The 46126-nt window shown below is 65.6% G+C and carries 22 protein-coding genes and 1 pseudogene; 18 read left to right on the forward strand and 5 right to left on the reverse strand.

Features of this window, described 5'->3' with window-relative positions; genetic code table 11:
- The 4 genes and pseudogenes from CEK68_RS01795 to CEK68_RS01810 form a co-directional block, all read left to right on the forward strand.
- A pseudogene (locus CEK68_RS01795) lies at positions 1 to 1797 on the forward strand (hypothetical protein); the annotation flags it as partial.
- On the forward strand, positions 1794 to 2855 hold the full coding sequence (locus CEK68_RS01800) for a LacI family DNA-binding transcriptional regulator (protein WP_106405170.1): 1062 nt from the start codon (positions 1794 to 1796) through the stop codon (positions 2853 to 2855). The pseudogene CEK68_RS01795 and the gene CEK68_RS01800, both read left to right, overlap by 4 nt.
- A gap of 90 nt (positions 2856 to 2945) precedes the next feature.
- Positions 2946 to 5978: a TonB-dependent receptor gene (locus CEK68_RS01805; RefSeq protein WP_152238350.1), complete on the forward strand. Its 3033-nt coding sequence runs from the start codon at positions 2946 to 2948 to the stop codon at positions 5976 to 5978.
- Between the two features lie 118 nt (positions 5979 to 6096).
- The gene (locus CEK68_RS01810; RefSeq protein ID WP_152238351.1) at positions 6097 to 7614 is read left to right on the forward strand and encodes a tryptophan halogenase family protein; all 1518 of its coding nucleotides are present in this window, start codon (positions 6097 to 6099) and stop codon (positions 7612 to 7614) included.
- Between the two features lie 178 nt (positions 7615 to 7792).
- Here CEK68_RS01810 and pyrF read toward each other — a convergent pair whose 3' ends face one another.
- The 3 genes from pyrF to CEK68_RS01825 form a co-directional block, all read right to left on the reverse strand.
- Complete coding sequence (gene pyrF / locus CEK68_RS01815; protein WP_152238352.1) at positions 7793 to 8527, reverse strand: orotidine-5'-phosphate decarboxylase; 735 nt, start codon at positions 8525 to 8527, stop codon at positions 7793 to 7795.
- Positions 8524 to 9438, reverse strand: coding sequence for a 5'-nucleotidase, lipoprotein e(P4) family (locus CEK68_RS01820; RefSeq protein ID WP_152238353.1), 915 nt, complete (start codon positions 9436 to 9438; stop codon positions 8524 to 8526). Before CEK68_RS01820 ends, pyrF begins: the two co-directional genes overlap by 4 nt.
- A 95-nt stretch (positions 9439 to 9533) precedes the next feature.
- Entirely contained in the window at positions 9534 to 10142 is a 609-nt protein-coding gene (locus CEK68_RS01825; RefSeq protein ID WP_152238354.1) for a hypothetical protein, read from the reverse strand.
- A 343-nt stretch (positions 10143 to 10485) separates the two neighbouring features.
- Between CEK68_RS01825 and CEK68_RS01830 the strand changes: the two genes are divergently transcribed.
- The 5 genes from CEK68_RS01830 (at position 10486) to CEK68_RS01850 (ending at position 28540) form a co-directional block, all read left to right on the forward strand.
- Positions 10486 to 12126: a ShlB/FhaC/HecB family hemolysin secretion/activation protein gene (locus CEK68_RS01830; protein ID WP_193314076.1), complete on the forward strand. Its 1641-nt coding sequence runs from the start codon at positions 10486 to 10488 to the stop codon at positions 12124 to 12126.
- A gap of 79 nt (positions 12127 to 12205) precedes the next feature.
- Positions 12206 to 26494: a hemagglutinin repeat-containing protein gene (locus CEK68_RS01835; protein WP_152238356.1), complete on the forward strand. Its 14289-nt coding sequence runs from the start codon at positions 12206 to 12208 to the stop codon at positions 26492 to 26494.
- The gene (locus tag CEK68_RS01840; protein WP_152238357.1) at positions 26491 to 26961 is read left to right on the forward strand and encodes a lytic transglycosylase; all 471 of its coding nucleotides are present in this window, start codon (positions 26491 to 26493) and stop codon (positions 26959 to 26961) included. The genes CEK68_RS01835 and CEK68_RS01840 overlap by 4 nt, the downstream gene beginning before the upstream one ends.
- 202 nt (positions 26962 to 27163) lie before the next feature.
- On the forward strand, positions 27164 to 27646 hold the full coding sequence (locus CEK68_RS01845) for a hypothetical protein (protein WP_193314075.1): 483 nt from the start codon (positions 27164 to 27166) through the stop codon (positions 27644 to 27646).
- 243 nt (positions 27647 to 27889) lie between these two features.
- Positions 27890 to 28540 carry a DUF480 domain-containing protein gene (locus CEK68_RS01850; RefSeq protein WP_152238359.1) on the forward strand — a complete coding sequence of 217 codons (651 nt, stop codon included), beginning with the start codon at positions 27890 to 27892 and terminating at the stop codon, positions 28538 to 28540.
- Positions 28541 to 28701: 161 nt separating this feature from the next.
- Here the strand turns inward: CEK68_RS01850 and CEK68_RS01855 are convergent, their stop codons facing one another.
- Both CEK68_RS01855 and CEK68_RS01860 read right to left on the reverse strand, forming a co-directional pair.
- A complete protein-coding gene (locus CEK68_RS01855; protein WP_152238360.1) occupies positions 28702 to 29244 on the reverse strand; it encodes a DinB family protein in 543 nt (180 codons plus the stop codon).
- A 2-nt stretch (positions 29245 to 29246) separates the two neighbouring features.
- On the reverse strand, positions 29247 to 29783 hold the full coding sequence (locus tag CEK68_RS01860; RefSeq protein ID WP_152238361.1) for a GNAT family N-acetyltransferase: 537 nt from the start codon (positions 29781 to 29783) through the stop codon (positions 29247 to 29249).
- 215 nt (positions 29784 to 29998) lie between these two features.
- On the opposite strand from CEK68_RS01860, the gene CEK68_RS01865 reads away from it, so the two are divergent.
- The 9 genes from CEK68_RS01865 to CEK68_RS01905 all read left to right on the forward strand — a co-directional run bounded on the left by CEK68_RS01865 (position 29999) and on the right by CEK68_RS01905 (position 45736).
- Positions 29999 to 31780, forward strand: a complete 1782-nt coding sequence (locus CEK68_RS01865; protein WP_152238362.1) for an autotransporter assembly complex family protein — start codon at positions 29999 to 30001, stop codon at positions 31778 to 31780.
- Positions 31777 to 35619 (forward strand): translocation/assembly module TamB domain-containing protein, encoded by a 3843-nt coding sequence (locus CEK68_RS01870; protein ID WP_152238363.1) that lies wholly within the window; start codon positions 31777 to 31779, stop codon positions 35617 to 35619. The genes CEK68_RS01865 and CEK68_RS01870 overlap by 4 nt, the downstream gene beginning before the upstream one ends.
- Positions 35620 to 35721: 102 nt before the next feature.
- On the forward strand, positions 35722 to 39933 hold the full coding sequence (locus CEK68_RS21175; RefSeq protein ID WP_226977731.1) for an RHS repeat domain-containing protein: 4212 nt from the start codon (positions 35722 to 35724) through the stop codon (positions 39931 to 39933).
- Between the two features lie 10 nt (positions 39934 to 39943).
- Positions 39944 to 40372: a hypothetical protein gene (locus tag CEK68_RS01880; protein WP_152238364.1), complete on the forward strand. Its 429-nt coding sequence runs from the start codon at positions 39944 to 39946 to the stop codon at positions 40370 to 40372.
- A gap of 66 nt (positions 40373 to 40438) precedes the next feature.
- Positions 40439 to 40747 (forward strand): hypothetical protein, encoded by a 309-nt coding sequence (locus CEK68_RS01885; protein WP_152238365.1) that lies wholly within the window; start codon positions 40439 to 40441, stop codon positions 40745 to 40747.
- A gap of 136 nt (positions 40748 to 40883) precedes the next feature.
- Positions 40884 to 41876 (forward strand): RHS repeat-associated core domain-containing protein, encoded by a 993-nt coding sequence (locus CEK68_RS01890; RefSeq protein ID WP_081616401.1) that lies wholly within the window; start codon positions 40884 to 40886, stop codon positions 41874 to 41876.
- On the forward strand, positions 41873 to 42319 hold the full coding sequence (locus CEK68_RS01895; protein WP_152238366.1) for a hypothetical protein: 447 nt from the start codon (positions 41873 to 41875) through the stop codon (positions 42317 to 42319). The genes CEK68_RS01890 and CEK68_RS01895 overlap by 4 nt, the downstream gene beginning before the upstream one ends.
- A 272-nt stretch (positions 42320 to 42591) precedes the next feature.
- On the forward strand, positions 42592 to 44739 hold the full coding sequence (locus CEK68_RS01900; RefSeq protein WP_152238367.1) for a S46 family peptidase: 2148 nt from the start codon (positions 42592 to 42594) through the stop codon (positions 44737 to 44739).
- Between the two features lie 382 nt (positions 44740 to 45121).
- Positions 45122 to 45736, forward strand: a complete 615-nt coding sequence (locus CEK68_RS01905; RefSeq protein ID WP_152238368.1) for a DNA-3-methyladenine glycosylase — start codon at positions 45122 to 45124, stop codon at positions 45734 to 45736.
- Positions 45737 to 46126 lie beyond the last annotated feature (390 nt).

A 46126-nucleotide genomic window follows, 5' to 3' on the forward strand; every position in this document is an offset into this window, starting at 1 on the left:
GCCGTCGACGGCGACGTCGTGCGGGTCAACGGCCGTGCGCTGCTGACCTCGCTGAGCGCGCCCAGCGGCGGTGGCGCCGAGGCGTTCGGCACGAACGGCGCCACCGAGATCACCCGCCACGTCGTCGCCGGCACGCTGCCGGCGCAGCACCAGGCCCGCGACCCCGACGGCCTGGCCGCGGCGATGCTGAACTACACGGTGCGCCTGGCGCCGGGTGCGCAACAGGACGTGGTGCTGGCGTTCCCGCTGGGCACCGCCAGCGCCGACGCCCAGGGCCGCCTGCCGCCAGCGCCGCCGCTGGACCGCGACGCGCTGCTCGCCGCCGGCCGCGGCGACGCGGGCCGCAGCTTCGACGCGCTGGCCGAGCAGGTCTCCGCGGACTGGCAGCAGCGCCTGGGCAACATCGGCCTGCGCCTGCCCGACGCCAGCCTGGTGGACATGCTGCGCGCGCAGGCCGCGTACATGCTGATCAACCAGACCGGCCCGGCGATGCAGCCGGGGCCGCGCAACTACAACCGCTCCTTCATCCGCGACGGCATGGCCACCTCGGCGATCCTGCTGCGCATGGGCCAGGCGCAGGTCGCGCGCGACTACCTGCAGTGGTACAGCGACCACGCGGTGCACCCGAACGGGCTGGTCTCGCCGATCCTCAACGACGACGGCAGCGTCAACGATGGCTTCGGCTCGGACCTGGAGTACGACAGCCAGGGCGAGTACATCACCCTGGTCGCCGACGTCGCGCGGCTGGACGGCGGCCCGGAAAGCGTGCGCGCCTACCTGCCGAAGGTGAAGCTGGCGATGCAGTACCTGCGGGAACTGCGCGAGCGCACCCTGGTGCCCGGCTACATGGCCGAGCAGCCGGCGCCGGAACGCTTCCGCGGCATCCTCGCCCCGTCGATCAGCCACGAAGGCTATTCCAGCCCCACCCACAGCTACTGGGACGACTACTGGGCGCTGAAGGGCTGGCACGACGGCGCCTGGCTGGCCGAGTCGCTGGGCGATGCCGCCACCGCCGCCTGGGCGCGCGAACAGTACGCGGCGCTGCGCAGCTCGCTGGCCGCTTCCATCCGCGCCACCATGGCGTGGAAGGGCGCGGACTACATTCCCGCTGCGGCGGACCTCGGCGACGGCGATCCGACCAGCGTCTCGATCGCGCTGGATCCCACCGGCCAGCAGGACCTGCTGCCGGAGGCGGCGCTGCGCACCACCTTCGCGCGCTATCTGGAAGACGTGCGCCAGCGCAAGCAACCCAATGCGCTGTGGGCCTACACCCCGTACGAGATGCGCAACGTGCTGACCTACGTGCATCTGGACCAGCCGCAGGTGGCCGACGAACTGCTGCAGGACCTGCTGCGCGACCGCCGCCCGTTCGAATGGCAGGTGCTGGCCGAGGTGGTGCAGTCGCGGCTGCGCTTCCCGCGCTACCTGGGCGACATGCCGCATACCTGGATCGGCGCCGAGTACGCGCGCGCCCTGTTCGGCATGCTCATGCACGAGGGCGACGATGCGCTGGTGCTGCTGCCCGGCGTGCCGCCAGCCTGGCTCGCCGACGATGGCCTGGCCGTGCAGCGCCTGCCCACCGCCTACGGCACGCTCGGCCTGCGTGCGCGCCAGCGCGAAGGGCGGCTGCGCGTCGAACTCGACAGCGGCCTGCGCGCCGGCACCGCCGTGCGCGTGGTCTGGCCGACGCGCACGCGGCCGACCCAGGTGCGCGTGGACGGCCGCCGAATCGACCACTACGACGCAGGCGGCGTGACCCTGTCCAAGCCGTTCCGGACCCTGGAGGCACGCTGGTGAGTCCGCCCCCCGTCCCGGCGCCGGATGCGCGCGCCAACATCACCATCAAGGATGTGGCGCGCCTGGCCAACGTCTCGGTGGCCACCGTATCGCGCACCATGAACGGCCATCAGCACGTGGCCGAGTCGGTGCGCGCGCGCGTGCTGGAAGCCGCGCGCACCCTGCACTATGTGCCGCACCACGCCGCGCGCAGCCTGAGCAGCCGCCGCACCCACACCATCGGCGTGGTGCTGCCGGACCTGCACGGCGAGTTCTTCTCCGAACTGATCCGCGGCATCGACACGGTGGCGCGCGAGCGCGGCCTACACCTGCTGGTGTCCAGCTACCACGGCGAGCCGGAGCAGCAGCGGCTGGCGGTGCGGCGCATGCCCGGGCGCGTCGACGGACTGCTGATCATGTCGCCGTCCCTGGCCAGCGATGCCGAGGACCCGGCCGACATGCTGCCCGGCGCGCTGCCGGCGGTGCTGATGAACTGCGCCGAGCGCATCGGCGAGGCGCAGGTGCTCAACGTGGACAACTACGGCGGCGCGCGTGCGATGACCCGCCACCTGCTGGACGTGGGCCATCGCCGCATCGCCTTCATCGCCGGGCCGGACGACAACTTCGATGCGCGCGAACGCCTGCGCGGCTACCGCGACGAATTGCGCGCGCGCTGCCCGCAGGTGGCACCGCTGGTGCTGCCCGGCGCCTTCGACGAGGCCTCCGGCTACCGCGCCGGCGAAGCCCTGCTGCAGGGCCAGCGCCCGGACGTGGTGTTCGCCGCCAACGACATGATGGCGCTGGGCTGCCTGTTCGCTTTCACCCATGCCGGGCTGCGCGTGCCCGAGGACATCGCCCTGGCCGGCTTCGACGACGTGCCGATGGCACGCTACGTGCATCCGGCCCTGACGACCATGCGCGTGGACATCGCCGGCTTCGGCGCCCGCGCCATGCAACTGCTGCTCGGTGCGCTGGAGCCGCATGCCGCTCCGGTGGCGTCGGCGGCAGCGGCCAATGCGATCGCCCCGCAACTCATCGTTCGTGCCTCCAGTGCCCAGCGAGGGACCGCCATGGACTGACACCGACGCATGCAGCACCGATGTCGTTTTTTGCACCACCTAGAAGAACACAACAATGATCCCGTTGACCGCCCTGGGAGGGCTTTAGTCATGAAGAAATCGCGTTCCGCCTCCAACCTGCCCGCACGCAGCCTGCTGTGCTGCGCGCTGGCCACCTGCCTGTTCGCCACCATGCCGGCGATGGCCCAGTCCAGCAACGCCACGCTGCGTGGTCAGGTTGCCGCCGCCCAGGCCGGTACCGAGGTCACCGTCACCAACATCGCCACCGGCTCGGTGCGCCGCGCGCCGATCGCCGCCAACGGTAGCTACACCGTGGTCGGCCTGCCGCCGGGCACCTACAAGGTCGAGGCCAATGGCGTTACCAAGACGGTGACCCTGCAGGTCGCGTCCTCGTCCACCGTCGATCTGGACGCCGCCACCCCGGCTGCCGGCGGCAACGCCACGACCCTGGACACCATCACCGTCAGCGCGCCGTTACTGAAGGACGTCAAGACCTCGGAAGTGGGCAACGTGGTGTCGCTGCACCAGATCGAGCAGCTGCCGCAGGCCACCCGCAACTTCCTGGAGTTCGCCGACACCGTGCCGGGCATGGTGTTCCAGATCGATTCGCAGGGTCACACCACGCTGCGCGGTGGCGCCTCCAACAGCAGTGCCGGCAATCTGTACATCGACGGCGTCAGCCAGAAGAGCTACGTGGCCAAGGGCGGTATCGCCGGCCAGAACGACAGCCAGGGCAACCCGTTCCCGCAGCTGGCGATCGGCGAGTACAAGGTCATCACCTCCAACTACAAGGCCGAGTTCGGCCAGGTGAGCGGCGCGGCGGTCACCGCCGCTACCAAGTCTGGTACCAACGAGTTCCACGGCGAGGTGTTCTACCGCTACACCGACCAGGATCTGCGCGACAAGAGCCCGGCCGAGGAAGCGACCGGCAAGAAGGTGGACTCGCAGACCAAGGAATACGGCTTCGCGATCGGTGGCCCAATCCTGCAGGACCGCATGCACTTCTTCTTCGCGTACGAAGGCAAGGACAACGTCGTGCCGCGCACGATCTATCCGGATGCCAAGGCGGCCCGCTATGTGGGCTTCCTGCCGTCCAATCTGTCCAGCCAGTATGGCGCAGCCAACCTGCCGTTCACCGAAGACCTGTACTTCGGCAAGATCGACTTCGAGCCGACCGATCGCGACCGTTTCGAACTGAGCGCGCAGGTCCGCGACGAGACCCAGACCGACAACGTCGGTGGGCAGAACGCGACCGATCACGGCCTTGACAAGATCAACAAGGACAAGCGTGTGGCGCTGCGCTGGGCGCATAGCGCCGATGCCTGGTACAACGAGTTGATCGTCAGCCGCGAGGACGGGCGTAACGATCCGCTGCCGATGTCGATCGGCAATGGCGTCATCTACAACTACCTGGATTACACCGATCCCAACATCGGCGAGTACAACTTCCTGTCCACTGGCCCTTCGGGCGGCGCCAGCGTGCAGAAGCGTCAGCAGAAGGGCTGGTCGCTGCAGAACGACCTGACCTTCACCAGCTTCCAGTGGCATGGCGACCACACCATCAAGATGGGCGTGAACTTCAAGGACATCGAGCTGACGGCGCAGGATGCCGCCTCCTTGAATCCGCAGTTCAGCTACTCGGTCGATGCCAACGGTGTGGCCTCCACGCCCTATCGCGTGGACTTCTACTCGCCGTACGCCACCCCCGGCCAGAGTGCAGTGGTTACGACCAAGGCCAAGCAGTATGGTGTGTACCTGCAAGACGATTGGGCGGTCAACGACAAGCTGATGCTGAACATCGGCATGCGCTGGGACTACGAGGACAACCCGGCCTATACCGATTTCGTCACCTCGGCCGCCTTCGTGCAGGCGCTGTACGCCGACGATCCGGCGAACCCAGGCCATCCCTGGGCCGATCGCCTGCTGCCGAGCGGCGTCAATGCCGCCGACTACATCAGCAACGGCCACAACCGCAAGAACTTCAAGGATGCCTGGCAGCCGCGCCTGGGCTTCTCCTACGACTTCTTCGGTGACCAGTCCGCCGTGCTGCATGGTGGTGCCGGGCGGTCCTACGACCGCAATCTGTTCGAGCAGATGGCATACGAAACCAGCAAGGCGGCGCTGTCGCCGGTCGCGGTGTTCTTCCAGAACCCCGCCACCAGGCAGTGCTATCGCAGCGGCCGCGTGTGCGTGCCATGGGATACGAAGTACCTTAACGGCATGGATAACCTCAATGCCATTTCCGGCGTCAGCGGCAGCGGCGAGTTGTTCATGTTCAACAACCACCTGAAGACCCCGTACAGCGACCAGTACAGCATCGGCATCAGCAACCAGGTCGGCGATTGGCTGACCGACGTGACCGTGCAGCGCAACCTGAGCTACGACGGTTTCGCTATGTCGCTGATCAACCGCTATCCGGACGGTTCCTACTTCGATGCGACCGGTAGCGCGCCGTGGGGTCAGCCGGTGCCGGGCTACAAGAACACCATCATCGGCATGAATGGGTTGGAACAGCGGACCACCCAGGTGCTGCTGTCGGCGGAGAAGCCCTATACCAAGGAATCGGGCTGGGGCCTGACCCTGTCCTACACGCATACCAACGCGCGTCAGAACCGCAACATCGACGAGCCCTTCGCCTTCGACAAGGCCACCATCCACGACTATCCGTTCGTGAAGTCCGACGCCGTCGCGGGCCACCGCTTCGTCGCGTCTGGTTCGATCGACGGTCCGTGGGGCATGACCTTCGGTGCCAAGGTGGTGCTGGCGACGCCGGAGCCGATCAACACCATCGCCTGCTATGGCCACACGGATGCGGACGGCGCGACCTGCCAGCAGGTCGCTGCGATTCCGCCGGGCAATGGCAAGTTCCTGGTCGGCGGCAAGATCTGGGGCTACCGTACGGTCGACTTCCAGGCGTCGAAGGACTTCACCGTGTACAAGGACTTCAAGCTGTCGGCGCGCGTGAATCTGCTCAACGCCTTCAACTTCAAGAACTACAACACGTACGTCTACAACGACTTCGGCAGCAACGGCCGGTACGATCCCAACATCAGCATCAACAAGACCGGCGACATCATGTACGTGCCGCGGACGGTGACCTTCGAGATCGGCGCCAAGTTCTGATCCACCGCATGGCCCACGCGCGTGCCCGACCGGCGCGCGTGGGGTTTCAACGGACGGGGCCGCGTGGCCCCGTCCGAGTTTGCGGTCGCCTCTTTTTCCGGTACAGGACCCTGCACGCATGATCGCCGCCCCTCTCCGCAACCTGGTCATCGTCGGCGGCGGCACCGCCGGCTGGATGGCCGCTGCCGCGCTGGCGCGTGTGCTGGGCCCCGACTACCGCATCACCTTGATCGAGTCCGAGCAGATCGGCATCGTCGGCGTCGGCGAGGCCACCGTGCCGCACATCAAGGCCTTCAACAATCTGCTCGGCATCAACGAGGCCGAGTTCGTGCGCCACACCCAGGGCAGCTTCAAGCTCGGCATCGAGTTCGCCGACTGGCAGCGCCCCGGCACGTCGTACGTGCACGGCTTCGGCACCGAGATCGGGCATCCGCTCGGGCTGCTGCCGTTCCAGCAGTACTGGTTCAAGCAGGCGCTGGCCTGCAAGGCCAGGCCGCTGGGCGCCTATACGCTCAACACCGTCGCCGCCAAGCGCGACCGGTTCATGACCTCGGCCACGGATGTGCCGCCGAACTCGCCGCTGGCCAACATCGCCTACGCCTACCATTTCGATGCGGCGTTGTACGCGGGCTTCCTGCGCCGCTACGCCGAACAGCGTGGGGTGAGCCGGCGCGAGGGCATCGTCGAGGAGGTGCAGCTGCATCCGGAATCGGGCGACGTGCTTTCGGTGCGGCTTGCATCGGGCGAGGCGATCGCCGGCGACCTGTTCATCGATTGCTCCGGCTTCCGCGGCCTGCTGATCGAGCAGGCGCTGCACACCGGCTACCACGATTTCAGCCACTGGCTGCCGTGCGACCGTGCGCTGGCGGTGCCTTGCGCCAAGGTCGGCCCGCCCACGCCGTACACCCGCGCCACCGCGCGCGCGGCCGGCTGGCAGTGGCGTATCCCGCTGCAGCACCGCACCGGCAACGGCTACGTGTACTGCAGTGCGCACATCAGCGACGACGAGGCCGCGGCCACGCTGCTGGCCAACCTCGACGGCCCGGCCCTGGCCGACCCCCGCCCGCTGCGCTTCGTCACCGGCCGACGCAAGCAGGTGTGGAACCGCAACGTGATCGCGCTGGGCCTGGCCAGCGGCTTCATGGAGCCGCTGGAATCGACCAGCATCCACCTGGTCCAGTCCGGCATCTCCAAGCTGCTGGAGTTGTTCCCGCGCGAGGGCATCAGCCCGGTGCTGGTGCGGCGCTACAACGAGCGCATCGCCTTCGAGTTCGACCGCATCCGCGACTTCCTGCTGTTGCACTACCACGCCACCGAGCGCGACGACAGCGCGTTCTGGCGGCACTGCCGCAGCATGCCGATCACCCCGGAACTGGAGGAGACGCTGGCGCTGTTCCGCGACAGCGGCCGCTTCTACCGCAACGGCGACGAGATGTTCGCCGAGATCAGCTGGGTGCAGGTGATGGTGGGGCAGGGCATCCTGCCGCGCGCCTACCATCCGCTGGTGGAACAGGTGCCGCAGGCCGACCTGGAGCGCTTCATGGCCAGCGTCGAGCAGACCATCGGCCATTGCGCCGACGCGATGCCGCCGCACCAGGCCTTCATCGACCGCTACTGCGCGGCCCGGCCCGCCTGAGCGCGACGCGGGCACAAAAAAAGAGGCCACGCGCACCAGGCGCGGGCCTCTTCAAATCCGACCGAAGCCGGAGAACGGTATGGCACATCTCCGGCAACGCCGGACGCTGGGCATGCTACCGGCACGCCGAAGCTAAAGCAATGCTTTAGAAATTGCTTTCTAAGCCATTGATTTTAAATCAACTGACAGCGCCGCCGGCCAACGTCAGCGCGATCTCCCGCTGGATCGCCTCGGCGGCAGCGCGCGGATCGGCCGCCTGGCGGATCGGCCGGCCGACCACGATCGCATCGGCGCCGTCGGCGAAGGCCTGGGCCACGCCGACGGTGCGCTGCTGGTCGTCGCCGACCGGGCCGCCCGGGCGGATGCCGGGGCAGACGATGGAGAAGCCGGCGCCGGTGGCGCGGCGGATCGGTGCCGCTTCCTGGCCGGAGGCGATCACGCCGTCGATGCCGGCCGCCTGCGCGGCCAGTGCGCGCTCCACCACCACGTCCTCAGGCGCGCGGTCGATGCCCATCGATGCCAGGTCGGCGCGGCCCATCGAGGTCAGCACGGTCACCGCCAGCAGGCGCATGTCGCTGCCGTTGGCCTCGGCCGCGGCCTGCATCATCGGCGGGTGCCAGCCGTGGATGGTGCAGTAGTCCACCGGCCACTGCGACAGCCGCCGGATCACCCCGCCCACCGTGGCCGGGATGTCGAAGAACTTCAGGTCCACGAACACCCGCTTGCCGCGCCCGGCCAGCGTATCCAGCACGTCGAAGTATTCGCCGGAGGCGAGCAGTTCCATGCCGATCTTGTAGAACGCCACCGCATCGCCGAGCCGCTCGATCCACTCCAGCGCCTCGCTGCGCCCAGGCACGTCGAGGGCGAAGATCAGGCGCTCGTGCGGCGCCAGCGCCAGCGGCGCGCGGCTCACTGCGCCAGCTCCAGCGCCTGCACCTTGGCCTGGTGGCGGGCGGCGCGCGACTGGGTGAAGTCGTTGTTGAACAGTGCCGGCTCCCAGGACCCGTAGCTGGGGTTGGGCAGCATCCACCAGCGCTCGCCGAACCAGTCGTGGTACTGCTGCAGCAACTGCGCGCGGCCCTCCGGGGTGTTGGCTACCACCTGCGCGAAGTCGCCGAGCTGGTCGCCGAACTGCATCAGCACGCGGTACTGCTGGCCGACCAGCTTGCGCCGGCAGTTCTTCTCCGAGCCGTTCTGCTCGCAATCCTTGACCACCGTGCCCAGGCCCAGCAGCACGCTGTTGTCGGCCACCGGCAGGCCGGCGCTGCGCAGGTTGGCCAGGGTCGCGTCGGTCAGGTGCACGGCGCGGTTGGTCACGTACAGCACGGTGACGCCCTTGGCGGTGGCGGCCTTGGCGAAATCGACCACGCCGGGAATCGGCTTGGCCTTCTTCTCGGCGACCCACTGGTCCCAGGTGACCTCGTCGTATTCCTTGCCGTTGCGGATCAGCCGCGCCTGGTAGGGCGAGTTGTCCAGCACCGTCTCGTCCACGTCCATCACCACCGCCGGCTTCAACCCCGTGGCGGCGTTGCCGCGCTCCTCCGGCACCAGCGCGTCCCAGTTCGGCTCCTTGAGCGCCGCATCCAGGCGATCGGCGGCGGCGCGATAGGTCTGCTCGGCCAGGGCCTGGTACTCGGCCGAGCGCTGCATCCACAGCACTGCGTTGAGGTTGTCGTCGGCGGCGCCCGGCGTGGCAGCTGCGGGCGTGGCGGCAGCTGCAGGGGCGGCCGGCTTGGCGGCGGGGTCGGCGACCTGCGCCTGCGGCTTGCAGGCGGACAGGGCGAGCACGGCGCAGGCCAGTGCGGTGCGGGCGATCGGCGTCATCGGGTGTGGAAACCTGGGCAAATGAACCGCGGATTTTAGCCGGTTGCGATGACAGGCGCGGCGCAGCGCGCGTTGGCGCAGGCGGGCTGCCGCGCTCAGGGCGCGAACGTCAGTCCGTGCAGGTCCGGGGCGAGCACCGCCTCGATGGGGTCGGCATCGTCGTGGCCGGCATAGGCGCTGAAGCGGATGCGCAGGCGGCCGTCGCGCACGGCGTAGGGCGTCAGGTCCTCGAGGTGGAGTGCGTCCAGGTCGATGTTGTCCAGGCAACTGGACACCGGTATCCGCGCCAGGATCGAAGGCGCCCCGTGCAGGTCGACCACGGTCAGCGCCATCTCCGCACCGGCGCCGCAGTAGCCGTGTCCATCCCCGGGCGAAGACCGGCGCACCGACAGGTACAGCAGGCGATCGCGCGCCAGATACGGCTGCAACCGGGTCGGCAGCAGCCGGATGGCGCGTTCGGCGCCGACCCGCTCCGGTGCATAGGCGCGAGGGATGGTTTCCAGCACGGTCGGTGCGCGCCCCGGCACCTGCAGCACGATGCGGCCGGCGCGATAGGCCAGATGCAGGACGCCGCGGCGTGGATCGCAGACCTCGGTCTCGGCCAGCGCGGCCGATGCCGCGCCGCAGTCCGTCGGCGTTGCGGCGCTGTAGGCAGCGGGCGCAGCGGGCGAGGCCAGGGTCAGCAGGAGGAGGAGCGGCAGCATGCGAGGCCTTCGAGGTGTGAGCCAAGAGTGTGGCAGCCGCCGTGGATCGCGCGCCAGTTGTGACGTGGGTCCTTTGCGAGGGTGATGAAATTCTCGCAAACGCCTGTTTTGCAGGGGATTTACCGACAGCGTGTCGGGAGCCTCCCGATGCCGCCGCACTGTGGTTTCCACCACACTTCCAAGTATGGAAAACCGTGCGACGCGGCGCCTGGTGCGATGCGGCGCAATCGCGCCTGCACCGCAGGCAAACGCGGGAAGCGTCACAGGGGACGTCGCAGTGGATCGCCGGAGAAAAGGAGCTTCTCGCATTGTGCTGGCTGCGTGCCTGTTCGCCAGCGTGCCCATGGCGCAGGCGCAGGAACCGCCGAGCACGCTCGACCGCCAGGAACAGCTGCGCCAGGCCGAGCAGGTCCAGCGCCAGCAGGAGCAGGACCGGCAGGCGCCGTTCGTGGGCCCGCGCGAGACCGAAGCGCCGGCGGACATGCGCAGCATCGCCTTGCCGACCGAAGCGCTGTGCTTCCCGATCCAGCGCGTCCGCCTCAGCGGCGCCGGTCCCGACGCGGCGCGCTTTTCCTGGCTGTGGCAGTCGCTGCGTCGTTACGAGGGCCGCTGCATCGGCACGGCCGGCATCGACCTGATCCGCCGCCGCGCGCTGGACCAACTGGTCGCGCGCGGCTTCGTCACCACTCGCCTCGGCGTGCCGGCGCAGGACCTGTCCCGCGGTGAGTTGCGCTTCGAACTGCTGCCCGGGCGCCTGCGCCAGGTGCGGGTGCAGTCGGCCGATGGCCGCGTGTTCTGGCGCGGCGCGCTGCCGCTGCGGCCGGGCGACGTGCTCGACCTGCGCGCGATCGAGCAGGGCGTGGAGCAGTTCAAGCGGGTGCCGTCGCAGGACGCCAAGATCGACATCGCCCCGGGCGAGCAGCCCGGCGAGTCGGACCTGCTGATCACCGTGCAGCGCAGCAAGCGCTGGCGCGCGGTGCTCAACGCCGACGACTCCGGCGTGCAGGCGACCGGCCGCTACCAGGGCGGTGTCGATTTCGCCCTGGATGCGCCGCTGGGCATCAACGACCTGCTCTCGATCGGCTACAACCACGACCTGGTCGACGATGGCGCCGCGCGCGGCACCCGCGGCAACAGCCTGTCCTACAGCGTGCCGTGGGGCTGGTGGACGTTCTCCCTGTCGCTGTCGTCGTATCGCTACCACCAGCAGGTGGACGGCTTCCGCCAGAGTTTCCAGTCCAGCGGCAGCTCCGACAGCGCGCAACTGGATCTGCAGCGGGTGATCCACCGCACCGGCACCAGCAAGACCACGCTGGGCATGGTGGTGGCCAAGCGCGCGGCACGCAGCTACCTGGACGGCGTAGAGATCGGCATCCAGCGCCGCCACACCACCAGCGCCGAGCTCTACCTCAGCCATCGCCACTACCTGGGCAAGCTGCAGCTGGACACACGCCTTGGGCACCGCCGCGGTACCCCGTGGTTCGACGGGCAATGGACCGGCTACGACCCGGCGGTGGGCTTCCCCGGCTACCGCTACGGCGTCACCACCCTGGATGTCAGCGCCGGTCTGCCGTTCGCGCTGGGCCCGGTGGCGATGAGCTGGGACAGCAGCCTGCATGCGCAGACCTCCCCGCACCTGCTGCTGGGTTCGGAATTCATCACCCTGGGTGGGCGCTACAGCGTGCGCGGCTTCGACGGCGAACGCACCCTCGGCGCCGAACGCGGCGCGTACTGGCGCAACAGCCTCAACCTGCCGGTGCAGCGCCTGGGCATCACCCCGTACCTGGGCGTGGATGCCGGTCGCATCGCCGGACCCAGCGCCGCCGCGCAAGCCGGGCGCAGCCTGGTCGGCGGCTTCGTCGGCGTGCGTGGCGCGCGCGGCGGGCTCAGCTGGGATGGCTTCGCCGGCTGGGACCTGCACGCGCCGCGCGACTTCCACAGCGCGCAGCCGGCCTACGGCGTGCGCCTGATCTACCAGTTCTGACACGGCCTGCCGCCGGCCGGCGGCAGGCAACGCGATGGGTTTTGCCGCGGTGCGCGGCACGAGAGAGACGACGATGCACATGGACCGTACCGACGACCGCCGCCACCGCCTGCTCGAGCCGCTCAAGCGCGGCCTGGCCGCGCTGTTGTGCTGCACCGTCACCTGGACCTCGCTGCCGCTGTACGCGCAGGTCGCACCGGTCGCCAATCCGGACGGGCGCCAGCCCGGCCAGCAGGCCGCCGCCAACGGCGTGCCGGTGGTCGACATCGTCGCCCCCAACGCGCGCGGCGTCTCGCACAACCGCTATTCGCGCTTCGACGTCGGCAGCAACGGCCTGATCCTCAACAACAGCGCGCAGATCTCCAAGACCGAACTCGGCGGTTACATCGCCGGCAACGACAACCTGAAGAACAGCGGCGCGGCCACGCTGATCCTCAACGAAGTCACCTCCACCACCAGCCGCCTGCAGGGCTATACCGAGATCGCCGGCGCCAAGGCGCAACTGGTGATCGCCAACCCCAACGGTATCGTCTGCGACGGCTGCGGCTTCCTCAACACCTCGCGCGTCACCCTGGCCACCGGCACGCCGCTGCTCGGCGCCGACGGCGCCTTGAACGGTTTCTCCATCACCGGCGGGGCGCTGAGCGTCGGCAGCAACGGTCTGGACGCGTACAACGTGGACCGCCTGGATCTGCTGTCGCGGCAGTTGAGCGTGGGCGGTTCGGTGTGGGCCAAGGATCTGCTGGCCAGCGCCGGTGCGCAGCGTATCGGCTACGACGGCATGCTGCTGGAGGTGCTGCCGGGCAGCGACGGCGCACCGCCGGCGATCGGCATCGACGTGGCGTATCTGGGCGGCATGTACGCCGACCGCATCCGCCTGATCGCCACCGAGGCCGGCGTGGGCGTGGTCAGCCGCGGCACCCTGTCCGCGCAGAGCGGCAGCCTGCAGATCGACAGCGCCGGCCAGCTGAGCCTGGCCGGCACCGCGGTGGCCCGCGACGACGTCGACCTGCGCGCGGCCGGCGCGCTGAGCCAGCAAGGCGTCCTCGGCTCGCAGCAGGCCGGCGTGCGCCTGCGCGCCGCGCAACTGGCGCTGAGCGGCGACACCATCGCCCATGGCCTGCTCGATGCCGCGGCCAGCGGCGCGCTGGCGCACAGCGGGCGCAGCAGCGCCGGCGCCATCAGCTTGTTCGGCTCGGAGCTGGACGCTGGCGGCAGCCTCTACAGCGGCGGCGATCTGGCGCTGAGTGCCAGCGGCGAATTGCGCAGCAGCGGTAGCGCCTACGCCGGTGGCGCGGCGCAGTTGCAGGCCGGCGCGGCCTGGCTGCAGCGCGCCGGCACAGTGCAGAGCGCCGGCAGCCTGGCGGTGCAGGCGGCGCGGATCGACGCCGCCGGCGTGCTCGACGCCGGTACCGGTCTCAGCCTGCGCAGCGACGCCGACATGCGCCTGTCCGGCCTCGCGCAGTCCTGGCAGGACGCCAGCGTGCAGGCCGGCGGCCGCCTGGACACGCTCGGCCAGCTCAGCGCCGGCGGGCGCCTGGACCTGGGCGCGGCGGCGATCGGCAATGCGGCTGGTGCGGTGGTCTCGGCCGGCGGCGACATCGCGCTGGCGACGCCGGGCGTGCTCGACAACGCCGGCACCCTGTATGCCGGACGCGACCTGCGCATCGACGCGGCCAGCGTCGGCAACAGCGGCGGCAGCTACGCCGGGCGCAACGCCACGCTTGCCAGCACTGCGGCGCTGAACAACAGCGGTAGCCTGGTGGCCGGCGCGGCGCTGAGCGTGGACGCGGCGCAACTGCGCAGCAGCGGCGAACTCGGCAGCCAGGGCGGCGACGTCGCCCTGCGCAGCCGCGGCGACCTGGCCCTGGCCGGGCAGGTGGCGGCAAAGGGCGCGCTGACCGCGCAGGCCGGCGGCGCCTTGCTGCAATCGGGCACGCTGAGCGCAGGCAGCGCGCAACTGCAGGCGGCCGGCGACGCCACGTTGGACGGTGTGGTCCGCACCGATGGCGATCTGCAGTTGAGCGCCGATGGCCAGTTGCGCAGCAGCGCCACCCTGGCGGCCGGCGGCAATGCCACGCTGCATGCGCAGGGCGCATTGCTGCAGAGTGGGCAGGTGCAGAGCGGCGGCGCACTGGCGCTGGACGGCGCCAGCATCGCCCAGGCCGGCGTGCTGGATGCCGGCACCACCCTGGCGCTGCGCAGCGCCGGCGACCTGTCGCTGGCTGGCACCGTGCAATCGCGTGGCGACCTCGCGCTGAGCAGCGCCGGGGCGCTGCAGAACCAGGCCCTGGTCGTGGCCGGCGGCGCGCTCAGCGCCGACGCCAGCAGCCTCAGCAACGTCGCTGGCGCCAGCCTGTCGGCCCTGGGCGATGTCAGCCTGAGCAGCGCGACCGTGCTGTCCAACGACGGCCAGCTGTACGCCGGTGGCGCGCTCGGCCTGCGCGCCGCCAGCCTCGCGCAGACCGGCTCGGCCAATGCCGGCACGACGCTGACGCTGACCGTCGATGGCGCCGTCGCCAACCAGGGCGATCTGGTCGGCGGCGGCGACGTGCAGATCGACGCCGGCAGTCTCGCCAGCAGCGGCCAGCTCGGCAGCCAGCACGGCCAGGTCGTGCTGAACAGCCGCGGCGACGTGCAACTCGACGGCGTGGTCGTGGCCGCCGGCGCCTTGAACGCGCAGGCGCTGGGCGATCTGCAGCAGCGCGGCAGCCTGCGTGCGACCGGCGTGCAGCTCGCAGCCGCGGGCGACCTGGGCGTGGCGGGCACGGTGCACAGCACCGACATCCTGCAACTGCAGGCGCAACGTGCGCTGCGCGTGGACGGCCAGGCCAGCGCGAGCGGCGCGGTCGGCGTCAACGCCGCCAGCGTCGCGTTGGGGAACGGCGCCATCCTGCAGAGCGCCACCGCCCTGCAGGTGGACACCGCCGCGCTGGACAGCCAGGGCGCGTTGGACGCAGGCACCGATCTGCGCCTGCACAGCACGGGCGATATCCATCTGGCCGGCATCGCCCAGGCCGGGCGCGACGTCGCGGTGCTGGCCGGCGGCACCCTTGACAACCAGGCCAAGGTGTTCGCCGGACGCGCGCTGCAGCTCACCGCGGCCAGCGCCCGCAACCAGGCGCAAGGCCAGTGGCTCGCGCAGACGACGCTCGACGCCAGCGTGCAGGGCAACTTCGACAACGCCGGCCTGGTGCAGGCCGGCCAGGCCGCGACCTTGAACGTGGGCAGCCTGCAACAGAGCGGCCGCAGCTATGCCGGCGATACGTTGACCGTGCAGGCGGCCACCGCACTGATCAACAGCGGTGACTTGATCGGCAAGCACGATGTGGCGATCAGCGCCGGCAGCGTCGCCAGCAGCGGTCAGCTCGGCAGCCAGGACGGACAGCTCGGCGTCGTCAGCGCCGGCGATCTGCAAGTGACCGGCACGCAAATCGCCGGCACCGCGCTGCGCCTGCAGGCGGCGGGCGATCTGCTCCACGGCGGTACCAGCAAGGCGCAGTCCGTGCAGCTGGAGGCGGGGCGCGATTTGAGCATGGCCGGCACGGTGCAAAGTGCGTCGACCCTGCAGGCGCAGGCACAACGCGCGCTGCAACTGGACGGGCAGGCGCTGGCCGGCGGCAACGTGCAGCTGAGCGGCGCCAGCGTCGGCACCGGCAGCGCCGCGGTGCTGCAGAGCACCGCGGCCATCGCCGTGGACGGTGGCAGCATCGACAGCCGGGGTGCGCTCGACGCCGGCACCGACCTGACCCTGCACAGCCAGGACGCGCTGCGCCTGGCTGGCATCGCCCAGGGCGGCAACGACGTGCTGCTGGCTGCCGCCGGTGCGTTCGACAACAGCGCCCGCGTGGTGGCCGGGCGCGATCTGCAGGTGCAAGCGGCGAGCGCGGTCAACCGCGCTGCCGGCACGCTGGCCGCCGGCCGCGGGCTGGATCTGCACGTCGATGGATTGCTCGACAACGCCGGCTTGCTGCGCGGCGAACAATCGCTGCAACTGCAGGCGGGCAGCGTGCAGCACGGCGGCACGCTCTCCACCGGCCAGGCACTGACGCTGCGCAGCAGCGGCGCGATGGACAACCGCGGCAACGTGATCGCCGGCGGCGACCTGCTGGTGGACGTGGGTAGCCTCAGCAACAGCGGCCAGTTCGGTAGCCAGAACGGCCAGGTCACGCTTACCAGCCAGGGCGACCTGCAGCTGGGCGGCAGCGTGATCGCCGCGCAGGCATTGAACGCCACCGCGCTGGGCGACCTGCGCCTGGACGGCGTGGCCAAGGCGCGCGCGATCGCCCTGAGCGGGCGCGATGTCGGCGTCGCCGGTGGGTTGCAGAGCGCGACCAACGCCACGCTGCAGGCGCAACGCGCGCTGCGTATCGATGGCCAGGCCCTGACCACCGGCGATCTGCAACTGCAAGGCGCCAGCGTCGCCACCGGCAATGCGGCGGTGCTGCAGAGCACGGCCGGCGCCATCACCCTGCAAGGCGGCAGCCTCGACAGCCGCGGCACGCTCGACGCCGCCACCGATCTGGCCCTGCGCAGCGATGGCACCCTGGCCGTGGCCGGCGTGGCCCAGGCCGGGCGCGACGTCGCGCTCGCCGCAGGCACCCAACTGACCAATGCCGCGCAGGTGCTGGCCGGCCGCGACCTCAGCGTCGCCGCCGCCGGCATCGCCAATGCCCAAGGCGGCAGCCTCGCCGCGAAGGGTGCGCTGGCCCTGACCACCGCCGGCACCCTCGCCAACGCCGGCACCTTGCAGTCCGGCCAGGCCATGACCCTGCAGGTCGGCGATCTGCAGCACAGCGGCCAGGCCTACGCTGGCGACACGCTGAACCTGCGCGCCAGCGGCGCCATCGACAGCCAGGGCGAGTTGATCGCCAAGCGCGACCTGCAACTCGATGCCGCGCGCATCGCCAGCACCGGCCAGCTCGGCAGCCAGAGCGGCCAGGTGACGCTGACCAGCCAGGGTGACCTGACGCTGGGCGGCACCGTCGCCGCCGCCAGCGCACTCAGCGCGCAGGCGCAGGGCGATCTGCTGCAGACCGGCACGCTCAGCGCACAGACGCTGGGCCTGCGCGCCGGGCGCGACCTGACCCTGGGCGGCCAGCTCGCCACCACGCAAGGCCTGCAGGTGCAGGCGCAACGCGACCTACAAGTAAACGGCAGCGTCAGCGCCGGCCAGGACGCCGCCCTGCAAGCCGGACGCACCCTGCGCAGCGGCAGCCAGAGCGTGCTGCACAGTGCCGGCGCGCTGCAGTTGAACGGCGCGGCCATCGACAGCCAGGGCACCGTCGATGCCGGTACCACGCTGGCGATGACCAGCACCGGCGACCTCACCCTCGGTGGCCTGGTGCAGTCCGCTTCGACGCTCGACCTGCGCGCCACCGGCGCGCTTGACAACGCCGCCCAGGTCGTCGCCGGTAGCGACCTGACGCTCACCGCCGCCAGCGCCACCAATAGCAGCAGCGGCCTGCTCGCCGCGCTGGGCAACGGCACCTTCACCGTGAGCGGCCTGCTCAGCAACGCCGGCGCGCTGCGTGCGCGCCAGCGCCTGCAGCTGGACGTCGGTTCGCTGCAGCAGACCGGGCGCAGCTACGGCGTGCAGCGCCTGGCGCTGACCGCCAACGGTGCGGTCGACAATCGCGGCGACCTGATCGCCGGCAGCGCCCTGCGCGTGCAGGCGGCCAGCGTCGCCAGCAGCGGCCAGCTCGGCAGCGAAACCGGCGACGTGGCCCTGGTCAGCCAGGGCGATCTGAACCTGGGCGGCACCCTGGCCTCGGCCGGCGGGTTCAGCGCACAGGCCGGCGGCGCGCTCAACCAGAGCGGCGCCTTGAGCGCGGCGACCACGCTGCAACTGCAGGCGCACGGCGACCTGACCGTGACCGGCACCCTCAACGCCAACCAGGTCCTGCTCGGCAGCGACGCCAGCGTGCTCCAGCACGGCACCGTCAGTGGCGCGGACGTCGCGCTGCAGGGCCAGCGCATCGACAACGCCGGGCAGACCCTGTCCAGCGGCAATCTGCGCCTGAGCGGCGGCGATGTCTCCATCGGCGGCGTGGCCGCGGCCGGCGTGCGCGCCGATGGCAGCCTCGGCAACAGCGGCGCGCTGACCCTGCATGCCGATGGCACGCTCAGCGCCAGCGGCCGCCTGATCGCCGCCGGCAACCTCGCCGCCGATGCCGCGCAACTCGCGCTGGCCGGCAGCACCGCCCGCGTCGGCGGCAACGCCACGCTGACCGCCAGCGGCGACGTCGACCATCGCGGCGCCGACCTGCTGGCCGGCGGCCTGCTCACCGTGCGCGCCGGTGGCGCGCTGGACAACAGCGCGCTCAACGGCGTCGGCGGCACGCTGCAGGCGGCGGGCCTGGACCTGGGCGCGGCGACGCTGCGCAACGGCAGCGGCAGCCTGGTGCAGAGCGGCAGCGGCACCACCCGCATTGCCGTCACCGGCGCGTTCGACAACGGCGGCGGCCGCCTGGTCAGCAACGGCAGCGACCTGCAACTGGGCGCGGCGTCGATCAACAACGCGCAAGGGCGCATCGAACACGCCGGTAGCGGCACGCTGACGGTCAGCAGCAGCGGCGCCCTCGGCAATGCCGGCGGTCGCATCCTCACCCAGGGTCAGCTGCAGCTCAGCACCGGCAACACGCTCGACAACCAGGGCGGCGCCATCGCCGCGGCCGGCGATGCCAGCGTCACCGCGGCCGGCCTGGGCAATATCGGCGGCAGCGTGTCCGCACGCGGCTTGAATGTGCAACTGGGCAGCGGCGCGCTCGACAACCGCCTCGGCGTGGTGCAGGCCGCCGGCGGCAGCCTGGTGCTGCGCGCCGACAGCCTCGAAAACCGCGGCGGCACCATGCAGGCGCTGAGCAGCGGTGGTGCGGGTGGCGACCTGCGCGTGGATCTGGCGCATACGTTGAACAACGATGCGGGCGTGATCGGCGCCAGCACCGATCTGACGCTGAACGCGGAGAACGCAAGCAACAGCGGCGGGACCCTGCAGGCCGGGCGCGACCTGGCGTTGACCGCGCGCGGCCAGCTCGACAATCACCAGAGCGGCCGCATCGGCGCCGCCCGCGACCTCAGCGTCGCCGTCGCCGGGGCGCTGCTCAACAGCGGCGGCCAGCTCGACAGCGGCAACGCCATGACCCTGTCCGGCGGCCGCATCGACAACAGCCAGGGCAGCGTCGTCAACAACGGCGGCGGCCTGACCCGGCTCACCACCGGCGGCGAGTTGCGCAACGTCGGCGGCAGCCTGGGCGGGCGCGGCAGCGTCGTGCTCGACGCCGCCAGCATCGCCAACGGCAGCGGGCAACTGGTGGCCGGCGGCGACCTGGTCGCCAACACCAACGCGCTCGACAACCAGGGCGGCAGCGTCTACGCCGGCGCCAGCATGCTGTTGCAGCGGAGCGGCGCCACGCTCGACAACCGCAACGGCAAGATCAAGGCCGAGCAGGCGGTGCGCCTGAATCTGCAGAGCCTGAGCAACAGCGGCGGGCAGATCGGCGCCGGCAGCAGCGCCGGCGGCGCGGGCGACGTGGTCATCGACACCGTCGGCTTCGACGGCGGCGGCAGCATCCTCGGCCAGAACCTGCTCGACCTGACCATCCGCAGCGATTACACCCATCGCGCCGGTGCCGACATCACCAGCAACGGCGACTTCCGCCTGGCGGTGGGCGGCAACTTCGTCAACGCCTCGGCGCTGCAGGCCGGGCGCAGCCTGGGCATCAATGCCAGCAGCATCAACAACGTGGCCGGCGCCAGCATGCGCTCGGGCAACGTGCAGTTGAACACCGGCGGCAGCGTCAGCAACGCCGGCGACCTCTCCGCCAGCGGCAACCTGCAGGTCACTGCCGGGTCGGTGTCCAACACCGGCAGCCTGGTCGGCGGCAACGTGCTGGTGGACACCGGCACCCTGGTCAACGGTGCCGACCTGGGCGGCGCCACCGACAACGCCGCCTACGGCAGCGCGCTGATCGGCGCCACCAGCGGCATGACCCTGCTGGTGCGCGACCAACTGGTCAACCGCGACGCGAAGATCTTCAGCCTCGGCAACATCGCCATCGGCGCCGCGCGCGACGGCAACGGCACGCTCACCGCGCGCACCGGCACGCTGGACAACGTCTCCGGCAGCATCGAGGCCGATGGCAGCATCCTGATCGCGGCCAATCAGATCAATAACCGGCGGCGCGTGGTAAATGCCGAGGCCGCACCGCTGTCGGATGCCGAGCGCGAGGCAATCAATGCCACGACACCTAGTGAAGACTTGTACGTCGGTGAGCCGGCACCCGAACCGAATGGTCCAAACCTCGGCGACAGAATCATCCTGCGCGAAACCCGGACCTACGACGTCATCAGTCGCGACAAATTCATCTCCGCCAGCGCCGAGGGACGCATCCTCGCTGGACGGAACATCTCCATGTCCGGCAGCGTGAACAACTATGCGTCGACGGTCGCCGCAGCCGGTCTGCTCTTTGTCAATCGTCATAGCACGAGCGGCTTGAGTGATGCCCTGATTAGTGGGCAAGAGATCGTAAGCAACAACGCGCTGGCGTTAAGCCAGCGCACCAAGTACACCGACATCGAACAAGTGGCCGTTCTTCAGGATGGTGATTGCGCACGCGGCTATCGTGCAGACGGCTGTGAGTACAACGTAGAAGAAAACGAATACAACTCAGGGATTCTGGACAACAGCTACATCGCCCTCGCCGCCAACATGACCGGCGGACAGGGCGTTTCGATCAGTGGCGCCACCATCCGCAACGGCGCGGTCGGCAGCGATGGTCGCAGCATCGGCGGCGCGTCCTTCAACGCTACCCAAGGCACGGGCCTGAACCCGTACGTCACCAAGAGCGCCGACGGCGCTGGCGGTATCGCCGTGCAGGCGCAGACCGCTGCGACGCCGACCAAGGCCAACGTCGGCAACCGGATCGCCACCGCCAGCCTCGGTGCCATCCGCATCGACGACGGCCAGGCCACCCTGGCCGATGGCGGCAGTGCCACTGCGTCCCAGGTCCAGGCCAGCGGCGTGCAGGCCCAGCTCGGCGGCGCCGGCAGCGGCAGCCGCAGCCAGGTCCAGGCCGGCACCGCGCAGGTGGTGCTGACCGCCGGCAGCGTGCCGACTCAGTACCAGCAGATCGATCCGGGTACCGGCCAGGTGCCGCAGGTGGTCGGCGGCGTCGGCGTGCCGCTGGGCAACATCGTGCTGCCGATGGGCGGGCTGTACCGCCTGGTCGGCAGCAACGGCGCCAGCGTCAACACGCTGGGTCGGGCTGCCAACGGCCTGGGCGGGGTCAAGGCCAGCACCAGCGCCCCCGGCCGCCGCTATCTGATCGAGACCGATCCGCGTTTCGTCGACTACAACAACTTCATCAGCAGCGACTACCTGCTCGACAAACTCGGCGTGGATCCGCAGTGGACCCAGACCCGCCTGGGCGATGGTTTCTACGAACAGCGGCTGGTGCTGGACCAGATCACCCAGCTCACCGGCCGCCGTTACCTGGGCAACTACGCCGACGGCGTGGCCCAGTACCGCGCGCTGCTCGACGGCGGCGTCGCCGAGGCCGGCACCCTACACCTGAGCGTGGGCGTGGCGCTGACCGCCGACCAGGTCGCCGCGCTGACCCACGACATGGTGTGGATGGTGGAACAGGAGTACCAAGGCCAGAAGGTGCTGGTGCCGGTGGTGTACCTGTCGTCGAAGACCGCGCTGACCCTGCGCAGCGACGGCGCATTGCTGGCCAGCGACAACGGCGACGTCTCGCTCAACGCCACGGCCGGCCTGAGCAACACCGGCACCATCGGCGGCGCCAATGTCAGCGCCAACGTCGGCAACCTGCTGAACCAGGGCCGCATCGTGTCCAGCGGCACGGTGGCGTTGCAGGCCAGTCAGGACCTGCTCAACCTCGGCGGCCAGATCGCCGGCCGCGACGTGCTGCTCAGTGCCGGCCGCGACCTCACTAGCACCAGCCGCGACGCCCTCGCCGGCGGCGACCTGCGTTCGGGCATCACTGCCGGCAACAACCTGCTGCTGCAGGCCGGCCGCGACCTCAGCCTGACCGGCACCACCCTACAGGCCGGCAACGATGCCGCGTTGCAAGCAGGCAACAACCTGCTGCTGCAACCTACAGCGCTGCGTGACGAATCCGGCTTGATGCGCGGTGGCGATACATCCAGCCTGACGGTCGGCGGCAATCTGCAACTGGCCGCCGGCAACGATCTGATCATCCGCCAGGCGCAGGTGAAGGCCGGCGGCGACCTGATGGCCGCAGCTGGACACGACCTCGACGTGACCTCGGTGCTGGGAGACAGCCACACCACCACCGACGAGACTCGCCAAGGCAAGACCAAGGTCGTCACGGCCAGCAACATCCAAGCCATCGACCAGCAAGCTCTCACCGCCGGCGGCAACCTGGTGCTCAGCGCCGGCCACGACGTCAATCTGACCGCGGCCAAGCTCAATGCCGGTAAGGGTTTGGCGGTGGTCGCAGGCAACGACCTCAACAGCACCACCCTGACCACGGTCGATACAAGTACCACCGTAGAAACGCGCAATCGCTTCAAGCAGACGACCCGCACCCGCGACGAGACCGTCCACGGCACCGAGTTCACCGCCGGCGGCGACATCGCCCTGCAGTCCGGCCACGACGTGAACCTGACCGCGGCCAAGGCGTTCACCGACAAGGGCGCGCTGGCGGTGTCCGCCGGCAACGACGTCAACCTGCTCGCCGCGCAGGAGCAGCACGACGCCGTGCAGGACATGCAGAAGAAGAAAACCGGCTTCCTGTCCAGCAAGACCACCACCACGCATGACGAGTGGCACGACAGCACCGCGGTGGCAACCACGCTCAGTGGCGACACCGTGCAGATCGCGGCCGGCCACGACCTGCTCTCGCAAGGCGCGCAGGTCGCCGGCACCGGCAATGTGGTCGTTGCTGCGGGCAACGACCTGACGCTGGAGACGGCGCAGAACACGCACAGCGAGGAGCACGACAAGAAGGTCAAGAAGACCGGCCTGTACAGCGGCGGCGGCTTCAGCGTCACCCTGGGTGCGAGCAAGCAGACCAATACACTCAACACCACCGAGGTGAGCCAGAGCGGCAGCTTGGTCGGCAGCACCGATGGCTCCGTCACCCTCACCGCCGGCAATGCCGTGGCGATCACCGGCAGCGACGTGCTGAGCAAGACCGGCACCGCCATCGTCGGCAAGGACGTGACTATCGCCGCGGTCGAGAATCGCGTGGACACGGTGCAGACCTCAAAGCAGCAGAGTGCGGGGATCACCCTGGGCCTGACCGGCGCGGTGGTACAGGCGGCCGAAGCGGCATATGGCGCCACCAAGCGCGGCAGCGAAGTCGAGGATAGCCGACTGCAGGCGCTTTATGCGGCCAAGGCTGGTTACGCAGTCAAGGACAGCGTCGATGCCTACCAAGCCGCTGACGCGCAAGGCGCACAGATGGGCGGAGTCAGCCTGCGCATCGGCATCGGTGCCAGCAGCGCTTCCAGCAAGACCGTTACTCACGAGGAAACCACCGGCGGCAGCCGCATCCTGAGCGACGGCAACGTCACCATCGCCGCCACCGGCGGCGACTTGAATGTGATCGGCAGCAAGATCGACGGCCAGAACGTCGCTTTGGCGGCGGCCAATAACCTCAACCTGCTGAGTCAGCAAGAGACCAACACCGAGAAGTCGAGCAACAAGAATGCCGGCGGCGAGATCGGTGTGAGCGTCGGCACCACCACTGGCGTCTACCTGACTGCATACGCCGGCAAGGGCAGTGCCAAGGGCAACAGCGAATTGCATACCGAAAGCGTGGTCACGGCCAAGGACACGCTGATCCTGGCCAGTGGCAACGACACAACGATCAAAGGCGCACAGGCCATCGGCGACAAGGTACTGGCCAAGGTCGGCGGCGACCTGCTGATCCAGAGCGAGCAGGATACCAACGACTACAAGAGCAAGCAGCAGCAGGCAGGCGTGCAATTGGTCTACGGCTATAGCACCGGGGGCAACGCCAGCGGCTATTACAGTCAGCAGAAGATCGACAGCAGCTACACCAGCGTCAAGGAGCAGAGTGGAATCCAGGCTGGTAATGGTGGGTTTGACGTTACCGTTGGCGGCGACACGCACCTGATCGGTGGCGCCATCGCCAGCACCGCCGATGCCGAGAGGAACCGCCTGAGCACCAATAGCCTGACTGTCGAGGACGTGCAGAACAAGGCGGAGTACAAAGCCAGCAGCGTCGGAGTCAGCTCGGACATGGCGTCCAGTGCGACCAAGGCAGCGCTTGGAGCCGCCCTGAGTTTGGCTGGAGGTCAGAACGGCAGCACCACCAGCGTCACCAAGAGCAGCGTCTCAGCAGGGTCGATCGAAGTTCGCAACGGAGACGACTCGGCGGTCGCAAACCTGGATCGTAACGCGACTGAGCTGCAGCAGTCCGGTCTGAAGCAGATCTTCGACGAACGTAAAGTCCAAGATCAAATGGAGATGGCCAAGGTCGCGGGGGAGGTTGGCTTCCGCACGGTTGGAGCGATTGGAGACGCGCTGACCAGCAAATACAAGGACGCCGCACTTGTTGCCGATGGCGCTGAAAGGCAATTGAAGCGTGACGATCTAACTCCGGAGCAGCGCGCCCTAATCCAGCAGAACCTGGACACTGCCAAAGCCACCATGGCGGAGTACCAGGAGCAAAACGATCTCTGGAAAGACGGCGGAACCGGTAAGACACTGATGCACGCCGTCGCGGGTGCGATCGCTGCGAGCCTTGGTGGCGGAAATGCGATGCAAGGTGCGCTAGGTGCAGGCGCCGCGGAACTTGCACGCCCGCTTACCGAAGGTGAATCGAAGCTTGTGCAGAACCTGGTCAGCGCGTTGGTTGGCGGTGTCGCCGGCGGCGAGACTGGCGCCGGGGTTGCAGTGGATGGAGAGAACTTCAACCGGCAGCTGCATCCGGACGAGCTGAAGAAGATCAATGCCAATGCTGCCACGTTCGCAGCGATGGAATGTGGCGATGCATGCACACCACAACAGGTGGAAGCCGCGCGGCAGCGCCTGATCGTCCAGGCCATGCGTCAAACGGATAGCCGTTGGAACGACATCCTCGGCATGGGCGGGTTAGTCGCCCAGGATGGAAACGCGCTCAGCTTCCTGGACGCACTCAAGCAGAGTAAGCCCGACTACACGGATTTCTCTGCCGACTGGGCCCAGTACAACGACCATTCGATGTTCGCCAACGCCTTGCGCGGCACACCAGCGCTTGATCAGGTGTACGGAGCAGTGCTGCGCACAGCAACAAGTCAGGACGACCAGCGCCACTTACTGCAGGCGCTGAATCGCACGGATGCTGGCTGGACCGATGACTATGTCCATGGCGTCTTGAACCGTGACGCATGGGCCATCGGGACGACCTTCACTGGCGATGTCGGGTTCGTCGCGGATGTAACGCACAAGCTGGTGACGGGCGATGCGAAGGGCGCTCTCAGTGCGGTCGCTGGGGCCGTGGTGCTGTCCAAGGTCGGTGAGTTGGGTGGAATCGTTGCCGGCAAGGCCGTCACCATCATCAAGGAAGCCTTGAATTCAACCAAGGGCGCTTCTGATTCGGTGCTGCCGTTGGTGGTGAAGGAGACTGCAACGACCGGCACTGCGGGAGATGTACTCACTGAAGTACCGTTGTTGAAGCCAGAGGCGCCCAACCCGAACAGCGTGGTGGATGTGCCCAGAGGCAATGGAATTGATACCTCTGGTTTGGCTGGCTTCCCTGAAGTGCCTGCTGGCTATAGTACGTTGAAGTCTGGAGGAGCGGCCGCGAACGAGACCGGTGGGCTCCCGGACGGCTTCCGTCGCGTAGTTAATCAAGACGGTGATGTTGTCCTACAGTCGACTTCTGGAAAGATATATGATTCTGAAGAGGCAATTGAGTTCGCTAAAAGTGGAAAAATTGACGGAATTCCCGTTGCTGGCACAAAGCCTGAATGGCTAAAGCGTCTTGATGATGGTAATGATTTCAACAAAGAGCAGGCAAAAAACTATCCATACAACGAAGTCTACGTGGTTAATCCTGAAGGTGGGTATTATAGGGTTGACTCATACGATCCAGCCGCTGGTGAAATTATTTCAAGAAAATATACGCAGCTTTCAGAAATTTCCGAAGATGCGGCGAAAGGCTACATAAGAGAGGCTGTAAAAAAATATTCTTATGGGACAGAAATAGCCGATGTAAAAAGTACGGCTTCGGAATTAAAGGGGACGACCCTGCAAGGTAAGCTGATTTTAGAAGTACCCGAACAAAAAAGTGGAATTGCTCAAAGTTTAATTGACTACGCAAGAAATATGGGCGTTGAAATAAGGGATGTTAGCAAAAAGGTGTACAAATGAATTTTTATTACTGCCGCGCTTGGTCTAGATCTGAAAAAATTCCTTTGGAAATTTATTCGAAGGAAGTCGCTGAAAATCGGCATGAGCAACGTGAGCCATACACAGTGCTGGTCAATTCGGCTTCCTCTCCGTCAGCATTTGCAGAGATTTTTTTAAAAAAAGGATTTGTTTGCGTCGGCTTTCTGGACAATTTACTTAGGGAATATATCTCGTATCAGTTCAAGCTCATTGAAGGGGGGCGCTGGTTTTTGGTAATGGCAGTTTATAGGAGCTATATTGCCGAAGCACAGGAAATTGCAGCTGCTGATACTTATATTTTTAAGCCAGAAGGCGATCTTTTTATTAGGCGGGATAAGTTCAATCCTCGCGAGTCTGAGGTTGCGAATTCAAAATTCAATCCTGATAAAAACTACGAGAAATTTTCTGAATTCGGTGACTACCAAGGAATTTTCAAAATAGAAAGATGAATCGGACGTGTCTAGGGGTAATGACATCGATACCTCTGGTCTGGCTGACTTCCCTGAGTGCCTCCAGGCGACAGGACAATGAAGTGGGGATGAGTCGCTGCGAATAAGGCTGGCGCGCTTCCGGACAGGTTTAGGCGCGTCCTGAATAACGAGGGCGGCGTTGTAATCCAAGGCTCAAGGCGTTCTGTCGCTAATGTCCTTAATGTCTAAGAGCTCTAAAAAAAAATATTATAGAGAAGATTTCCTAAATTATCGGAGGTGGCGAGTGGAAATTTTTCTTTTTGAGTTTTCCTTAAAGGCCAGGTTTTCTTACCCGGATGTAGCCAGCGCGGCATTGAGTTGCATCGGCGAGCACGTAGGCTCTGCATTTGACCACTCACTGTATCTCGGTCTTTCTCCGGAAGAGCAAAAAAAATCCATTGGGTTAGAGGTTATTTGCGCGGATTCTGGGTACAGAACTTTAGTTAACGGCATTTCTTGCGTTGAGTTGTACGGTAATTTGTTGGGTGAGTTTGCCTCATGCATGTCTTTCATTCTAAAAACAGAAGTTGTGATTGGGGATTACCTTGTGGATTTCGATATGGTTACCGGGCGGTATCTCATATATTATCCAGACGGATCATTTAGGCATGCTTATGAAGTAAAAAATGGGGGCGGGGTTTTTGACGTGGCTGCCATAGATTAGTTGCTGATTTTAAAATAATATAATTTCAGATCCATCGAGCGGCGCCATTTAAATATAATGGCCAATCATAACATTTTCGCCATTTGCCTTTCTGTAAAAGATAATAATGTGCTTATCATGCGCAGCCTACTGGAAGCTATCCTTTTGTACTAGAAAAGTGCGTTGGTGAGTGCGGCATTGATCTACAGAGCCGTAACTCGCCAAACAGTATGATTCGCCCCTGACCAGCAAGCAGTCCATACGATGACCGACTCCCCCACCGTTCCCGTCCTTTCCACCACCGAAGCCCGCGCCCTCGGCTGCCTGATCGAGAAGGAGGCGACCACGCCGGATGCGTATCCGCTCACGGTCAATGCGACGGTGGTGGCGGCCAATCAGAAGACCTCGCGCGAGCCGGTGATGTCGTTGAGCCCGGGCGATGTGCAGCATGCGCTGCGGCAACTGGAGGGGCGCGGGTTGGTGCGGCAGCAGTTCTCTTCGCGCGCCGAGCGCTACGAGCATCGGTTGGCGTCGGCGCTGGATCTGACCCAGCAACAGGTGGCCCTGCTCGGCCTGCTGCTGTTGCGCGGTCCGCAGACCGCCAACGAGTTGCTGACGCGGGCCGAGCGCATGGCGCGCTTCGCCGATGCGGACGACGTCCGCCATCAGTTGGAACGGCTGGCGCAGCGTCAGTTGGCGGTGCAGTTGCCGCGTGCAAGCGGGCAGCGCGAGGACCGCTACATGCATTTGCTGACCGGTCCGGTGGATGCAGAGGCGCTGGCGGCCACGTTCAAGGCGCGGCCGACCGCCTCGGGCAACGATGAGTTGGAAGGGCGGGTGCAGGCGCTGGAGGCCGAGGTGGCGGAGCTGCGCGAGATCGTGGCGCAGTTGCAGGCGCAGCTTGCGCACGAGTGACGCTGCGTGGATGGGCTTCTAAACGAAGCCTCTGGTTAATCAAAGAACGCTCACTTGTAGGAGCGGCGGCAGACCCCCCGCAAAACCGCGGCAAGGCGCGTTACTACAGGTGCCCTAAACATCAAGGCACGCACCAAGCGCAGCGCCCCGCGATCGCAGGATCACTCCACCTCCACCTGCGGAATCACCGCCAGCATGTCGGTGACACCGACATCGGCACCCGCCTGGCTCAGCAGGGTGGTGGCCTGGCCACGATGGTGGGTCTGGTGGTTGAAGAAGTGCAGCAGCAGGTCGACGAAGCGCCGGCCGTGCGATTCGCCTCGGGTGTTGCGATAGCGCAGCGCCACGTCGAGGTCGTCGGCATGCAGTTGCGACATCCACTCGGCGATCGTCGCATCCAGGGACTCGCGTTGCGTCCGCAGGTCCGCCAGGCAGTCGGCCTGCGGCGCATCCAGGGCGGTGGGGACCGGCGTGGCGGCGATGGCCTGCAGCGCCGGGTGCCGTGCCGGATGCTGGGCGAAGCGCTGCAGCCAGATCGTATCGGCCACCACCAGGTGATTGAGCGTACCCAACAGCGACCCGAAGAAGGCGCCGCGCGGCTCGGTGATCGCGGCGTCCGGCAGGGTCGCGGCCGCGGCGTAGAGACGCTGGTTCATCCACTGGCTGTAGTCGGCGAACAGCTGCAGTGTGTGCAAGGTGTCCATGCTCAGGTGTGCTCCTGGGGTGCGTGCAGTTCGCACAGATGGAGTTCGACCTCGGCCGCCTCCGGACTCAGGCGTACGTGCCCCTGGGCGACGAAGCCCAGCGCGACGAGCAGCCGCAGCGAGCGCGCGTTGCCGGGGGCCACGATCGCATAGACGCGCGGCAGCGCCAGCACGGTGCGTGCGTAGTCCAGGACCGCGCGGGCCGCTTCGCTGGCGTAGCCCTGGCCCGCATAGGGCTGCAGCAGGGCATAGCCCAGGTCGGGCGCGGGCAGGGTCGGCCGCAGTACCAGCCCGGCCACGCCGAGCCAGGCGCCGTCGGCGCGGCGTTCCACGGCATACAGGCCGAAGCCGTGCTCGGCGTAGCTGCGCACGGAGCCGTCGGCGAGATAGCGGCTGGCCTGCGCTTCGTCGCGCACCCCACGGTCGCCGATGTGCGCCAGGAAGCCGGGGTCGTTGAGCAGGGCCAGCATCGGCGCCGCGTCGCCCTCGGGGTCCAGGCGGCGCAGCAGCAGCCGCGCGGTCTCGATCACGGTGGACATGCGGCGCTCCTGCGGGTCGGGGCGACAGCGTGGCGCCGCCGTCGCGGCTTGGCAAGCGCCACCGGCGCGCTCGCGCTTGGTGGCGCAGACGCTTCGCCGCCGCAGGTCCGGGAGGCGCAAAGGCCCCTGCGCAGACCGCCGTGTCCCACATCCCGGTCACGTCCAACAAACGTCTAGTTAACAGCTTCACATGGGGTGCCGGTATTCTGACGCCCATGCGACCCATCCCCCGTCTCGCCACCGTCCTGTCCCTGCTCTCCCTGGCCGGCCTCGCCGAGGCCCGTGGCGTCATCGAAAAGGTGCAGATCCAGGGCCTGAACAAGGACGAGGACGCGGCGATGATCGAGAACATCCAGGTCTCGCTGTCGCTGTACGACGCCATCGGCAAGGACCAGGGCGAGTCGCGACTGGAGTACCTGTTGAGCCAGGCCGAACGGCAGACCCGGCAGGCGCTGGAGCCGTTCGGCTATTTCACCCCCACCATCACCGTCGAGGCGCCGCGCCAGGACGACACGCTGACCGTGGTGGTGCACGTGGACAAGGGCGAGCCGATCCGGGTGCGCAATTTCCATGTGGGCATCACCGGCCCGGCCGAGGACGACCGCTACCTGGGCGACGACCTGAAGAACTTCCGGCCGCGCAAGGGCGATATCTTCGTCAGCAGCGTCTACGAGACCAGCAAGGTCACCATCACCCGGCGCCTGGCCGAGCGCGGCTACTTCGATGCCGACTTCACCCAGCGCAAGGTCGAGGTGACCCGCGCCGACCACGCCGCCGACATCGACCTGAGCTGGGACAGCGGCCGCCGCTACAACATGGGTCCGATCCGCTTCCACCAGGATTACTTCAACCAGAAGCTGTTCGACCCGCTGGTGTACTGGCAGGAAGGCAGCTACTACCACGAGGGCAAGCTCGACCGCCTGCGCGAGTCGCTGGTCAAGCTCGACTACTTCAGCGTCATCGACATCCAGCCCAAGCCGGAAGAAGCCGACGCCAACGGCGACGTGCCGGTGGACGTCAACCTCACCCGCGCCAAGCGCAGCATCTACACCGCCGGCCTCAGCTACGGCAGCGAGAGCGGCGCCGGCGTGCGCCTGGGCGTGGATCGCCGCTACGTCAACGCGCGCGGGCACAAGCTCAGCACCCAGCTGGACTATGCGCAGAAGCGCAAGAGCTTCATCACCAGCTACCGGATCCCGGCGTTCCGCTGGCTCGACGGCTGGTACACCACCTCGCTGCGCGTGTACGACGAGCAGACCGATTACATCGACCTGCGCAACGTCAAGCTCACCGGCAGCCGCAGCGGCCAGATCAACGAGCACTGGACCGCCATCGCCTCGATCAACGCGCTGCGCGAACGCTGGCGCTACGCCACCGACGAGGTGTTCGACGGCGCGCTGTACCAGACTTCCACGTTGTTCTATCCGCAGATCGAAGCCGACTACGTCGGCGTGGACGACAAGGTGTTCCCGCGCAAGGGCTTCAGCGGCAACATCAGCCTGCGCGGCGGGGCCGAGGGTGTGGGCTCGGATGCCAGCTTCGTGCAGGCGCACATGCGAGTGAACTGGTTCCACGGCATCGGCGACAACGACCGCCTGATCCTGCGCGGCGAAGCCGGCAGCACCTGGACCGACGCCCTGGTGGCGATGCCGCCGAGCCTGCGATTCTTCGCCGGCGGCGACAACAGCATCCGCGGTTATGCGTTCCGAGAAGTCGGCCCGCGCACGCCGCGGCCGGACCGTTTCGCGCTCGGCGCCAAGCACATCCTCACCGGCAGCGCCGAGTACGAGCACTACTTCAAGGGCGGGCCCTGGGGCGGCGCGGTATTCGTCGATAGCGGCAGCGCCTTCGACGACACGCCGGACTGGCACACCGGCGTCGGCTTCGGCCTGCGCTGGCGTTCGCCGGTCGGCCCGGTGCGGGTGGACATCGCCCATGGCCTCAATGATCCCGACTCGCAGTTCCAGCTCTATCTCAACATCGGAGCCAACCTGTGAGCGCGCCGCTGGAGCCGACGTCGCCCGCCACGCCGCCGCCACCGCGGCGCCCGCGTTTTTATCGGCGCAAGCGCTTCTGGTGGGGCTCGGCACTGACCGTGGCCGGCCTGGTGCTGCTGGCGGTGATCGCGCTGTACTGGCTGCTGCAGACCGTGGCCGGGCGCGACGTGCTGCTGGCGCAGGTGGTGGCGCGGCTGCCGGCCGGCTCCACGCTCACCTGGGAGCGCGCCGAAGGGCCGCTGGCCGGTCCGCTGATCCTGCACAACCTGGATTTTCGCTACAACGAGATCCACTTCACCGCCGAGCGCGCCTACCTGGATCCGGACATCCGCCCGCTGCTCGGGCGCAAGTTGCAACTGGACGCGCTGGAGCTGACCAACGCCACGCTCAACCTGGCCAAGAGCGACGAACCGTTCGAACTGCCGCGCTGGCCGCAGTCGCTGCCGCAGATCGAAGTGCCGCTGGCGCTGCAGGCCGACCGCATCGCCATCGACGGCCTGCGCATCACCCAGGCGCAGCAGCCGATGATCGACATCCGCACGCTGCGCGGCGGCGTGGAAGTGGCCAATGGCGAGTTCCGCGCCACCCAGGTGGTGGTGAATAGCGACCGCGGCGATTTCCGTATCAATGGCGATTACCTGCCGGGCCAGGACTACAAGGCCGACCTTACCGCCAGTGCAGTGCTGCCGGCTGCGCGCGGGCGCACCCCGGCGCGTTTGGGCCTGGTCGCGCGCGGCGACCTGGACAAGATGGAAGTGGCCATCGCCGGCAATGCGCCGGCGCCGCTGCGCGCGACTCTGGTGTTCACCGGCCGCACCGATCCGGTGTGGGAATTCGCCGCCAGCAGCAAGGCGCTGGATCCGTCGCTGCTGGTGCCGCCGGCCGACGACGCGCCGGCGTCCGTGCCGCTGGCCTTCGATCTGCATGCCAAGGGCAAGGGCGGCAACGCCGATCTGCAGGGCGAGCTATCGCGCGACGGACAGAAGCTGGTACTCGATCCCTCGCACCTGAGTCTGGACAACCAGGTACTCACCGTGGCGCCGCTGCAACTGCGCGCCTTCGACGGGCAACTGCGCCTGCGCGGCACCGCCGATCTGCGCGACCCGGACAACGCGCAGCTGCGCTTTGCGGTCAACGCCAGCGGTATGAGCTTCACCACCGCGCCGGATCCGTCCACCCCGGACGCGCCGGCGGTGCCGATCAAGCTGGTCGAGGCCAACCTGGGCGTGGCCGGCACGATCAAGCAATGGGCCACCTACGGCGAGGCCACCGTCGCCCGCGGCAAGGACAGCGCCAACCTGCAGTTGGACGTGCGCGGCGACGATCGCCAGGCGCAACTGAAGCAGGTGCGCGCGAGCATGCCCAGCGGCACGCTCGACCTGGGCGGCCACGTGGCCTGGGTGCCGGAGTTGAACTGGGACGTGCAAGGCACGCTTGCCGGCTTCGACCCCGGCTATTTCGCACCGGGCTGGGACGGCAAGCTGTCCGGCACCTTCGCCTCGCAGGGCAAGCAGTTGCCGGCGCGGCCGGACGGCAGTGCCGCCGGCTACCAGGCCACGCTCGACATCCCGCGCTTGAACGGACGCCTGCGCAGCCGCCCGCTCGACGCCAACGCCAAGCTCGCCCTGCAGGGCAGCCAGGGCGAAGGCAAGCTGCAACTGAGCCTGGGCGACAGCCGCCTGCAGGCGCAGGGCAAGGTCGGCGACCAGCTCGACATCGACGCGCAGCTGCAGCCGCTGCAACTGGCCGACCTGCTGCCCGGCGGCGCCGGCAGCCTGCGCGGCAGCGTGCAGGTCAAGGGCCGCCGCGACGCGCCCGATCTCACCGCCGACCTCTCCGGCAGCGGACTGAAGTGGGACAGCTACAGCGCCGACAACCTCAGCCTGCGCGGGCGCCTGCCCTGGCGCGGCAATGGCGGCGAACTCGCCCTGCGCGGCAGTGCGATCAATGCCGGCGTGCTGCTGCAGACGCTGAGCGTGGATGCGCGCGGCGCGGTCGAGAACCTGCAACTCGATGCCAAGACCGAGAACGACATGGGCGCGCTGGCCCTGGCCGGGCAGGTGCGACGCGATGGCGCGCGGTGGCAGGGCGCCTTGAACACGCTGCGCATCGCACCGGCCAAGGGCGAGCCGTGGCAGTTGCGGCAGGCGGCCAACTTCAGCGTGGCCGGCAGCGCCTTCAGCCTCTCCGAGAGCTGCCTGGCCCCGGGCAGCGGCGGCGCCTTGTGCGTGTCCGCCGATTGGCCGAAGCAGGGCCTGACCCTGCGCGGCGACGCCCTGCCGCTGGCCCTGGTGCAGCCATGGCTGCCGCCCAGCAACGGCCGCAAGATGTACCTGCGTGGCGACCTGTCCATCGACGGCAGCTTCAAGCCGGCCGGCAACGCCTGGCAGGGGTCGCTGCGCCTGGCCTCGCGCGAAGGCGGCCTGCGCCTGGGCGACAACGCCCGCGGCGAACTGCTGCGCTACGACCAGTTCAGTTTCGTCACCGACTTCAGCGCGCAGCACATCCACTCCAAGCTCGGCATCGGCTTCCAGGGCGACGGCTTCGTCGACGCCACTGTCGATACCGGCTGGGATGCGTATGCGCCGCTGACCGGCGAGATCTACATGAACATGGCGCGGCTGTACTGGCTGGAGCTGTTCTCGCCCGATCTGGTCCGGCCCAAGGGCCTGGTCGAAGGCCACGTCAGCCTGCGCGGCACCCGCTCGCAGCCGGCGATGGGCGGCGACGCCACGTTGAGCAACTTCACCGGCGAACTGCCGGCGCTGGGCCTGACCCTGAGCGAGGGCAAGGGCCGCTTCGACGCGCAGCCGGACGGCTCGGCGCGCATCGTCGCCTCGGTGAAGTCCGGCGAAGGCACGCTCAACGTCGATGGCGGCCTGTCCTGGTACGGCGACCGCACGCCGCTGCAGTTGAACATCCGCGGTACCAACGTGCTGGTCTCCAACACCGCCGAACTGCGCGCGGTGGCCAATCCCGACCTGCAGTTCGGCATCGCCAACAAGACCATGATGCTGAGCGGCCAGGTCACCGTGCCCTCGGCCGACATCGACCTGGAGCGGCTGGACCGCGGCACCTCGCTGTCCGAGGACGTGGTGGTGCTGGACCCGGCCGACCCCGAGGCCACGCCGACCTCGCCGCTGGAGATGGACCTGCGCGTGACCCTGGGCGACCAGGTGAAGATGGCCGGCTTCGGCCTCAAGGGTGCGCTGACCGGCGCCATGCAGGTGCGCTCGCGGCCGGGCCGCGAAACCACCGCCACCGGCGGGCTGGACGTCAGCGGCAAGTACAAGGCGTACGGCCAGGACCTGACCATCACCCGCGGCCAGCTCACCTGGAGCAACAACATCGTCTCCGACCCGCGCATCAACATCCGCGCGCAGCGCCAGGTCGGCGACGTCACCGCCGGCATCGACGTTACCGGCCGCGCCACCGCCCCGCATGCGGACGTGTGGTCGGACCCGTCGATGTCGCAATCGGAGGCGATGTCCTACCTGGTGCTGGGCCGCAGCCTCAGCAACACCAGCAGCGCCGAAGCCGACCAGGTCACCGCCGCGGCCAGCGCCCTGTCGGCCGGCAGCGGCCTGCTCGCCTCGCAGCTCGGCGCCAGGCTCGGTTTCGACGACGCCGGCGTCAGCCAGTCGCGCACCCTCGGCGGCTCGGTGGTGGGCTTCGGCAAATATCTCTCGCCGAAACTCTACGTCAGCTACGGCGTGTCGCTGATCGGCAGCGGCTCGGTCTTGACGCTGAAATATCTGCTGGGCCGCGGCTTCGACGCCGAGGTGGAATCGAGCACGGTGGAGAACCGTGGGTCGGTGAATTGGCGGAAGGAGAAGTAGTGCGCGGCCCTGCGACGATGAAACTGCCTTGACAAATTCCGGCGGTACTGTGTAATTGACAGTGCTGCCAGCGTCGCGTTGGCACGTCTACAGGGGCAATCAATGTTCACTCAGCGGCAGGGATGGCGCACCGTCGTCCTATTCGTGTGTCTGTCCGTATCTGGTCTGCAGAACGCCCTGGCGGTCACGCCGGAAGACGAGTTCGACAAGCGCATTCGGACATCTCGTGAGATACAGCCCCTGGGCGACAAGCCTTTTGGCGAAGAAATCAGCCTTTACAACGGCGCACTGACCTTCAGGCAGGTGGATATCGATCAGCCTGGTATTGGGTTGCCGATTCAACTGATACGTACGTTCGATCCGTCCGACTCAAGCCCAAGAGAAGGAGCGGCACGGGCCTTTGCCGATTGGCGGCTGGAACTTCCTAGTATTCAAACGCTGACCACGAACGAAAATCAATTCTTTCGTGGTGATCGTTGCTCGAATTTTACCAAAGCGCCTGCAGTGGTGCTCAATGTCGGCCGTCAAGCACCGGTTATCTATACTGCCGAGCAATGGTGGGGCGGCTACCAGCTCATTATTCCCGGAATGGGGCGCCAGGATCTGCTGCGCCGAGATAGTTCAAATACGCTTTCGCCGCGGATGAAAGATGCCAGTGGCAATCAAATGTCATTCCCGATCGTCACGCGACAACATTGGATGGTCACTTGCCTTGCGCAGACTTCCAATGGGCAAGGCGGGCAGGGATTCCTGGTGGTTTCGCCCGATGGTACCAAATACTGGATGGATTGGCTGATCTACCGAGGTTACGACAATGTCGGATTCGCGCAACCCGGATTCGGGGGCGTTGCCCGCCAGATGGCGATGATGATGACGTCCCGCATTGAGGACCGCTTTGGTAACAGCCTTTCTTATCAGTACGACGCTAACGGAAATCTCGTAAAGATCCAGTCGAGTGATGGGCGTTCGCTGGTCCTGAATTATGAAACGTGGACCGGAAATAATACGTCTGATGTAGGAAGCAGAATAACCACCGCGACACTTCAGGCCTCTGACGCTCCGTCCAGAACCTGGAGTTACTCGTATGCCACGCTTTCTGACTCCAAGGTGCACTTGACCAGTGCGATCCTCCCGGATGGCAGCTCTTGGGCGATGGACGTCTCTGGGCTCGCGAGGTTTAGTGATCTTTCAACCATCACTTATGATGCTTATGACGGGTGTTCTTCGTTCAGTTATCGTCAAAGTGGGGGCTCCGCAAACATCTCGCTGAAACATCCTTCCGGATTGATAGGGAACTTTAGTGTTGGAACTTTGATCCGCGGGCGCTCTTATGTTCCGTTTTTATGTGACTCTAGCTCCCCTGGAAAGTTGACCCTCGAAATCCCCAATATTACAAAGGGTATCAACATTCTGTCTGAGCGCATTTCCGGTCCCGGTGTGTCGGAGCAGACTTGGACATATAGCTACTCGGCCCCCCAGGGGAGCTGGGCCAAGGACTGCGCATCTGGCTGCGCTACCACTGTCTGGACAGATCTTAAGTCGCCAACGGGAGCGGTAAGCCGGTATACCTTCAGTAATCGTTACGACTCTACAGAAAGTCAACTATTGAGCACCGAAATTTATGACGGTGCAGTTGGATCGACACTGCTGCGTCGTGAAGACTCGACATATGCGTCACCTTCGACAGGCCCGTGGCCCAAAGTAATAGGAAGTGTGCTACTCGATAATATCAATAGCGCTCAGGTCGGCACGATTTCTCCGGTCTCAGGTCGAGCCATCACTGAATCTGGTTCTTCCTATAATTATAAAGTGACTAGTTTCGACGTCTTTGGCCGGATGTCGGCTGCTAATCGCTACAGCCCTTGGCACCAGCGATCCGATCGTTTGGATTACAGCGATAACTACGAGAAGTGGATCCTGGGCCAGGTAGCCAAGCGCACTAATAGTGACACTGGGTTAGTGGAGTCGCAGGTCGACTACGATCCGTTAACCAGTCTGCCTGCAATTTCCTATGAGTATGGAAAGTTACGGCAGAAGTTCTATTACAACTCTGATGGAACACTCTCCTCTTCCGTTGACGGGGCTAACAATTCCACAAGCTTTTCGAATTGGAAACGGGGGGTGCCTACATCTATCCGCTTCGCTAATGGAGCGGCTATCAGCGCGAATGTAAACGACTATGGCTGGATCACATCCGTTACCGATGAGTCAGGCGCGACGACAGGCTATAGCTACGACGTGATGGGGCGCCTGACGAGCGTCACCTATCCGACAGGGGATAGTCAGAACTGGAACACGACAACGGCGACCTTCGAGCAAGTTGGGTCGTCGGAATATGGCTTGCCTGCCGGCCACTGGCGGCAAACAACCGCTACTGGAAATGCGCGGAAGGTCCTGTATTTCGATGGATTTCTGCGGCCGATTGTTACATATGAATATGACGCCGGTAATCCAGGAGCAACTGGGCGCTATCAACGTTTCTCTTATGACTATAAGGGTCGAGTGGCCTTTGCGTCATTCGCGGGAACCACTGATGCCCTCAGCGCCGGTACTAGAACGCAGTACGACACATTAGGTCGGACGACGTCTGTGTCTCTGGATTCAGAGCTGGGCACGCTGACAACATTGACCGAGTACCTAGCGGGAAATCAGACGCGCGTTACCGATCCGCGTGGCAACAAGACGGTAGCTGGCTACCAAGTGTTCGATCAGCCTGATTACAAGACGCCGGTCTGGATCCAGCATCCGGAAGGCGCCACCACCGAGATCAACCGCGACATCTTCGGCAAGCCGCTGTCCATCCGCCGCCACGACGCCAACGGCACCGTGTCGGTGACCCGCAGCTACGTCTACGACACCTACCAGCAGCTGTGCAAGACGGTGGAACCGGAAACCGGTGCCACCGCCAACGGCTACGACGCTGCCGGCAATCTCGCCTGGAGTGCGGCGGGCCTGTCGTTGCCCAGCACCACCTCATGCGATGCGGACTCGGCCTTTGCCTCCGGCCGCCGGGTCGATCGCAGCTACGACGTGCGCAACCGGATCAAGGCGCTGAGCTTCCCTGACGGCAACGGCAATCAGGCCTGGAGCTACTGGCCGGACGGGGCGGTCAAGCAGATCACCACCACCAACAACGGCGTCGCCACCTACAACAGCTACGCCTACAACAAGCGTCGCCTGCTGATTGCTGAAAGCCAGGGCCAGGCCGATGGCGAGACCTGGGCGCTGGGCTACGCCTACGATGCCAATGGCCACCTTGCCGCGCATCGCTATCCGTCGGGGCAGACGGTGGACTACGCGCCCAATGCCCTGGGTCAACCGACCCAGGCCGGCAGCTATGCCACCGGCGTGAGCTACTACCCGAATGGCGCGATCAAGCAGTTCACCTACGGCAACGGCATCGTCCACACCATGACGCAGAACGCACGTCAGTTGCCGGATACCAGCCAGGATGCCTACGGCGGCACGGCGTTCCTCAGCGATGGCTACGACTACGACGCCAATGGCAATGTCGCAGGTATAAGCGACGGCGCCACCGGCCGCAACCAGCGCGGCAACCGCACCATGACCTACGACGGCATGGATCGGCTGACCAAGGCCGAGTCGCCGATGTTCGGAACCGCCACCTATAGCTACGACGTCCTCGACAACCTGACCCACGTCGTAGCCCCCGGCCGGGATCACTACTACTGCTATGACGTCAATTGGCAGCTGACCAACGTCAAGACCGGTGGTTGCGGCGGCAGCACGGTCATCGGCATGAGCTACGACCCGCAGGGTAACCTCAGCAACAAGAACGGCCAGGCCTTCGTGTTCGACTACGGCAACCGCCTGCGCCAGGCGACCGGCAAGGAGACCTACCGCTACGACGGCAACGGCCGCCGCACGCTAGCGCTGCAGAGCGCCGGCAACATCGGCTCGCTGTACGATCAGTCCGGCGCACTGCGTTTCCAGAAGAACCAGCGCCAGTCCAAGTCCACCGACTACATCCTGTTGGGCGGCAGCCTGGTCGCCGAAGCCGACTGGCCGCTGGGGCAGCTCGCTTCGGTCAAAGACTACGTGAACTGGAGCCCGGTCTCCGGCGCGACCCGCTACGTGGTGGAGGAGAGCGTGGATGGCGTGACCTGGACCTCGGTGTACGACGGCGGCCAGGGCAACTGGACCTCGTTGGCCAGGCCGGCAGGGACCTATTCGTACCGGGTGACCGCTTGCACGGCGGACGGCAACTGCACCGCGGCTTCGAACGTGACGCACGACCAGCGACCTGCGGTGGACATCGTGCCGTTGCTGTATCAGCTGCTGTTGAACGGCTAGGTCCAGCTGGGTGACGGTTGAGCTCTTTGCTGTCGCGGCCAGAAAAGCTGTAGGCATTAAAAGCGACGAACAACGGATAAAAAAAGGGGATGAAATGAGCTTGAAGATGATGGGGTTGCTGTTGGCAATTGCAGCATCATGTTTTTCTTACGAGGCGGACGCCGCCATGCAAGTGGTCTGGACGGGGAAAATCACCTACGTCGAGAACGGCTGGTACGGCGAAGGCATGGTGATTCATACCTCCAACGATGGCCCATCCGGGTGTTCGGCTCCCCTGAACGACTTCGCGATCGACAAGGATCATCCGTCGTACAAGGAGCTGACGGCGATGGCGCTGGCTGCATACACCAGTAATTCGGATGTTGAACTCCTGGTCGACTCGGGCGTATGCATTTTCGGTAATCGCACCAAAGTCATTTCCATACGGCTGAAGAAGTAATGATCTGGAGGGCGTCGCGCTTTTTTGCACGGCGCAGATTGATCCAGTTTCAAGAAGAGAAGAAATATGAAATATAAAATGGGCCTGCCGTTGATGCTCGCTTTGCTGAGCTGGCAAGCATCGGCAAACGAATCGATGCAGAATGTCGACGTCGTGCAGTTGGGAACGTATCAAGCTCATACCGATCATTTTGTCTGGCTGTCGGACACGCCAGCGGAATGCAAGGCCACATCCGGAAACCACGTCCTGCATTTCCAAGACGACCAGCCCGGCGGTAAGGCGCTGCTGGCAGTGTTGATGACTGCACTGGTGAACAAGCGCAAGATCGATGTGCAGACCAATGGCTGCGACATTGTCGAGATCTACTTGAAGTAAGCCTGCTCTGGCGGAGTCTGCTCCGTAGATTCCGTTGTACCGAAATGTTGCTATGGGAAGCGTTGTCGATCCGGCTTCTACGAGAAAAGTCGACTCTACATCGCGTATCGATGGTTCCAACTCGCAAGGACGAGTGATGTCAAATTTCCAGGGGATTCGTGCGATATTGCGTCTGATGGCCGCTACCGCTCTCTATTCTGTAGTTGCTTTCACTGCATCGGCGCAAACTGTCCGCTATGTTCATACGGACGGATTAGGGTCTGTTGTGCTGGTGACAGACAATAATCGTAATATTGTTGAACGTAGTGAATATGAACCCTACGGAAATTTACTGAATCATCCAATATCGGATGGGCCTGGATACACGGGCCATGTGAACGATGCTGCGACTGGACTTAATTATATGCAGCAAAGGTATTATGATCCCCAAATTGGTAAATTTCTTTCAGTTGATCCGGTCACGCCGTACAGCAAGCCCGGGAAAAATTTTAATCGATATAATTACGCAGCGAATAACCCCTACCTATTTGTAGATCCAGACGGTCGCTATGAGTGCACCCGAAAAGGCGGAACTTGCAATGTCCACGATGCCAAAATTGCTGAATCTTATGTCTCCACGGCGCAGAGAAGCTATCAAAAAATGGCAGAAGGCGCTGCTAAGGATCGACTTGGGAAGATTCTTGGAATGGTAGGCACAGCCAACGATGGAAATGGATTTTCAATAAATTTAACTAATCTTAGTGATGACCATTTGGGGGAATTGACGGCTAAGGGCATGGATTTAGATCCTAGTCAAATATCAGCAGTCGCGTCTGGACTCAATATTTCAGCGAAAATGCTGGCTGCCGGAATAATTGGGCATGAGGGCTCCCATAAATTGGACTCAATGCAGCCGGGATTCAACAGGAATTTTTATCCGGCTACCGGGCTTGAGCGAATGCTTACTGAATTACGTGCATATGGGATGACGTCAGCTATTGGCAACGTTCTAAGAATAAATAATGGCGTTAATATTCCGGGAATGTCACTCCAGGAACGGGAACAGCGCATATGGGAAAGTGCAAAACAGTCGTGGGAATCTGCGTGTAATGGTAAGCAAAGTTCAAGCTGCTCTGGTTACAAGCCATGAAATTTTTGTTTTCGGTCTTTTTCTTTGCTGCCGCATCGTGTTCTTCATGCTCCAAGAGCGGTGAAGGAGAGGATTTTTGTAAAGCAATCCACTCAAGATTTTCTACTCAGAATGTTGAGGTTCATGGCCTGAAAATCTACGGTAATATTTATCATCCAAGCATTGCTATTTCCACCAAATGTATGAAACCAGCATTTAACTTTTGGAGCTTTGATGCGCCTAGTCCCACGGAACAGGAACGCAGCATGAGAATCAAGAAATTTAATATGGCGGTTTACGCGTCTGTATCAAAAAAAAGCGGCATGTTTGAGTTTGATGGACTGGTGAGGGTCAATCCAAAAAAAAACTTGGTGACCCTCACAGATGTAAAAAGTTTTCGGGAATTAGATAAGGCAGAGGCAGACAGGATACTGACTGAGCTGCGCTCTAGTAGAGACGAATAATTTTTTGCATTTCAGACAAATTATTTTAGATGGTTCATGGGGGCTCGTTAGGTCGTGGCTTTCTGGTGACGGGGTAGGATCACTTATTCAATGGTATGCATCTGTATATATGTTCGTAGGAAGTGAGCTGACCGTGCGCTCGTTTTTGTCGGGAGCATTCTGGACCTTTCTTGGTAAAGATCACATCCACCGATGAATGGATCGGCGTCTTGGTTGCTGCGATCGCATTGGCCGGCTAAGGTCGCGGTTACGTTCTTTGCCTCCATTTCCGCATGCCCTTGCCCAATTCCCTTGCCGCCTCTCTTGCCCTAAGCCTCGCCCTCACCACTACCGCCCACGCCGACGAAGGCATGTGGATGCCGTCGCAAATGCCGGAGCTGGCCAAGCCGCTGCATGAGGCAGGCTTCCAAGGCGATCCCCAGACGCTGGCCGAGGTGACGCAGCCGCCGCTGAGTGCAGTGGTGAAGGTCGGCGGCGGGACCGGGGCGTTCGTGTCCGCGGACGGGTTGCTGTTGACCAATCACCACGTGGCCTATGGGGTGATCCAGTACAACACCTCCGCCAAGGAGAACCTGATCGAGAATGGGTTCATCGCGCGGGATCGCGCCGACGAGCGCGCGGCCAATCCGGATTTCCGGGTGCTGGTGACAGTGGGCTTCGACAAGGTCACCGATCAGGTGCTGGGGCCGGCCAAGGGCAAGACCGGGCGCGCTTACTACGATGCTGTGGATGCGGCGAGCAAGCGCATCGTCGCCGACTGCGAGCGCGAGGCCGGGGTGCGTTGCAGTGTCGCCAACATGTACTACGGCACCGATTTCTACCGGATTCGCCAGTTGGAGCTGCGCGACGTGCGCCTGGTGTATGCGCCGCCGCGGGCGATCGGCAACTACGGCGACGAGATCGACAACTTCATGTGGCCGCGGCACAGCGGCGATTTCACCTTGCTGCGCGCGTACGTGGGCAAGGACGGCAAGCCGGCGGACTACAGCACCGACAACGTGCCCTACCAGCCACCGGCGCATCTGCAGATCGCCACCGATGGGCCGAAGGCTGGCGACTTCGCGATGCTGGCTGGTTACCCCGGCATCACCTACCGCCATCGCACCGCGGCCGAGTTCGCCGAGCAGGTGGAGGCGACGCTACCGCAGCGGGTGGCGGTGCTGGACCAGTTGATCGGAGTCATCGAAGCGTCGGGCAAGGCCGATGCGGAGGCGCGCACGCGCTACGCGTCGCAACTGCAGTCGTTGAAGAACAATCGCAAGCGGGCCGCCGGCGAACTGGAAGGGCTGCAGCGCAGCGATGCGGTGCGGCTACGCGCGGAGGACGAGCGCGGCATGCTTGCGGCGACCCGCGGCAGCGATGCGCGCGATATCGCGACGCTGCAGAAAGTGCTCGGCCAAGCGTCGGCGTTGCGCGAGCGCGATCTGCTGTTGGGCTTGATCGCCACGCAGACCCAGGCGTTGCGCTCGGCGCTCACGCTGGAGCGACTGCGGCTGGAGGCAAGTAAGCCCGACGATCGCCGCGAGAGCGGCTACCAGCAGCGCGACCTGGCGTTGATCGAGGGCATGCTCAAGCAGGTGCAGCGGCGCTATTCGCCGGCCGTGGAGAAGGCGCTGCTGACGACGTTGTTGACCCGCTACCAGCAACTGCCGGATGCCCAGCGGGTGCCGGAATTCGATGCGGCGTTCGGGCGGACCCCGGCGCAACTGCAGGCGGCGCTGGACAAGGCCTATGCCGGCACGGCGCTGGGCACCGAGGCCGAGCGCCTGTCGCGCTTCGCTGCCGCGCGCGAGGGCAAGGCGCCTGCGGCCGATCCGTTGCTGACGCTGGCCGCCACGCTGGTGCCGGCGCAGCTGCGGCTGGACGACGAGCGCAAGGCGCGCGAGGGCGAGCAGTTGCGCTTGCGCCCGGCCTACATGCGTGCGCTGTTCGCCTGGCGCAAGCAGCAGGGTCGTGCGGTGTATCCGGATGCCAACAGCACGCTGCGGATCAGCTATGGCCGCGTCGAGCCGCTGGCGCCGCGCGACGCGGTCAGCTTCGCGCCGCTGACCACGGTGGCCGGCATTGTCGAAAAGAACACCGGCAAGGAGCCGTTCGATGCGCCCAAGCCGCTGCTGGCGGCGATCGCCAAGGGCGACTTCGGCAGCACGGTCGATCCGCAGTCGAAGACGCAGCCGGTGAACTTCCTGACCAACCTGGACACCACCGGCGGCAACTCCGGCTCGCCGGTGCTCAATGCACGCGGCGAGCTGATCGGGTTGAACTTCGACAGCAACTGGGAGGCGGTCAGCGCGAGTTGGTGGTACGACCCGCGATACAAGCGTGCGATCCATGTGGACATGCGCTATCTGCGTTGGTTGATGGCCAAGGTGTATCCGGCGCCGCAATTGCTGAAGGAGTTGAACGTTCCGCAGGAGTGATTGGGCAGGTTGAGGATGCGGGCGTCGTTGGCGTTGATTCGAGCGAAATCGGGCAGGGCATGTGATGTGCTTTGTCCTGATGCGACGGCCACGTGGCCTGGTGCAGTCCGCTCGCCGTCACAGCGCCGAACATGCTCTGCGGCTCGGGCGCTGCCTCAATAGAGGAATTCGTCACCGCTCACCGCGCTGCGCTGCCGCGATCGGAGACCAGGAAGATGATCGTGGTCCTGGAAACCTCCATGCGTCGGGACTGAAGTCCCTCCCACAAGCGACAGCATGCGCTGCGGTTGGCGAGATGACGTGTTCGATTGAGACCGTGGAGATGCGGATGCACCGGTGGTGACTCACGACGCGACCTCGCTGCAGGGCTTAGACTGATCGCATGGAGTTGCTTGTCGCCAAGCCCTTGCCGCGTGCGTTCTATGCGCGCGATGCCCGCGTGGTGGCGCCGGAGCTGTTGAACAAACTGCTTGTCACCGCCGACGGTCGCTGCGGGCGCATTGTCGAGGTGGAGGCCTACTGCGGTGCCGAGGATCCGGCTGCGCACTCGTTCCGCGGCATGACGCCGCGCACGCGGGTGATGTTCGGCCCGCCCGGACATCTGTACGTGTACTTCATCTACGGCATGCATTGGGCGCTCAATGCGGTGTGTGGGGGTGCGCCTGGGCATGCGGTGCTGATCCGCGCCTTGGCGCCGGTGGCCGGGATCGAGGCGATGCAGGCGGCACGCGGCGCGGTGCGCGCCGCCGATCTCACCCGTGGGCCCGGGCGCCTGGCCAAGGCGCTGGGTGTGACGGGTACGGACAACGGGCTGGACCTGACCACGCGGCGGTCGCGCCTGTGGCTGGGGCAGGACGGGACGCCGCCGCCTGCTGCGCCGGTCGTCACCGCACGGATCGGCATCAGCAAGGCGATGGACGCGCCGTGGCGCTGGCATGTGCCCGACGAGCCGAACGTGTCGCGCTTCGTGGTGGGTCGGGCGAAGCGCCGCGGGTAGCGTGGCGCTTGTAGGCATCGTCGCACTACAGGCTGCAAGAAGGTCAGTGCCTTGCCCGCCGTCACGAGTGGAAGGCCGCAATGCGCTGGTGACGGTAGGCGCTTTGGCTCGGAGACGAACGCATTTCCTCAGGGACGTTCGCTTCGTTCGTCGCGGCTGAAGCCGCTCCTTGTATCTGGACATGTCGCCCCTAAACAGGCGTCATGTCTTCCGACTGATCATCGGAGGAGGTGTGGGAGGTCCAGTCGCTCCTAAAGCTTCGAGCTTGCATCGTAGATCGGCTCCGCCCTCCACATGCTGGCCCTTGTGTGTCCGAACGGTATCCAGAGTCCGCCACCGGGCGTGAACTCGCATCGACAAGGCAGGACCGGGCCCAGCGCCGATCATGAC

The organism is Xanthomonas sp. LMG 12461 (assembly GCF_009192935.1).
Lineage (GTDB): Bacteria > Pseudomonadota > Gammaproteobacteria > Xanthomonadales > Xanthomonadaceae > Xanthomonas_A > Xanthomonas_A sontii.

Coding starts and splice junctions, on each gene's coding strand:
- CEK68_RS01805 (WP_152238350.1), top strand. CDS start 2,946: ATGAAGAAATCGCGTTCCGCCTCCAACCTGCCCGCACGCAGCCTGCTG.
- CEK68_RS01810 (WP_152238351.1), top strand. CDS start 6,097: ATGATCGCCGCCCCTCTCCGCAACCTGGTCATCGTCGGCGGCGGCACC.
- CEK68_RS01820 (WP_152238353.1), bottom strand. CDS start 9,438: ATGACGCCGATCGCCCGCACCGCACTGGCCTGCGCCGTGCTCGCCCTG.
- CEK68_RS01825 (WP_152238354.1), bottom strand. CDS start 10,142: ATGCTGCCGCTCCTCCTCCTGCTGACCCTGGCCTCGCCCGCTGCGCCC.
- CEK68_RS01830 (WP_193314076.1), top strand. CDS start 10,486: ATGGCGCAGGCGCAGGAACCGCCGAGCACGCTCGACCGCCAGGAACAG.
- CEK68_RS01835 (WP_152238356.1), top strand. CDS start 12,206: ATGGACCGTACCGACGACCGCCGCCACCGCCTGCTCGAGCCGCTCAAG.
- CEK68_RS01840 (WP_152238357.1), top strand. CDS start 26,491: ATGAATTTTTATTACTGCCGCGCTTGGTCTAGATCTGAAAAAATTCCT.
- CEK68_RS01845 (WP_193314075.1), top strand. CDS start 27,164: ATGTCTAAGAGCTCTAAAAAAAAATATTATAGAGAAGATTTCCTAAAT.
- CEK68_RS01850 (WP_152238359.1), top strand. CDS start 27,890: ATGACCGACTCCCCCACCGTTCCCGTCCTTTCCACCACCGAAGCCCGC.
- CEK68_RS01855 (WP_152238360.1), bottom strand. CDS start 29,244: ATGGACACCTTGCACACACTGCAGCTGTTCGCCGACTACAGCCAGTGG.
- CEK68_RS01860 (WP_152238361.1), bottom strand. CDS start 29,783: ATGTCCACCGTGATCGAGACCGCGCGGCTGCTGCTGCGCCGCCTGGAC.
- CEK68_RS01865 (WP_152238362.1), top strand. CDS start 29,999: ATGCGACCCATCCCCCGTCTCGCCACCGTCCTGTCCCTGCTCTCCCTG.
- CEK68_RS21175 (WP_226977731.1), top strand. CDS start 35,722: ATGTTCACTCAGCGGCAGGGATGGCGCACCGTCGTCCTATTCGTGTGT.
- CEK68_RS01885 (WP_152238365.1), top strand. CDS start 40,439: ATGAAATATAAAATGGGCCTGCCGTTGATGCTCGCTTTGCTGAGCTGG.
- CEK68_RS01890 (WP_081616401.1), top strand. CDS start 40,884: ATGTCAAATTTCCAGGGGATTCGTGCGATATTGCGTCTGATGGCCGCT.
- CEK68_RS01895 (WP_152238366.1), top strand. CDS start 41,873: ATGAAATTTTTGTTTTCGGTCTTTTTCTTTGCTGCCGCATCGTGTTCT.
- CEK68_RS01900 (WP_152238367.1), top strand. CDS start 42,592: ATGCCCTTGCCCAATTCCCTTGCCGCCTCTCTTGCCCTAAGCCTCGCC.
- CEK68_RS01905 (WP_152238368.1), top strand. CDS start 45,122: ATGGAGTTGCTTGTCGCCAAGCCCTTGCCGCGTGCGTTCTATGCGCGC.